The sequence below is a fragment of the Actinomycetospora soli genome (assembly GCF_021026295.1).
Taxonomy (GTDB): Bacteria; Actinomycetota; Actinomycetes; order Mycobacteriales; family Pseudonocardiaceae; genus Actinomycetospora; species Actinomycetospora soli.
This window is the reverse complement of sequence record NZ_JAJNDA010000024.1, coordinates 1-56,145: the sequence shown is the minus strand read 5'-3', so window position 1 is coordinate 56,145 and position 56,145 is coordinate 1. Positions and strand designations below refer to the sequence as shown.

The 56,145-nt window shown below is 73.9% G+C and carries 57 protein-coding genes and 1 tRNA gene (1 of these 58 only partly in view); 37 read left to right on the top strand and 21 right to left on the bottom strand.

From position 1 onward, the window contains the following. The 6 genes in view from LN037_RS27465 to mnhG are tightly spaced (at most 2 nt apart) and all read left to right on the top strand, a layout consistent with a single transcriptional unit that may run on beyond the window. Nucleotides 1–2,769, top strand: the 3' portion of a protein-coding gene (locus tag LN037_RS27465) for a Na+/H+ antiporter subunit A (protein WP_230759475.1). It extends 144 nt beyond the left edge of the window; the window shows 2,769 of its 2,913 coding nt (coding positions 145–2,913); the start codon falls outside the window, past its left edge; the stop codon is at nt 2,767–2,769. 2 nt (nt 2,770–2,771) lie between these two features. Next, nucleotides 2,772–3,239 carry a Na(+)/H(+) antiporter subunit C gene (locus LN037_RS27460; protein WP_230759507.1) on the top strand — a complete coding sequence of 156 codons (468 nt, stop codon included), beginning with the start codon at nt 2,772–2,774 and terminating at the stop codon, nt 3,237–3,239. Continuing rightward, nucleotides 3,236–5,056 (top strand): Na+/H+ antiporter subunit D, encoded by a 1,821-nt coding sequence (locus LN037_RS27455; protein WP_308286202.1) that lies wholly within the window; start codon nt 3,236–3,238, stop codon nt 5,054–5,056. Before LN037_RS27460 ends, LN037_RS27455 begins: the two co-directional genes overlap by 4 nt. Then, nucleotides 5,053–5,592: a Na+/H+ antiporter subunit E gene (locus LN037_RS27450; RefSeq protein ID WP_230759471.1), complete on the top strand. Its 540-nt coding sequence runs from the start codon at nt 5,053–5,055 to the stop codon at nt 5,590–5,592. Before LN037_RS27455 ends, LN037_RS27450 begins: the two co-directional genes overlap by 4 nt. Then, the gene (locus tag LN037_RS27445; protein ID WP_230759469.1) at nt 5,589–5,936 is read left to right on the top strand and encodes a monovalent cation/H+ antiporter complex subunit F; all 348 of its coding nucleotides are present in this window, start codon (nt 5,589–5,591) and stop codon (nt 5,934–5,936) included. Before LN037_RS27450 ends, LN037_RS27445 begins: the two co-directional genes overlap by 4 nt. Beyond that, nucleotides 5,933–6,292, top strand: coding sequence for a monovalent cation/H(+) antiporter subunit G (mnhG, locus tag LN037_RS27440; RefSeq protein WP_230759467.1), 360 nt, complete (start codon nt 5,933–5,935; stop codon nt 6,290–6,292). The genes LN037_RS27445 and mnhG overlap by 4 nt, the downstream gene beginning before the upstream one ends. A 6-nt stretch (nt 6,293–6,298) precedes the next feature. On the opposite strand, the gene LN037_RS27435 is transcribed toward mnhG, so the two are convergent. From LN037_RS27435 to LN037_RS27405, 7 genes are read right to left on the bottom strand one after another with little or no spacing between them, the layout of a single operon-like run. Continuing rightward, nucleotides 6,299–7,240 (bottom strand): calcium/sodium antiporter, encoded by a 942-nt coding sequence (locus LN037_RS27435; RefSeq protein WP_230759465.1) that lies wholly within the window; start codon nt 7,238–7,240, stop codon nt 6,299–6,301. A gap of 3 nt (nt 7,241–7,243) precedes the next feature. Next, nucleotides 7,244–7,612, bottom strand: a complete 369-nt coding sequence (locus tag LN037_RS27430) for a cation:proton antiporter (RefSeq protein WP_230759463.1) — start codon at nt 7,610–7,612, stop codon at nt 7,244–7,246. Beyond that, a complete protein-coding gene (locus LN037_RS27425) occupies nt 7,609–7,866 on the bottom strand; it encodes an MrpF/PhaF family protein (protein ID WP_230759461.1) in 258 nt (85 codons plus the stop codon). Before LN037_RS27425 ends, LN037_RS27430 begins: the two co-directional genes overlap by 4 nt. Further along, nucleotides 7,863–8,243: a Na+/H+ antiporter subunit E gene (locus LN037_RS27420; protein ID WP_230759459.1), complete on the bottom strand. Its 381-nt coding sequence runs from the start codon at nt 8,241–8,243 to the stop codon at nt 7,863–7,865. Before LN037_RS27420 ends, LN037_RS27425 begins: the two co-directional genes overlap by 4 nt. Next, the gene (locus LN037_RS27415) at nt 8,240–9,844 is read right to left on the bottom strand and encodes a proton-conducting transporter transmembrane domain-containing protein (RefSeq protein WP_230759457.1); all 1,605 of its coding nucleotides are present in this window, start codon (nt 9,842–9,844) and stop codon (nt 8,240–8,242) included. The genes LN037_RS27420 and LN037_RS27415 overlap by 4 nt, the downstream gene beginning before the upstream one ends. Then, a complete protein-coding gene (locus LN037_RS27410) occupies nt 9,841–10,215 on the bottom strand; it encodes a cation:proton antiporter subunit C (RefSeq protein ID WP_230759455.1) in 375 nt (124 codons plus the stop codon). The genes LN037_RS27415 and LN037_RS27410 overlap by 4 nt, the downstream gene beginning before the upstream one ends. Next, nucleotides 10,212–13,031 carry a DUF4040 family protein gene (locus LN037_RS27405; RefSeq protein WP_230759454.1) on the bottom strand — a complete coding sequence of 940 codons (2,820 nt, stop codon included), beginning with the start codon at nt 13,029–13,031 and terminating at the stop codon, nt 10,212–10,214. Before LN037_RS27405 ends, LN037_RS27410 begins: the two co-directional genes overlap by 4 nt. A gap of 237 nt (nt 13,032–13,268) precedes the next feature. On the opposite strand from LN037_RS27405, the gene LN037_RS27400 reads away from it, so the two are divergent. The 18 genes from LN037_RS27400 (at nt 13,269) to LN037_RS27315 (ending at nt 33,457) form a co-directional block, all read left to right on the top strand. After that, complete coding sequence (locus LN037_RS27400) at nt 13,269–13,844, top strand: DUF3592 domain-containing protein (protein ID WP_230759452.1); 576 nt, start codon at nt 13,269–13,271, stop codon at nt 13,842–13,844. Nucleotides 13,845–13,848: 4 nt separating this feature from the next. Beyond that, nucleotides 13,849–14,583, top strand: a complete 735-nt coding sequence (locus LN037_RS27395) for a demethylmenaquinone methyltransferase (protein ID WP_308286201.1) — start codon at nt 13,849–13,851, stop codon at nt 14,581–14,583. Nucleotides 14,584–14,734: 151 nt separating this feature from the next. Beyond that, a complete protein-coding gene (locus LN037_RS27390) occupies nt 14,735–16,111 on the top strand; it encodes a geranylgeranyl reductase family protein (protein ID WP_230759450.1) in 1,377 nt (458 codons plus the stop codon). 155 nt (nt 16,112–16,266) lie between these two features. Continuing rightward, entirely contained in the window at nt 16,267–16,647 is a 381-nt protein-coding gene (locus tag LN037_RS27385) for an NADH-quinone oxidoreductase subunit A (protein WP_230759449.1), read from the top strand. 11 nt (nt 16,648–16,658) lie between these two features. After that, entirely contained in the window at nt 16,659–17,222 is a 564-nt protein-coding gene (locus tag LN037_RS27380) for a NuoB/complex I 20 kDa subunit family protein (RefSeq protein ID WP_230759447.1), read from the top strand. Further along, nucleotides 17,222–18,034, top strand: a complete 813-nt coding sequence (locus LN037_RS27375) for an NADH-quinone oxidoreductase subunit C (protein ID WP_230759445.1) — start codon at nt 17,222–17,224, stop codon at nt 18,032–18,034. Before LN037_RS27380 ends, LN037_RS27375 begins: the two co-directional genes overlap by 1 nt. Continuing rightward, the gene (locus LN037_RS27370; protein ID WP_230759443.1) at nt 18,031–19,365 is read left to right on the top strand and encodes an NADH-quinone oxidoreductase subunit D; all 1,335 of its coding nucleotides are present in this window, start codon (nt 18,031–18,033) and stop codon (nt 19,363–19,365) included. The genes LN037_RS27375 and LN037_RS27370 overlap by 4 nt, the downstream gene beginning before the upstream one ends. Beyond that, nucleotides 19,362–20,120 (top strand): NADH-quinone oxidoreductase subunit NuoE, encoded by a 759-nt coding sequence (gene nuoE, locus LN037_RS27365; RefSeq protein WP_230759441.1) that lies wholly within the window; start codon nt 19,362–19,364, stop codon nt 20,118–20,120. Before LN037_RS27370 ends, nuoE begins: the two co-directional genes overlap by 4 nt. After that, nucleotides 20,117–21,481, top strand: a complete 1,365-nt coding sequence (gene nuoF / locus LN037_RS27360) for an NADH-quinone oxidoreductase subunit NuoF (protein WP_230759439.1) — start codon at nt 20,117–20,119, stop codon at nt 21,479–21,481. The genes nuoE and nuoF overlap by 4 nt, the downstream gene beginning before the upstream one ends. 1 nt (nt 21,482) lies before the next feature. Continuing rightward, entirely contained in the window at nt 21,483–24,077 is a 2,595-nt protein-coding gene (locus LN037_RS27355; RefSeq protein ID WP_230759437.1) for an NADH-quinone oxidoreductase subunit G, read from the top strand. Beyond that, nucleotides 24,074–25,399, top strand: coding sequence for an NADH-quinone oxidoreductase subunit NuoH (gene nuoH / locus LN037_RS27350; RefSeq protein WP_230759435.1), 1,326 nt, complete (start codon nt 24,074–24,076; stop codon nt 25,397–25,399). The genes LN037_RS27355 and nuoH overlap by 4 nt, the downstream gene beginning before the upstream one ends. Continuing rightward, complete coding sequence (gene nuoI, locus LN037_RS27345; protein ID WP_230759433.1) at nt 25,399–26,016, top strand: NADH-quinone oxidoreductase subunit NuoI; 618 nt, start codon at nt 25,399–25,401, stop codon at nt 26,014–26,016. The genes nuoH and nuoI overlap by 1 nt, the downstream gene beginning before the upstream one ends. Then, nucleotides 26,013–26,810: an NADH-quinone oxidoreductase subunit J gene (locus LN037_RS27340; RefSeq protein ID WP_230759432.1), complete on the top strand. Its 798-nt coding sequence runs from the start codon at nt 26,013–26,015 to the stop codon at nt 26,808–26,810. The genes nuoI and LN037_RS27340 overlap by 4 nt, the downstream gene beginning before the upstream one ends. Then, nucleotides 26,807–27,106 carry an NADH-quinone oxidoreductase subunit NuoK gene (gene nuoK, locus LN037_RS27335; RefSeq protein ID WP_179795351.1) on the top strand — a complete coding sequence of 100 codons (300 nt, stop codon included), beginning with the start codon at nt 26,807–26,809 and terminating at the stop codon, nt 27,104–27,106. Before LN037_RS27340 ends, nuoK begins: the two co-directional genes overlap by 4 nt. 22 nt (nt 27,107–27,128) lie before the next feature. After that, entirely contained in the window at nt 27,129–29,144 is a 2,016-nt protein-coding gene (nuoL, locus tag LN037_RS27330) for an NADH-quinone oxidoreductase subunit L (RefSeq protein ID WP_230759430.1), read from the top strand. Continuing rightward, complete coding sequence (locus LN037_RS27325) at nt 29,141–30,799, top strand: NADH-quinone oxidoreductase subunit M (protein WP_230759428.1); 1,659 nt, start codon at nt 29,141–29,143, stop codon at nt 30,797–30,799. Before nuoL ends, LN037_RS27325 begins: the two co-directional genes overlap by 4 nt. Next, on the top strand, nt 30,799–32,427 hold the full coding sequence (gene nuoN / locus LN037_RS27320) for an NADH-quinone oxidoreductase subunit NuoN (protein ID WP_230759427.1): 1,629 nt from the start codon (nt 30,799–30,801) through the stop codon (nt 32,425–32,427). Before LN037_RS27325 ends, nuoN begins: the two co-directional genes overlap by 1 nt. A 4-nt stretch (nt 32,428–32,431) precedes the next feature. Next, entirely contained in the window at nt 32,432–33,457 is a 1,026-nt protein-coding gene (locus LN037_RS27315; protein ID WP_230759425.1) for a polyprenyl synthetase family protein, read from the top strand. Here LN037_RS27315 and rarD read toward each other — a convergent pair. Continuing rightward, entirely contained in the window at nt 33,433–34,386 is a 954-nt protein-coding gene (gene rarD / locus LN037_RS27310) for an EamA family transporter RarD (protein WP_230759423.1), read from the bottom strand. The two genes, LN037_RS27315 and rarD, sit on opposite strands and share 25 nt — an antisense overlap. A gap of 98 nt (nt 34,387–34,484) precedes the next feature. Here rarD and LN037_RS27305 point away from each other — a divergent pair, with 98 nt between their 5' ends. Beyond that, on the top strand, nt 34,485–35,402 hold the full coding sequence (locus LN037_RS27305) for a patatin-like phospholipase family protein (RefSeq protein WP_230759422.1): 918 nt from the start codon (nt 34,485–34,487) through the stop codon (nt 35,400–35,402). Nucleotides 35,403–35,535: 133 nt separating this feature from the next. Here the strand turns inward: LN037_RS27305 and LN037_RS27300 are convergent, their stop codons facing one another. The 3 genes from LN037_RS27300 to LN037_RS27290 form a co-directional block, all read right to left on the bottom strand. Then, complete coding sequence (locus tag LN037_RS27300) at nt 35,536–36,630, bottom strand: 2-oxoacid:ferredoxin oxidoreductase subunit beta (protein WP_230759420.1); 1,095 nt, start codon at nt 36,628–36,630, stop codon at nt 35,536–35,538. Further along, the gene (locus tag LN037_RS27295) at nt 36,627–38,546 is read right to left on the bottom strand and encodes a 2-oxoacid:acceptor oxidoreductase subunit alpha (protein WP_230759419.1); all 1,920 of its coding nucleotides are present in this window, start codon (nt 38,544–38,546) and stop codon (nt 36,627–36,629) included. The genes LN037_RS27300 and LN037_RS27295 overlap by 4 nt, the downstream gene beginning before the upstream one ends. Before the next feature lie 134 nt (nt 38,547–38,680). Continuing rightward, complete coding sequence (locus tag LN037_RS27290) at nt 38,681–39,523, bottom strand: enoyl-CoA hydratase-related protein (protein WP_230759417.1); 843 nt, start codon at nt 39,521–39,523, stop codon at nt 38,681–38,683. 27 nt (nt 39,524–39,550) lie between these two features. On the opposite strand from LN037_RS27290, the gene LN037_RS27285 reads away from it, so the two are divergent. Beyond that, the gene (locus LN037_RS27285) at nt 39,551–40,126 is read left to right on the top strand and encodes a PaaI family thioesterase (RefSeq protein ID WP_230759415.1); all 576 of its coding nucleotides are present in this window, start codon (nt 39,551–39,553) and stop codon (nt 40,124–40,126) included. A 75-nt stretch (nt 40,127–40,201) separates the two neighbouring features. Continuing rightward, the gene (htpX, locus tag LN037_RS27280) at nt 40,202–41,032 is read left to right on the top strand and encodes a zinc metalloprotease HtpX (protein WP_230759414.1); all 831 of its coding nucleotides are present in this window, start codon (nt 40,202–40,204) and stop codon (nt 41,030–41,032) included. Here htpX and LN037_RS27275 read toward each other — a convergent pair. Further along, entirely contained in the window at nt 41,023–41,616 is a 594-nt protein-coding gene (locus LN037_RS27275; RefSeq protein ID WP_230759412.1) for a hypothetical protein, read from the bottom strand. The genes htpX and LN037_RS27275 overlap by 10 nt on opposite strands. Further along, the gene (locus LN037_RS27270; protein ID WP_230759410.1) at nt 41,613–42,245 is read right to left on the bottom strand and encodes a hypothetical protein; all 633 of its coding nucleotides are present in this window, start codon (nt 42,243–42,245) and stop codon (nt 41,613–41,615) included. The genes LN037_RS27275 and LN037_RS27270 overlap by 4 nt, the downstream gene beginning before the upstream one ends. 243 nt (nt 42,246–42,488) lie before the next feature. Between LN037_RS27270 and LN037_RS27265 the strand changes: the two genes are divergently transcribed. The 4 genes from LN037_RS27265 to LN037_RS27250 all read left to right on the top strand — a co-directional run bounded on the left by LN037_RS27265 (nt 42,489) and on the right by LN037_RS27250 (nt 45,504). Beyond that, on the top strand, nt 42,489–42,998 hold the full coding sequence (locus tag LN037_RS27265; RefSeq protein WP_230759408.1) for a hypothetical protein: 510 nt from the start codon (nt 42,489–42,491) through the stop codon (nt 42,996–42,998). 543 nt (nt 42,999–43,541) lie between these two features. Continuing rightward, nucleotides 43,542–44,594: a glycoside hydrolase family 172 protein gene (locus LN037_RS27260; RefSeq protein ID WP_230759406.1), complete on the top strand. Its 1,053-nt coding sequence runs from the start codon at nt 43,542–43,544 to the stop codon at nt 44,592–44,594. Next, nucleotides 44,591–44,986 carry an EVE domain-containing protein gene (locus LN037_RS27255; protein WP_230759404.1) on the top strand — a complete coding sequence of 132 codons (396 nt, stop codon included), beginning with the start codon at nt 44,591–44,593 and terminating at the stop codon, nt 44,984–44,986. Before LN037_RS27260 ends, LN037_RS27255 begins: the two co-directional genes overlap by 4 nt. Further along, nucleotides 44,983–45,504, top strand: a complete 522-nt coding sequence (locus LN037_RS27250; protein WP_230759402.1) for an RNA 2'-phosphotransferase — start codon at nt 44,983–44,985, stop codon at nt 45,502–45,504. The genes LN037_RS27255 and LN037_RS27250 overlap by 4 nt, the downstream gene beginning before the upstream one ends. Here LN037_RS27250 and LN037_RS27245 read toward each other — a convergent pair. Genes LN037_RS27245 through rfbA form a run of 3 tightly spaced genes read right to left on the bottom strand, consistent with a single transcriptional unit; the run spans nt 45,491 to nt 48,483 of the window. Next, a complete protein-coding gene (locus LN037_RS27245) occupies nt 45,491–46,678 on the bottom strand; it encodes a DUF998 domain-containing protein (protein WP_230759400.1) in 1,188 nt (395 codons plus the stop codon). The genes LN037_RS27250 and LN037_RS27245 overlap by 14 nt on opposite strands. A gap of 9 nt (nt 46,679–46,687) precedes the next feature. Then, a complete protein-coding gene (locus LN037_RS27240; RefSeq protein WP_230759398.1) occupies nt 46,688–47,587 on the bottom strand; it encodes a polysaccharide deacetylase family protein in 900 nt (299 codons plus the stop codon). Between the two features lie 8 nt (nt 47,588–47,595). Continuing rightward, entirely contained in the window at nt 47,596–48,483 is an 888-nt protein-coding gene (gene rfbA / locus LN037_RS27235; RefSeq protein WP_230759396.1) for a glucose-1-phosphate thymidylyltransferase RfbA, read from the bottom strand. 147 nt (nt 48,484–48,630) lie between these two features. Between rfbA and LN037_RS27230 the strand changes: the two genes are divergently transcribed. Further along, nucleotides 48,631–48,906 (top strand): hypothetical protein, encoded by a 276-nt coding sequence (locus tag LN037_RS27230; RefSeq protein WP_230759394.1) that lies wholly within the window; start codon nt 48,631–48,633, stop codon nt 48,904–48,906. Nucleotides 48,907–48,968: 62 nt separating this feature from the next. Here LN037_RS27230 and LN037_RS27225 read toward each other — a convergent pair whose 3' ends face one another. Beyond that, nucleotides 48,969–49,991 (bottom strand): oxygenase MpaB family protein, encoded by a 1,023-nt coding sequence (locus LN037_RS27225; RefSeq protein ID WP_230759392.1) that lies wholly within the window; start codon nt 49,989–49,991, stop codon nt 48,969–48,971. Nucleotides 49,992–50,144: 153 nt separating this feature from the next. On the opposite strand from LN037_RS27225, the gene LN037_RS27220 reads away from it, so the two are divergent. Next, nucleotides 50,145–50,564: a Clp protease N-terminal domain-containing protein gene (locus LN037_RS27220; RefSeq protein ID WP_230759390.1), complete on the top strand. Its 420-nt coding sequence runs from the start codon at nt 50,145–50,147 to the stop codon at nt 50,562–50,564. Here LN037_RS27220 and LN037_RS27215 read toward each other — a convergent pair. Then, nucleotides 50,554–51,309 carry a sulfite exporter TauE/SafE family protein gene (locus LN037_RS27215; protein ID WP_230759388.1) on the bottom strand — a complete coding sequence of 252 codons (756 nt, stop codon included), beginning with the start codon at nt 51,307–51,309 and terminating at the stop codon, nt 50,554–50,556. The genes LN037_RS27220 and LN037_RS27215 overlap by 11 nt on opposite strands. A gap of 114 nt (nt 51,310–51,423) precedes the next feature. On the opposite strand from LN037_RS27215, the gene LN037_RS27210 reads away from it, so the two are divergent. Both LN037_RS27210 and LN037_RS27205 read left to right on the top strand, forming a co-directional pair. Then, nucleotides 51,424–51,831, top strand: coding sequence for a YciI family protein (locus tag LN037_RS27210; RefSeq protein WP_230759386.1), 408 nt, complete (start codon nt 51,424–51,426; stop codon nt 51,829–51,831). Next, nucleotides 51,828–52,988 (top strand): RNA polymerase sigma factor, encoded by a 1,161-nt coding sequence (locus LN037_RS27205; RefSeq protein WP_230759384.1) that lies wholly within the window; start codon nt 51,828–51,830, stop codon nt 52,986–52,988. Before LN037_RS27210 ends, LN037_RS27205 begins: the two co-directional genes overlap by 4 nt. On the opposite strand, the gene LN037_RS27200 is transcribed toward LN037_RS27205, so the two are convergent. Beyond that, complete coding sequence (locus LN037_RS27200) at nt 52,976–53,827, bottom strand: hypothetical protein (RefSeq protein WP_230759382.1); 852 nt, start codon at nt 53,825–53,827, stop codon at nt 52,976–52,978. The genes LN037_RS27205 and LN037_RS27200 overlap by 13 nt on opposite strands. Before the next feature lie 207 nt (nt 53,828–54,034). Then, nucleotides 54,035–54,526, bottom strand: a complete 492-nt coding sequence (locus LN037_RS27195) for a YajQ family cyclic di-GMP-binding protein (protein WP_230759380.1) — start codon at nt 54,524–54,526, stop codon at nt 54,035–54,037. Between the two features lie 137 nt (nt 54,527–54,663). On the opposite strand from LN037_RS27195, the gene LN037_RS27190 reads away from it, so the two are divergent. Further along, a tRNA-Tyr gene (locus tag LN037_RS27190) sits at nt 54,664–54,744 on the top strand. A gap of 205 nt (nt 54,745–54,949) precedes the next feature. Here the strand turns inward: LN037_RS27190 and LN037_RS27185 are convergent. Continuing rightward, nucleotides 54,950–55,273: a P-II family nitrogen regulator gene (locus LN037_RS27185; protein WP_230759378.1), complete on the bottom strand. Its 324-nt coding sequence runs from the start codon at nt 55,271–55,273 to the stop codon at nt 54,950–54,952. A gap of 79 nt (nt 55,274–55,352) precedes the next feature. Between LN037_RS27185 and dprE2 the strand changes: the two genes are divergently transcribed. Then, complete coding sequence (gene dprE2, locus LN037_RS27180; RefSeq protein WP_230759376.1) at nt 55,353–56,096, top strand: decaprenylphospho-beta-D-erythro-pentofuranosid-2-ulose 2-reductase; 744 nt, start codon at nt 55,353–55,355, stop codon at nt 56,094–56,096. Nucleotides 56,097–56,145 lie beyond the last annotated feature (49 nt).

The following is a 56,145-nucleotide window of genomic DNA, read 5'->3' as shown; positions in this document are numbered from 1 at the left end:
CTCGCCGGCCGCGCCACCGCCGAGGGCTTCACCTGGATCCCGGCGCTCGGCGTCGACGTGGCCGTGCGCCTCGACCCGCTCTCGGCGCTGCTCTCGCTGCTCGTCACCGGCGTCGGCGCCCTGGTGGTCCTCTACTGCTCGCGCTACTTCACGCCGTCGTCGGGCGGGCTGCCGCGCTTCGCCGGGGTGCTGCTCGCCTTCGCCGGCGCGATGCTCGCGCTGGTCTGGGCCGACGACGTCGTCGTGCTCTACGTCTGCTGGGAACTGACGACGATCTTCTCGTTCCTGCTCGTGGGGCAGGACGCCCACAAGCGGGCGAGCCGCGCGGCGGCGATGCAGGCGCTCACCGTCACCGCGGCTGGCGGGCTCACGATGCTCGTCGGGCTGGTCGTCCTCGCCGAGGCCGCGGGCACCTACCGGCTCTCGGCCATCGTCGCGGCCGGCCCCTCGCTGAGCGGCACGGCGGTGACGGCCGGCGTGGTCTGCGTCCTCGTCGGCGCGCTGTCGAAGTCCGCGCTGATCCCGTTCCACTTCTGGCTGCCCTCGGCGATGGCGGCGCCGACCCCGGTCAGCGCCTTCCTGCACGCCGCGGCCATGGTCAAGGCCGGCGTCTACCTCGTGCTGCGCCTCGCGCCGGGCTTCGCCGACGACGCCGGGTGGCGGCCGGTCATCGCGATCGCCGCCGGCCTGACGATGCTGCTCGGCGGGATCGTGGCCGCCCGTCAGACCGACCTCAAGCTGCTGCTGGCGCACGGCACGGTCTCCCAGCTGGGGTTCATGATCCTGCTCGCCGGGGCGGGCACGCGGGACGCCGCGCTCGCCGCCGCCGCGCTCGTCGTGGCGCACGCGCTGTTCAAGTCCGCGCTCTTCCTCACCGTCGGCGTGATCGACCGCTGCGCCGGCACGCGCGACCTGCGCGAGCTCGCCGGCCTCGGCCGCCGCGCGCCGGTCCTCGCGGTGGTCGGCACCCTGGCCGCCGCCTCGATGGCGGGCATCCCGCCGCTGTTCGGGTTCGTGACGAAGGAGGGCGCCTTCGAGGCGTTCCTGCACCGGGCCTACGGACCGTGGGCCGGGGTGCTGCTCGGCGTCGTGGTGCTCGGCTCGGTGCTCACGGTCGCCTACAGCGCCCGGTTCGTGCTCGGCGCCTTCACCGGCGTGTTCACCACGACCGACCGCACCGAGTGGATCCGCCCGGGCGCGCTCTTCCTCGCCGCCCCGGTGGTGCTGGGCGGTCTCTCGCTCGTCGCCGCGTTCGCCCTCGGCGCGGTCACCCCGCTGCTCACCGCGTACGCCGACGTCCTCGCGCCGAGCTACCCGACGCCCCTGGCGCTCAAGCTCTGGCCCGGCCTCACCCTCGCCCTCGGGCTGTCCGTGCTGGCGATCGTGCTGGGTCTGCTGCTCGCCGCGCCCCGCGTCGCGGACCGGCTCGCGGCGTTCCGGCCGCTCGACGCGATCCGCTCCGAGGTCACCTGGCGCGCGCTGGTGCACGCGCTCGAGAAGGCCGCGCTGCGCGTCACCGTCCGCACCCAGCGCGGGTCGCTCCCGGTCGTGCTCTGCACGATCCTCGGAGTCCTGCTCGTCGGCCCCGGGCTCGTCCTGGTCCTCTCCGGCGCCGTCGGCGACATCCGGATCGACCGGTTCGCCGACTCGTCCGGGCAGGTGGTCATGGCGGTCCTCGCCGTGGTCTCCACCGCGGCCGCGGCCCGCGCCCGCCGCCGCATCGCGGCCGTCCTGCTGGTCGGCGGCCTCGGCTACGCCGTGGCCGTCATCTTCGCCCTCGCCGGGGCACCGGACGTCGCCCTCACGCAGGCGCTGGTGGAGACGATGACCCTCGTCGTCATCGTCCTGGTGCTGCGCCGGCTGCCCGCGGACATCACCGAGCACCACACCGGACGACGCCGCCTCGCGCGGCTCGCGGTGGCCCTCCCCGTGGGCGTGCTGGTGGCCCTGCTCGGCGCCACCGCGCTCGGGGCGCGGACCCAGCCCGCGGTCTCTCTGGCCTTCCCCTCGCAGGCCTACGCCTTCGGCGAGGGGCAGAACGTCGTCAACGTGACGCTGGTCGACATCCGCGCCTGGGACACCATCGGCGAGCTCTCCGTGCTGCTGGCCGCGGCGACCGGCGTCGCCAGCCTGGTCTTCCTCAACCGGCGCACCGGCCTGCCGCCCGGCGGGTCGCGGCGCCGGCGCCGACGGGCCCCGGTCGATCCCGCCCCCGGCGGTGGCTTCGGCTGGCTGCGCGGGCCGACCCTCGAGCGCCTCGCCCGCCGCACCCGCCCGGGACCCGAGCCCGCCGAGCGGAACCTGCTGCTCGAGGTCGTCACGCGGCTCGTCTTCCCGACGATCATGGTGCTCTCGATCTACTTCCTGTTCGCCGGGCACAACGCGCCGGGCGGCGGCTTCGCGGGTGGCCTGCTCGCCGGGCTCGCCCTGGTGGTCCGCTACGTCGCCGGGGGCCGGTACGAGCTGGGCGAGGCGGCCCCGGTCGAGGCGGGCACCCTGCTCGGCGCCGGGCTGCTGCTCGCCGGCCTGAGCGGCGTGGGCGGGCTCGTCCTCGGCGGCGAGGTGCTGCAGACCGCGGTCCTCGAGGCCACCCTGCCGGTGCTCGGCACCGTCAAGTTCGTGACGTCGCTGGTGTTCGACGTCGGCGTCTACCTGATCGTGGTCGGTCTCGTCCTCGACATCCTGCGCAGCCTCGGCGCGGAGCTCGACCGGCGCGCCGACCCCGGCGCGGCCGCCGTCGGCCCGGAGCGGACGGAGGTCCACTCGTGAGCATGTCCCTCGTCATGCTGGTGCTCATCGCCCTGCTCTACAGCGCCGGGGTCTACCTGCTGCTCGACCGGAGCCTCACCCGCGTGCTGCTCGGCGTCCTGGTCCTCGGCAACGCCACGAACCTGCTGGTCATCTCCTCGGGCGGCCCCTTCGGCACGGCGCCGTTCGTCGGCCGCAGCCCGGAGGCCGGGATGAGCGACGCGCTGGTGCAGGCCCTCGTCCTCACCGCCATCGTCATCACCCTCGGCGTCGCCGCCTTCCTGCTGTCGATCATCCACCGCACCTGGACCCTCGACCGCGAGGACGACCTCGGGGTGGACGCCGAGGACCGCTCGGTGCGCCGGCGGCTCGAGCGCGACGAGCAGATCGACGAGGACGAGTTCGACACCACGGGCTGCGAGTCGACCTCGGACACCGACGACGAGCGCGCCGAGCGTGCGGCGGTCGCGACGACGGGCGGCTCGACGTGAACCCGGCACCGACCGTCATCGAGAGCCTCATGCCGCTCCCGGTGCTGCTGCCGTTGCTCGGGGCCGGGCTCGCGCTGGTCCTCGCCGGTCGCCCGAACCTGCAGCGGGCGGTGTCGGTGTCGGTGCTCGTCGCGGTGGTGGCGATCTCCGCCGTGCTGGTCGCCGGGGCGGCCGACCGCCCGCGGGTGGTCACCGTCGGGTCCTGGCCCGCGCCGCTGGGCATCACCCTGGTCGCCGACCAGCTCTCGACGATCATGCTGCTCACGTCCATGACGGTGACGCTGCTGGTGTTCCTCTACGCCATCGGCCAGGGCACCGCGACCGACGACAGCCGCACCCCGGTCTCGATCTTCCACCCGACCTACCTGGTCCTCGCCGCGGGCGTGGCGAACGCGTTCCTCTCGGGGGACCTGTTCAACCTCTACGTCGGGTTCGAGGTCCTCCTGATGGCCAGCTACGTGCTGCTGACCCTCGGCGGGACGCGCTCGCGCATCCGCGCGGGACTGACCTACGTCGTGGTGAACGTGGTGTCCTCGCTGGTCTTCCTGGCCGGGATCGCGCTCGTGTACGCGGCGGTGGGCACGCTCAACCTCGCCCAGATCTCGGTCCGGATGGAGGCGGTGCCCGCGGGCACCCAGCTGACCATCCACCTCGTGCTGCTCACGGCCTTCGGCATCAAGGCGGCGGTCTTCCCGCTCTCGGCCTGGCTGCCCGACTCCTACCCGACGGCGGCCGCGCCGGTGACGGCCGTGTTCGCCGGCCTGCTCACCAAGGTCGGTGTCTACTCGATCATCCGCACCGAGACCCTGCTCTTCCCCGGCGACTCGGTGGCCGACGACATCCTGCTCGTCGCCGCCCTCGCGACCATGGTGATCGGCGCGCTGGGGGCGATCGCGCAGGACGACATCAAGCGCGTCCTGTCGTTCACGCTGGTCAGCCACATCGGCTACATGATCTTCGGCGTGGCGCTGACGACGCCCGCCGGCGTGGGCGCCGCGATCTTCTACGTCGTCCACCACATCACCGTGCAGGCGACGCTGTTCTGCGTGGCGGGCCTGATCGAACGGCTCGGTGGCTCGACGTCCACCACGCGCCTGGCCGGGCTCGCGGCCGCCAGCCCGCTGCTCGCCGTCCTCTACTTCGTCCCGGCGATCAACCTCGGCGGCATCCCGCCGCTGTCCGGGTTCGTCGGCAAGCTCGGCCTGATCGAGGCGGGCGTGCAGGACGGCTCGGTCCTCGCCTGGCTGCTCGTGGTGGGGTCGGTGCTGACGAGCCTGCTGACCCTCTACGCGATGGCCAAGGTCTGGGTCCTGGCGTTCTGGCGGCCGGTCGAGCAGCTCCCCGCCGAGCACCCCGACGACGCCGACGGCAACGACGACGACGCCCTCGAGCCCGCGGACGACGGTGACGACCCGGACGACCACCTGGACGACGAGGACGACGAGATCGACGAGGTCGACGACGAGCCGGTCGACCCCGAGTCCCTGCGCGACGGCATGGACCAGCGCTTCCCCGTGCTCATCGGGGCCGGCCGCGCGGGAGAGGCGTACGCGGGGTCGGGCCGGCTCTCCACGTCCTACTCCGGGGCGTTCATGGGCGCCGGAGTCTCCGACCGCGAGGACCACGGGTCCCCCGTGCGCCTCCCGCGGGCGATGACGGCCGCGACGGCCGGGCTGGTCGCGGTCGGGATCGCGCTCACCGTGGTCGCGGGCCCGCTGTACACGCTGACCGACCGTGCCGCGGCCGACCTCACCGCCCGCACGCCCTACATCTCCGCGGTCTTCGCGCAGGCCACCGACGACCGGGTGGCCCGGTGAGGGGCCGCGTGCGCCCGGGCCCGCGTCTGCTGCGGCTGGCGTGGCTGACGCTCGTGTGGATCCTGCTGTGGGGCACGTTCTCCTGGGCGAACCTGATCGGCGGGATCGCGGTCGCCCTGTTCGTGGTCCTGCTGTTCCCCCTGCCCGGGATCGCGTCGGGCGGGCGGCTGCGCCCGCTCGGCCTGGCGCGGGTCGGGCTGCGCATCGCGGGCGAGCTCGTGGTGTCGAGCCTGCAGGTGGCCTGGCAGTCGATCCGGCCGGGTCCGCCGATCCGCAGTTCGGTCGTCGAGGTGACCTTCGAGGAGCGCTCGGAGCTCCTCATGGCCGCGCTGGTCGAGGCCCTCTCGCTGGTGCCGGGCAGCGTCGTGGTCGACGCGGACGCCGAGCGGGGGGTGCTCTGGGTGCACGTGCTCGGGGCGGACTCCGACGCGGAGGTCGAGGAGTTCCGCGCGCAGGTCCGCTCGCTGGAGAAGAGCCTGCTGACGACGGGCATCGCGGCCGTCCGGGTCGAGCGGGACGAGGAGGGCGTGGCATGACGCTGTTGACGGTCGGCCTGGTCCTCGTGGGCGCGGCCCTGCTGGTGGCGCTGGTCCGGTTCGTGCTCGGGCCGTCCGCGCTCGACCGCATGGTGTCCCTCGACGCCATCGTCGCGATCATCATGAGTGGCCTGATGATCTACGCCGCGATGACGGGCGACTCCACCGTGCTGCCCGCCGTGGTCGCGGTCAGCCTCGTCGGGTTCCTCGGGTCGTCGACGGTGGCCCGCTTCCTCGGCCGGGGCCGCGGCGAGCGCCCCGGGAGCACCGGGAGCACCGGGAGCAGCGAAAGCACCGGGAGCACCGGGAGCGCCGGACGGACCGACACGGAGGGCCGGCGATGACCGACGGCGGGATGGTGCTGGACGTCCTCGACCTCGTCGGCGGCGTCCTGATCGTGCTCGGGACGCTGCTGGTGCTGGCGGCCGCGATCGGCCTGGTGCGGCTGCCGGACGTGCTGTCCCGCATGCACGCGGCCACCAAGCCGCAGACCACGGGTCTGCTGCTGGTGGCGATCGGCACCGCGCTGCACCTGCGCGAGGCCGCCGACGTGTGGATGCTCGTGCTCGTCGGCGCCTTCGCCGTGATCACCGCTCCGGTCACCGCGCACCTCGTCGGGCGCCTCGCCTACCGCACCGGGGGCGTGCGCCGGGACCTGCTCCACCGCGACGAGATGGACCCCGACCGCGCCGACCGGTGACCCGGCTCAGAAGCGCGTGACCAGCAGCCACGTGAGGTACGCGAGGTAGCCCACGACGAGGGCGGCCCCCTCGAGCCGGCTCACCCGCGAGCCGCTGCGGGCCGCGAGGGCGGTCGCCACGGTGGCCACGGCGAGCAGGACGAGGTCGCCGCCCACCACCTCGGCGGGGAACCCGATGGTCGTCCCCGGGGCGGCGAGCACGGTCACCCCCAGGATCAGGGCGATGTTCAGCACGCTGGACCCGACGATGTTCCCGACGGCGAGCCCGGTCGCCCCGCGCAGCGTCGAGACCACCATGGTCACCAGCTCGGGGGCCGAGGTCCCCACCGCGACGACCGTCAGCCCGATCACCGCGTCCGAGACGCCGAGGCCCTGCGCGATCTCCACCGCGCCGTCGACGAGCAGGTCGGCGCCGACCACGACGAGGGCGAGCGACACCACCAGCAGCAGCGCCTGGACCGGCGTCGAGCCGGGCGGTGCCGACCCGGCGTCCTCCTCCCCGCCCTCTCCGCCGCGGCGGAGGACGAGCACCAGGTAGACCGCGGCCGCGCCCAGCAGGACGAGCCCGCCGAGCAGGTCGAGCGCCCCGCCGAGGGTCAGGAGGACCAGCAGCAGCGTGACCGCGACCATGGCGGGCAGGTCGACCCGCCGGGTCCCGCGGTCGACGGCGACGGGGTGCAGCAGCGCCCCGATGCCCAGGACCAGCATGAGGTTGACCAGGTTGGTCCCGACGATGTTCCCGGCTGCGAGGTCCCCGTTGCCCGAGCGGGCCGCGCCGATGCCGATCGCGAGCTCCGGCAGCGACGTCCCCACCGAGACCACGGTCAGCCCGATGACCGTCGGGCTGAGCCCGAGCCGCCCGGCGAGCGTGGTGCCCGAGCGGACCAGCAGCTCCGCGCCGCCGAGCAGCAGCACGAGCCCACCGAGGGCGAGCACGACGGCGGTCACGGGTCAGCCGTCTCCGCGTCGTGGCAGGCGCCCGGCTCCGGCGTCCCGCGCCAGGTCGTCCCGCGCGGTGCCCGCCGCGAGCCGCGCCCCGGTGAGGTAGCCCGAGCGCACCACCATCATCCCGCCGACCGCGCACCCGACGACCTGCAGCGCGACGGCGAGCACCACCTTGAGCCCGTTCCCGACCGACGGCATCAGCAGGAGGGCGCCGAGGAGGATCGCGACCGTCCCGGCCTCCGCGGCGAGCGTCACCGCCGAGGCGCGCGCGTACACGTCGGGCAGCCGCAGGAGCCCGAGCGCCGCCACCACGAAGATCGCCGCCCCGAACGCGACGAGCACCTGGCCGAGGATCCCCGGCAGGCCCGCGCTCACCGCTTGCCCCGCGTGAGCAGGCGCCCCAGCGAGAGCGCGGCGAGCAGCCCCACGAGGCCCGCGGCGAGGACCAGGTCGAACGTGGCCGCGATCCCGGCGCGGGTGCCGATCACCGCGGTGAGCCCGACGAACGAGAAGAGCACGAGGTCCGCGGCGACGGCCCGGTCCGCGTCGTGGGGGCCGCGCAGGATGCGCCACGCCGCCAGGGCCACGGCCACGACGAGCAGCGCGAGCGCGACGTCCAGCCCGATCATGCGGCCTCCTCCGGGGCTCGCGACGGCAGGTCGGTGCGTCCCAGGGCGGCCAGCATCCGGTACTCCAGGCGCTGCAGGCCCAGCACGAGACGGTCGGGGTCGGCCTCGTGGATGCCGTGCACGTAGAGCGTCCACGGGCAGTCGGTCGCGGCGTCCGGGGTGTGGGCGCGGGTGTCGACGACGATGGTCCCCGGCGAGAGGCTGATGAGGACGCCGAGCAGGCCGATCTCGACCTCCCGGGCGCAGTGCGTGTCGAGCCGGACGAGCGCCGGGGTCACCCCGCGGAGCCCGACGACGTCGGCGACCATCCGCACGTAGGAGCGCAGGAGCTCGACGGCGTACCAGCCGAGGAACCCCAGGACGCGGACGACGATCACGGCGTCCCCCTCACGGCGGCGACGTAGGCGGCGGGGTCGAGCAGGTCGGCGGCGGCGTCGCGGCACAGGGCGAACAGCGGCTCCGCCCCCACCCCGAGGACCACCGTCGCGAGGGCGAGGACGAGGGCGGGTGCGATCAGCCCGGGGCCGATGCGCCGGTCGGTCCGGTCGCGGACCGCGACCGTGCCGTCCGACCCGGCCCCCGACCCGGCTCCCGACCCGGCTCCCGACCCGGAGCCGGTTCCGGAGCCGGACGCCGGGACCGGCGCCGGCTCGTCGTCGGGAACCTTCTCCTCGCCGGCGAACAGGCCGGTCCAGATCTTCAGCATCGAGAGCAGGGTCAGCAGGCTGACGAGCACCGCGAGGGTCGCGACGAGGGCCTGACCCGCGTCGACCGCGGCGAGCACGAGCGTCAGCTTCGCGACGAAGCCGGACAGCGGCGGCAGCCCGGCGAGGGCGAGGGCGGCGAGGAAGAAGGCGACCGCCGTCGCCGGTTCGCGGCGCATCAGCCCCGTGATGCGGCCGAGCGGTCCGGGCCCGTAGCGGACCTCGACCGCGCCGGTGGACAGGAACAGGGACGTCTTGGCCACCATGTTGTGGATCAGGTAGAAGATGCCGGCCGCGAGGCCGAGCGGGCTCGCGAGCGCGACGCCGAGCAGGACGTAGCCGATCTGCGACGTCATGTGGAACGTGAGGATCGAGCGGGTGGTGCTCTCGCCGACGGCGCCGAGCACCCCGACGACCATGGTGGCCGTGAAGAGGGCGAGCCCGATCCACAGCCACCGCGTCTCGCCGGCGAACACCACCGAGTGGATGCGGTAGACGCCGTACACGGCGACCTTCGTGTGCAGGCCGGAGAACAGGGCCGTCACCGCCGGCGAGGCCTGCGGGTAGGTCCGCGCGAGCCAGCCGTGGAACGGCACCACCGACGCCTTGATCAGCAGGGCGAGCAGCACCAGCCCGACGGCGGCGGCCACCGGTCCGGAGCGTTGCGCGGCCCCGGCGAGCTCCGCGAGCACCACCGTGCCGGCGCTGCCGTAGGTGAAGGCGATCCCGGTGAGCAGCAGGGTCGAGGTGAAGAGGTTGACCACGACGAACAGCCGCGCCCCGGTGATCCGCTCCGCCGTCCCGCGGCCGCGCCGGGCCAGGGTGAGCAGCCCGTAGGACGGCAGCAGCATGACCTCGACGAACACGAAGAGGTTGAACAGGTCGCCGGTGAGCAGGGCGCCGTTCACCCCCGCGGTGAGCAGGAGCACCAACGGGGCGAACCAGCGGCGGTCCGCCTCGCCCGAGGCGAGGGCGAAGCCGACGCAGGCCAGTGACAGCAGCGCGGTCGTGACGAGCATGAGTGCCGAGAAGGCGTCGACGACGAGCGGGATCGCGATGCCCGCGGGCCACAGACCGACCGCCACCGCCTCCGGCGGCCCCGACGCCTGCCGCACGAGGACGACGACGGCGGCGGCCGCCACGGCGACGAGGGTGGCGGGGGTCGCGACGGTGCCCGACCGGACCCGACCGTCCCCGGCCCGCCCGGTGACGAACGCGAGGACGGCGGCGACCACCACGGGGACGACGACGAACAGCGGGAGCAGCAGGGTCACGGCGCGGCCTCCCGCTCGCGGTCGTCGGGCCCCGGCGAGGAGCGGGAACCGGGCTCGGGATCGGGCTCGGGCTCGGTGTCGTCGTCCGGACCGCCGACGACGGCCAGGACGAGCAGGTAGATCGTGATGGCGAAGGCGATGACGATCGCGGTGAGCGCGAACGCCTGCGGCAGCGCGTCGGCGGTGGTCGCGGGGTCGAGCGGCGAGCCGATCGTGGCCCCGCGCCGGGACGCGCCGCCGGCGGCCAGGAGCACCAGGTTCGCGGCGTGCCCGAGCAGGACGAACCCGAGCACGATGCGCACGAGCCCGCGGGAGAGCACGAGGAAGACCGCCCCGGCCACGAGGAAGGCGACGGCGAGCGCGAGGGTCATCGCCCGTCACCCCCGGCCGCGGCGCCGACCTCGTCCCGGCGCGAGCCGGTGCCGGGTTCGTCCTCGTCCTCGTCCGGCGGGCTCGAGCCGAGCGGTCCGAGCCGGTCGAGGGCGGCGACGACCGCGCCCATCACCACGAGGTAGACGCCGACGTCGAAGGCCAGGGCCGAGGTCAGCGACACCCCGAGCACGCTGATTCCGGACGAGAGCGGCCGGAGGAACGCCCCGTCGGCGAACCCCGCGAGGCCGCTGACCACGCACACCAGCAGCCCGCCCGCGACCATCGCGACCGCGGGGAGCCGGCTGCGGCCCTCGCGGTCGGACGACGCGGCGAGGGCACGCAGCACGAACGCCGCCGTCCCGGTGAGCGCGGCGTTGAAGCCCCCGCCGGGCTCGTCGTGCCCGCGGACCAGGAAGAACAGCGAGAGCAGCAGCATCAGCGGGACGAGGGCCCGGGCGGTGACGCGGGCGTACACGGCGTTGTCCCACGCGAAGCGGCTCGGGGACAGCGCCGGGACGGCGAGCCGGGGCCGCCGGGACGCCACGAGCCGGCGGACCTCCAGCACCACGAGGACGGCCAGGCCCGCGGTGCCCAGCACCACCAGCTCGCCGAACGTGTCGAGGGCGCGGAAGTCGACCAGGATCGTGTTCACCACGTTGGTGCCGCCGGTCTCCGGCTCGGCCCGCTCCAGGTACCAGGCCCCGACCGGGCTGATCCCCGGGCGCCCGGTCAGGGCGAGGACCCCGACGAACGCGGCGGCCCCGGCCCCCAGCGCGGCGCACGCCGCCGCGATCGTGCGGGCCCGCCGCTGCGGGTGGAAGCGGCGGGGGAGGCGGCGCAGGACCAGCACGGCCACGGCGACCGTCAGGACCTCGACCAGCAGCTGGGTGAGCGCCGCGTCCGCCGCGCCCAGCGCGAGGAACCACAGCGACATCGTGAAGCCGACGACGCCGAGCACGGCCACCGCCGCGAGCCGGGACCGGACGACGACCACGCCGAGGACGCCCACCCCGATCAGCACGACGAGGGCGACGTCCGAGGCGCGGGAGGCCGCCGTGGCGGCGGCGAGGTCCACCCCCGGCACGAGGGCGACGAGGCCGAGCACGCCGAGGGCGACCACGGCGAGGACCGGCGGCGCGAGGTGGCGGCGGACCGTGTCGGCGCGGGTGAGGTCGCCGACCCGGCCGCCGAGGGCGATGGCGCCCGCGCGCAGGGCGAGGAGGGCGCCGACGGCCGTGCCGGGGAACAGCGGCCGGTCGAGGAGCGCGTCGACGCGGTGGCGGGACCGGATCGCGAGCAGGCCCAGGACGATCGAGGCGGCCGAGAGGTACAGCTCGGGCACGAACCCGGGCCAGAGGTAGAGGGCGGTCTCGCCGACCGGGAGGGCCGCGGCGGCGTCGGCGGCCGCGGTCACGGTCGGCTCGATCAGGTCGGCGCCGGGGCCGAGGACGAGGCCCGCGGCCGCGAGCACCAGCACCGGGGCGAGGAAGGCGGGGGAGCCCTCCCGGACGGCGGGGTCGAGCGTGGGCCCGAAGAACGCCCCGAGCAGGATCCGCCCGGTGTAGGCGAGGGTGAGCACCGACGCCGCCACGGCGACCAGGGCCGCCGTCGGGCCGACCCACCCCGGCCCGGGCGCGTCCCACATCGCCGCGAGGATCTTCTCCTTGGAGATGAAGCCGAGCAGGGGCGGGACACCGGCCATCGACAGGCAGGCGAGCACCACCCCGGCGGTGGTGAACGGCATCGAGCGACGCAGCCCGGAGAGCTGGTCGACCTCCCGCGTGCCCGCCTGGTGGTCGACCACCCCGATCAGCATGAACAGCGCGCCCTTGAACAGGGCGTGCGCCACGGTGTGCACCACCGCCGCGGACAGCGCCTCCCGGGTGCCGAGCCCGATCGTCGCGACCAGCAGGCCCAGTTGGCTCACCGTCGAGTAGGCGAGGAGCTCCTTGAGGTCGGAGCGCTGCAGGGCGAACAGGGCGCCCATCACCGCGGTGAGCAGCCCGACGACGACGAGCGTGACGTTCCACGCCAGGGTCTCGCCGAGGGCGGGCGAGAAGCGCATGAGCAGGTAGATGCCGGCCTTCACCATCGCCGCGGCGTGCAGGTACGCGCTGATGGGGGTGGCCGCGACCATCGAGTCCGGCAGCCAGCCGTGGAAGGGGAACTGCGCCGACTTGGTGAACGCGGCCACCGCGATCAGCAGCCCGACGGTCGTGGCGAAGGCCGGGTCGGAGCCCCACAGGGGGCTGGCGAGGATCGCCGAGAGCTGGGAGGTCCCGGTCGCGGCGATCATGACGACCACGGCGGCCAGCAGCGCGAGCCCGCCGCCGACGGTCACGAGCAGCGTGCGCGCGGCCGACGCCTGGCCCTTCGGCCCGGACCGGGAGATGAGGAAGAACGAGCAGATGGTCGTGACCTCCCACATCACGAGCATCACCACGACGTCGTCGGCGAGGACGAGGCCGAGCATCCCGACCGAGAACAGGGTCATCAGCCCGTAGAAGTCGGCGTGCGGGCCGCGGTCGAAGTACCGGCACGAGTAGGCGAGGACGGCCCCGCCGATCACCAGCACGAGGATCGCGAACAGCTGGCCGAGCCCGTCGAGGCGCAGGGCGAACGAGACGCCGAGCGAGGGCAGCCAGTCCACGCGCACCGACCGGCCGTCGGGCGGGACGGCGACGAGCAGCCAGACGCCGAGGCCGGCCAGGCCCGCGGCGAGCGGCCAGCCGGCCTCGCGGCCGAGCACACGTCCGAGCAGGGGCGCGAGGGCCGCGAGCAGGGCGGCGGCGCCGAGCAGGAAGGGAAGGGTCACGGGGGGCCCTCGGGTCGGCGGGGCGGGGTTGAACAGCCCTTTACCCCGTCGTGCGCGATCCAGTCCGGCGCCCGCGACACCCCGTCCCGGCCGGGCGGCCGGTCGTCGTGGCCGCCGTGCGGGGGGCTCACGTCCCCGTCACGCCGGAGTGCCGCTCGCCCCGTGCCGTCCCCCGGACGGCGCACCGGGGCCGCTCCGGCGGGCACCCGCCGCACCTCCCTCTCTACCGTGGACGGGGTGAACGACGTGCGCGCTGCGATGGGCGCGAGGGCCCGCACCGCGGTCGCCGGTGCCCGGACGGCCTGGGACGTCACCCGCACCGTGCTCGCCCCCGTCGGGCGCCGCGCGCCGGAGATCGTCGTGACGATCGGCGTCGTCCTGTCCGTGCTCGCCGTGCTGGTGCTCGTCGGCGCGGCCCGCAACGACGCCTCGATCTCCGCCGACCAGGGCACCGCGGTCGCCGAGGTCCTCGAGGGCGGCGACCTCGGGCACACCTTCGTGCGCTTCACCGCCTCCGACGGGGCGGTCCTCACGCCCGACACCGGCGTGCTCTACCCCCGCGGCCTGGAGCCGGGCAACTACGTGGTCGTGGAGTACGACCGGTCGAAGCCCGAGCTGGTCCGCGTCGCGGGCCGGTCCTGGACGGCGGGGCTGGGTCCGGTCGCGCTCGGCGTCGTGGGGCTGTGGGTCGTGCTCGGGCCGACGGCCTGGGCGCTCGCCCGCCGCCGCCGGGCCGCCGCGGCCGCGGACGGGGAGACCCCGGCGCCCGACGACGTGACGCCCGACCGCGAGCCGGTCGGTGCGGCACGATGAGTGCGTGAGTGCCACCCGCGCCGGTCTCGACCGCGACCCGTCCGCCGTCGCCCGCATGTTCGACGGGGTCGCGGCGCGCTACGACGTCACGAACACCGTGCTCTCCTTCGGGCGCGACCGCGCCTGGCGGCGGGCCACCCGCGAGGCCCTGACCATCGGTCCCGGCGACGTGGTGCTCGACATCGCGGCCGGGACCGGCGTGTCCACCGTCGAGCTCGCCCGCACCGGCGCCACCTGCCTGGCCGCGGACTTCTCGCTCGGCATGCTGCGGGCGGGCCGGGCCAAGCACGGGGGGGACGCGGCGAGGCGGAGCTCGACCGGCGGGGGCGGCGCGGTGCCCTACCTGGCCGCCGACGCGATGCGGCTCCCGCTGCCGGACGCGTCCGTCGACGCCGTGGTGATGTCGTTCGGGCTGCGCAACGTCGTCGAGCCCGACGCCGCCCTCGCCGAGTTCGCGCGGGTCACCCGGCCGGGCGGGACCCTCGCGATCTGCGAGTTCTCCACGCCGACCTGGACGCCGTTCCGACGGGTCTACACCGACTACCTGATGCGGGCGCTGCCCCGCGTGGCGCGCGCCGTGAGCTCGAACCCCGACGCCTACGTCTACCTCGCCGAGTCGATCCGGGCGTGGCCCGACCAGCCCGCGCTGGCCCGGCGCATCACCGCCGCCGGCTGGCAGGCGGTCAGCTGGCGCGACCTCACGGGCGGCATCGTCGCCCTGCACACCGCCGTCCGCTGACGCAGCCGTCGGGCCCGCGCGCCGCGGGCGACGGAGCTCGTTCCCGTCCGGACGGAAACCAAACCCCCTCCCGGCGGGCGTGTCGCACGCAACATGCCTAGACTCGTGCCCGCCCGGAGCTAGTGAACGATTTCACAAGGGGTGTCCCACGGTGTCCGCTCACCACCACGAGCGCACCCGGCGTCGTGTCGGGGGTGACGACTGCGCGGCCGACGTGCTGGTGGTCGGCGCCGGCCCGGCCGGCGCGACGGCCGCGACGCACCTCGCGCGGGCCGGGCTGGACGTGCTGGTGCTGGAGAAGGCCGCCTTCCCGCGCGAGAAGGTGTGCGGCGACGGGCTCACGCCGCGGGCGGTCAAGCAGCTGATCGACCTCGGGATCGACACGCGGCCCGAGGCCGGGTGGCTGCACAACAGAGGGCTGCGGGTCTACGGCGCCGGCCTGTCGGTCGACCTGGACTGGCCGGACCTCACGAGCTTCCCGCCCTACGGCATGGTCCGGCCGCGCCGCGACTTCGACCAGCTGCTCGCCGACCACGCGCGCGCCGCCGGGGCGCGCGTGCAGGAGCGGACGTCGGTGTCCGGCGTGCTCACCGACGAGCGCACCGGCCGCGTCGTCGGCGTCGAGGCCCGGCGCGGACCGGAGCGCGAGCCCGTCACGTACCGGGCGCCGCTGGTCGTCGCGTGCGACGGGGTCGGGGCCCGCACGGCGCTCTCCCGCGGGATCGCCAAGCGGGACGACCGCCCGCTCGGGGTGGCCGTGCGCCGGTACTACACGAGCCCGAAGAGCACCGACGACTACCTCGAGACCCACCTCGAGCTGACCGACGGTCGCGGCGGCCTGCTGCCCGGCTACGGCTGGGTGTTCGGGATGGGCGACGGGACCGCCAACGTCGGGCTCGGCATCCTCGACCGGACGAACGCCGCCGCCGGCGCGAACTACCGCGCCACGCTGCGCGCGTGGTGCGACTCGCTGCCCGGCGAGTGGGGGCTGCGCGAGGAGAACGCCGTCAACGAGATCGGCGGCGCGGCCCTGCCCATGGGCTTCAACCGCACCCCGGTCTACGCCGACGGGCTGCTGCTCGTCGGCGACGCGGGCGGCATGGTCAACTCGTTCAACGGCGAGGGCATCGCGTACGCCATGCAGTCGGCGTCGCTCGCGGCCGAGGCCGTGGTCCAGGCGCTCGCCCGGCCCGAGGGCCCGTCGCGCGAGCGGGCCCTGGCCGCCTACCCGGAGGCCGTGCGGGCGGAGCTCGCCAGCTACTACCGGCTGGGCAACCGCTTCGCGCACGCACTGCGGCACCCCTGGCTGGTGCGCACGACGGCCCGTTACGGCCTGCCCCGACGGCGGGTCATGGCGTTCCTGCTCAAGCTGCTCGCCAACCTGCACGACGGGCGCGACGGCGACGCCTCGGACCGGCTGCTCGAGGTGCTGCTGCGGCTCACGCCGGCCCTGCCCGAAGCCGCGCCGAGGACGCTCCGGCCCACGCGGCCGACCCGACCCGCCGTCGGGAAGGAGACCGCTGCATGACCGGTCCCCAGGGGCCGGACTAAGGCCACCCTCACCCCTCGGTGTTCGACCGTCCCTCCGTAGGGTCGCGTCCGTCCGCCGGGGGTGACGCCGGACACCGGACGAGCGGTGTCACGGACCACCGAGCAGGTCACGAGAGCTGGAGGTTCCCCCGGATGCCGGGCAGCACGGGACTCACCGCGTACGTCCCCCTCATCGTCATGTTCGTGCTCGCCGCCGGGTTCGCCGTGTTCTCCGTGACCGCGGCGCCCTACATCGGCCCGCGCCGCTACAACCGCGCCAAGCTCGACAGCTACGAGTGCGGCATCGAGCCGTCCCCGCAGCCGGTCGTCGGCGGCGGCCGCGTCCCGGTCGCCTACTACCTGACGGCGATGATGTTCATCCTCTTCGACGTCGAGCTGGTGTTCCTGTACCCGTACGTCCTCAACATCGACGCGCTCGGACTGTTCGGCCTCGCCGCCGTGCTCGTGTTCCTCGTGCCGATCCTCATCGCGTACGCCTACGAGTGGCGTCGCGGCGGGCTGGACTGGAGCTAGGAGGTCGCCAGATGGGACTCGAGGAGAAGCTGCCGAACGGCATCCTGCTCGCCAGCGTCGAGGGGCTGGTGAACTGGACGCGCAAGGCGTCGCTCTGGCCGGCCACCTTCGGCCTGGCCTGCTGCGCGATCGAGATGATGACGTCGGGCGCCCCGCGCTACGACCTCGGTCGCTTCGGCATGGAGGTGTTCCGGCCCAGCCCGCGCCAGGCCGACCTGATGATCGTGGCGGGCCGGGTGACCAACAAGATGGCGCCGGTCCTGCGCCAGATCTACGACCAGATGGCCGAGCCGCGCTGGGTGCTCGCGATGGGCGTCTGCGCCTCCTCCGGCGGCATGTTCAACAACTACGCGGTGGTGCAGGGCGTCGACCACGTCGTGCCGGTGGACATGTACCTGCCCGGCTGCCCGCCGCGGCCGGAGATGTTGATCGACGCGATCCTCAAGCTGCACCAGAAGATCCAGCAGGAGCCGCTGGGCCCGGTCCGGGCGCAGCTGGCCGCCGAGCGGCGGGCGCAGGGCGAGACGCTCGAGCTGCTGCCGTCGTCGGTCAAGTACGGGCGGGAGAAGGCCTGATGCCGGACGACGAGAAGCAGCCCGGCGTCCCGGCGACCGGGACCGGCGGCGCCAGCGGCCCGACCGGCGCGACGGCCGGGTCCTCCGAGCACACCGAGCGCGGCGCGGTCGCGTTCTCCCCGGTCGAGCAGGACCGGCCGCACGCGCCGACCGTGACCGGGCGCGCCCGCGAGGGCATGTTCGGCATCCACGGCTCGGGCGACACGTCCGGCTTCGGCGGCCTGCGGCTGCCCGCCTACGCGCCGGCCCCGGCCGAGCGGCCGTACGGCGGCTGGTTCGACGAGGTCGTCGACGAGACCGCTGCGGCCCTCGAGGAGGCGGGCCTCGTCGCGTTCGACGAGGCCGTGCCCCAGGTGACCGTCGACCGCGGCGAGATGACCTGGTACGTCGCCCGCGAGCACCTGGCGACGCTGGCGACCCTGCTGCGCGACGACCAGGCGCTGCGCTTCGAGTTCTGCTCCGGGGTGTCCGGGGTGGACTACGGCGAGGACGTGCCGCAGCAGCTGCACGTCGTCGTGCAGCTGCTCTCGATGACCTACCGGCGGCGGCTGCGGCTCGAGGTCTGCCTCGACGTCGACGACGCGCGCTGCCCCTCGCTCGTGTCGGTCTACCCGACGGCGGACTGGCACGAGCGCGAGACCTGGGACATGTTCGGCATCGTCTTCGACGGCCACCCGAGCCTGACCCGGATCCTCATGCCGGACGACTGGAACGGCCACCCCCAGCTCAAGAGCTACCCGCTGGGCGGCATCCCGGTCGAGTACAAGGGCGCCGAGATCCCGCCGCCCGACCAGCGGAGGGCGTACACGTGACCGACATCGACGACACCCTCACCGACCCCTACGCCGCCTCCTCGCGCGAGACCACCGAGGGCACCGTCTACACCGTCACCGGTGGCGACTGGGACGAGCTGGTCGACGAGTCCTCCGGCGACGAGCGCATCGTCATCAACATGGGGCCGCAGCACCCCTCGACGCACGGTGTGCTCCGCCTGGTCATGGAGGTCTCCGGCGAGACCGTGACCGACGTGCGGCTGGTCATCGGCTACCTGCACACCGGCATCGAGAAGAACTGCGAGTACCGCACCTGGACCCAGGGCGTCACGTTCGTGACGCGCGCGGACTACCTCTCGCCGCTGTTCACCGAGGCCGCGTACTGCATGTCGGTCGAGCGCCTGCTCGGCGTCGAGGCGCCGACGCGCGCGCAGGTCATCCGGGTGCTCCTCATGGAGATCAACCGGATCGGCTCGCACCTCGTCGCGCTCGCCACCGGCGGCATGGAGCTCGGCGCGCTCACCGGCATGACCAACGGGTTCCGCGAGCGCGAGGAGGTCCTGCACCTGCTCGAGTTCCTCACCGGGCTGCGGATGAACCACGCGTTCATCCGCCCCGGCGGCGTCGTCCAGGACCTCCCCGAGGGCGCGGAGAAGCGCATCCTCGAGTTCTGCGACGTGATGGACTCGCGCCTGCCCGGCTTCCACCAGCTGCTCACCGGTAACGCGATCTGGCAGCAGCGTCTCGTCGGCGTCGGCTACCTGCCGCTGGACGGCTGCCTGTCCCTCGGCGTGACCGGCCCGATCCTGCGCTCGGCGGGCCTCGCCTGGGACCTGCGCAAGGTCGACCCCTATCTCGGCTACGAGCAGTACGACTTCGAGGTCCCCACCGAGACCGCCGCCGACTCCTTCGCCCGGTACAAGCTGCGGGTCGAGGAGATGCACCAGTCGCTGCGGATCGTCCGGCAGTGCGTCGAGGCCCTCGAGCCCGGTCCCGTGATGGTGGGTGACGCGAAGATCGCGTGGCCGGCCAAGCTCTCCATCGGCGCCGACGGCATGGGCAACTCCCTCGAGCACGTCCGCCAGATCATGGGGCAGTCGATGGAGTCCCTGATCCACCACTTCAAGCTGGTCACCGAGGGCTTCAAGGTCCCGCCGGGGCAGGCGTACGTGCCGATCGAGTCGCCCCGCGGCGAGCTCGGCGCCCACCTCGTCTCCGACGGCGGCACCCGTCCGCTGCGGGTCCACCTGCGGGAACCCAGCTTCGTCAACCTCCAGGCGGCGCCGGCGATGTGCGAGGGCGGGCTGCTCTCGGACGTCATCGCCGCGCTCGCGAGTCTCGACCCCGTGATGGGGGGCTGTGACCGATGACGTCCACCGTGAACGAGGTCGACACCTCGGTGTTCGACGGCCAGCGCGAGCGGGCCGCGGCCATCGTCATGCGCTACCCGGAGCCGCGCTCGGCGCTGCTGCCGCTGCTGCACCTCGTGCAGTACGTGGAGGGCCACGTGAGCCGGGCCGGGGTCGCGTTCTGCGCCGAGATCCTCGACATCACGCCCGCCGAGGTCTCGGCGGTCGCGACGTTCTACACGATGTACAAGCGCGAGCCGGTCGGCGAGCACCTGGTCAGCGTCTGCACCAACACGCTGTGCGCGGCCCTGGGCGGCGACGACATCTACGCCGCGGTGCGCGAGCGGCTCGGCGGGATCGGCCACGAGCAGACCGCGGGCGAGCCCGGCACCCCCGGCAGCCTGACGATCGAGCACGCCGAGTGCCTCGCCGCGTGCGACCTCGCGCCCGTGCTCACCGTGAACTACGAGTTCTTCGACCGGCAGACGGTGGACTCGGCGCGCGAGATCGTCGACGCGCTGGCGCGGGGCGAGCGGCCGCACCCGACCCGCGGCGCCCCGCTGACCGACTTCCGCCGCATCGAGCTGCTGCTCGCCGGGTTCTTCGACGAGCCCGAGGTCGGCGGCGCCGAGGCCAACGCCGGCCCCAGCGCCGACGAGGCCACGCTGCGCGGCGCGCGGCTCGCCGAGGAGCGCGGCTGGACCGCGCCGCCCATGCCCGACGCGTCGCCCGACCGTCCCACCGAAGCCGTCGACCTCCCTGGAGGTGCGTCATGACCGAGCCGAGCGGGACCCCGGAGGAGCACCGGCCCGACCCCCTCACGCCGGTGCTCACCCGTCGGTGGCTGCTGCCCGAGTCGTGGACCCTGCGCCACTACGCGGAGCTCGGCGGCTACGAGGCGATGCACCAGGCGTTCGCCATGGACCCGGCCGACATCGTGTCGCTGGTCAAGGACTCGGGGCTGCGCGGCCGCGGCGGGGCGGGCTTCCCGACGGGCATGAAGTGGAGCTTCATCCCGCAGCCCAAGCCCGGCGAGGAACCGACCCCGGCCACGCAGGACGCCCCGCAGTTCAAGCCGAAGTACCTCGTCATCAACGCCGACGAGGGCGAGCCGGGGACCTGCAAGGACACCCCGCTGATGATGGCCGACCCGCACAGCCTCATCGAGGGCTGCATCATCACGGCCTACGCGATCCGCGCGAACTTCTGCGCGATCTACATCCGCGGCGAGATCGTCCACGCCATCCGGCGGCTGCACTTCGCGGTCAAGGAGGCCTACGAGGCGGGCCACCTCGGGAAGGACATCCACGGCAGCGGCTTCGACCTCGACATCGTGGTCCACGCCGGCGCCGGCGCCTACATCTGCGGCGAGGAGACCGCGCTGCTCGACTCCCTCGAGGGTCGGCGCGGCCAGCCGCGGCTCAAGCCGCCGTTCCCGGCGACGGCGGGTCTCTACGCGGCGCCGACGGTGGTCAACAACGTCGAGACCATCGCGACCGTCCCGTCGATCGTCGCGGGTGGCAAGGAGTGGTTCCGGACGATGGGCCGCGAGCGCTCGCCCGGGCCGAAGATCTACTCGTTGTCCGGGCACGTCGAGCGGCCCGGCCAGTACGAGGCGCCGCTGGGCACCACGCTGCGCGAGCTGCTCGAGATGGCCGGCGGCATGAAGGACGGCATCCCGCTCAAGTTCTGGACGCCGGGTGGCTCGTCCACGCCGCTGTTCACCGCCGAGCACCTCGACGTCCCGCTGGACTTCGAGGGCGCCGCGGAGGCCGGCTCGATGCTCGGCACCACCGCCGTGATGATCTTCAACGAGACGGTCAGCGTCCCGTGGGCGGTCATGAAGTGGACCGAGTTCTACGAGCACGAGTCCTGCGGCAAGTGCACGCCGTGCCGCGAGGGCAACTACTGGCTCGCCGGCATCCTGCGCCGCATGAACGACGGGCAGGGCACCGAGGAGGACATCGACACCCTCCTCGACGTCTGCTCCAACGTCCTGGGCCGCTCGTTCTGCGCCCTGGGCGACGGGGCCGTCTCGCCGATCACGAGCGGCATCAAGTACTTCCGCCAGGAGTTCCTGGACCTCTGCTCCGCGCAGCAGGCCTCCTCGGACCGAGTTCTCGCCGGAGCGCACTGAGATGACACAGGCCCCCGAGCAGGAGGCGCCCCCGGTCCCCGAGGGTCACGTCCGGCTGACGATCGACGGCACGACCGTCGACGCGCCGAAGGGCGAGATCCTCATCCGGACCTGTGAGCGCCTCGGCATCGTCGTGCCGCGGTTCTGCGACCACCCCCTCCTCGAGCCCGCCGGCGCGTGCCGCCAGTGCCTGGTCGAGGTCGAGATGGGCGGCCGGCCCATGCCGAAGCCGCAGGCCAGCTGCACCATGACCGTCGCCGACGGCATGGTGGTGAAGACGCAGGTGACCAGCGCGGTCGCCGACAAGGCGCAGCAGGGCGTCATGGAGCTGCTGCTGATCAACCACCCGCTGGACTGCCCGATCTGCGACAAGGGCGGCGAGTGCCCCCTGCAGAACCAGGCGATGTCCTCGGGGCGGGCCGAGTCGCGGTTCCACGAGCACAAGCGGACCTTCGAGAAGCCCCTGCCGATCTCGGACGAGGTGCTGCTCGACCGCGAGCGCTGCGTGCTCTGCCAGCGCTGCACCCGGTTCTCCGACCAGATCGCCGGCGACCCGTTCATCGAGCTCCTCGAGCGCGGCGCGCACCAGCAGATCGGCACCGAGGAGACGGCCTGGGGCGAGGGCGAGGAGTTCCAGTCCTACTTCTCCGGCAACACCATCCAGATCTGCCCGGTCGGGGCGCTCACCAGCGCCTCCTACCGCTTCCGCTCCCGGCCCTTCGACCTGGTCTCGACGCCGGGCCAGTGCGAGCACTGCGCGTCGGGCTGCTCGACCCGCCGTGACTGGCGCCGCGGCGGCGTCACCCGCGTGCTGGCCGGCGAGGACCGGGCGGTCAACGAGGAGTGGCTCTGCGACAAGGGCCGCTTCGCGTTCCGCTACCCGACCTCGCCGCAGCGGGTGCTGCAGCCGATGGTGCGCGAGGACGGCGTGCTCACGCCGGTCTCCTGGGTGGACGCGCTGGAGCGGGCCGCCGCCCTGCTCACCGCCGCCCGCGACGGCGGGGGCGCCGCGCGGACCGGTGCGGACGGCGAGGAGCTGGCGCCGAAGCGCGGCGTCGGCGTGCTGCCCGGCGGTCGCCTGACCGTCGAGGACGCCTACGCCTACGCGAAGTTCGCCCGCCTGGCGCTGCGGACCAACGACGTCGACCAGCGGGCCCGCGCACACTCCGACGAGGAGCTGGCGTTCCTCGCGGGCCACGTCGCGGGCGTCGCGCCCAGCCACGTCTCGTACGCCCACCTCGAGGCCGCCCGCACCGTGCTGTGCGTGGCGTTCGACCCCGAGGAGGAGTCGCCCATCGTCTTCCTCCGGCTGCGCAAGGCGTCCCGCCACGGCACCCGCGTGGTGCACGTGGGCAGCTGGACCACGCCCGCCGTCGCGAAGACCGGCGGCCACCTCCTGGGCGCCGTGCCCGGCGCGGAGGCCGCGGCCCTGGCCGACCTGCCCGACGACCTCGCGGCGGCCCTGGCCGAGCCGGGCGCCGTGGTGCTGGTCGGCGAGCGCGCCGCGGAGGTGCCCGGCCTGCTGACCGCGGTCAGCGAGCTCGGCGCCCGCTCCGGCGCGCGGATCGCCTGGGTGCCCCGGCGGGCCGGTGAGCGCGGCGGGGTGGACGCCGGCGCGCTGCCGACGCTGCTGCCCGGTGCGCGCCGCGTCGACGACGCCGACGCCCGCGAGGCGGTCGCCGAGGTCTGGGGCGTGCCGTCCCTGCCCGCCGAGCCCGGTCGTGACCTCACGGCCATCCTCACCGCCGCGCGCGACGGGGCGCTGGCCGGCCTGGTGGTCGGCGGCGTCGACCCGGCCGACCTGCCCGACCCCGAGCTCGCCCGCGCCGCGCTCGCCGAGGCCGACGTGGTGATCTCGCTGGAGCAGGTGCTCTCCGAGGTGACCGAGCACGCCGACGTCGTGCTGCCGGTGGCGCCCGCGGTCAACCGCAGCGGCACCTACCGCAACTGGGAGGGGCGCGACCGGCCCTTCGCGACGACGATCGACCCCGGCCAGGGTGGCTCCGGGCGCGTCGGCGGCACGGCCGCGGTGACGCTGCCGGACTGCCGGGTGCTGGACTCGCTCGCCGTCGAGATGGACGTCGACCTGTTCACCCAGACCCCGCAGGCCGCCGCGGCGGAGCTCGCCGAGCTGGGCACGGCGGCGGTCACGCCGTCGACCCCGGCGACCCGGCCGTCGGCCCCGGCCGACGCTCCCGGCGACGTCAGCGGTGGCGCACCGCTGACGTCCGACGTCAGCAGTGGCGCACCGCTGACCGACGGCCCCCGGGTCCGGCTCGCCACCTGGCGCCAGCTGATCGACGGCGGCTCCCTGCTGGCCGAGGAGAACGACCTGCCCGGCACGGCCCGGCCGGCCCGACTCCGGGTCGCCGCCGACACGGCCGAGCGGCTCGGGCTCGTGCCCGGCGGGTCCGCCCGCCTCGGGGACGCGTTCGACCTCGTCGTGGAGCTCGCCGACCTGCCGACCGACACGGTGTGGGCGCCCTCCCACGTCCCGGTCGCCGGCGGGGTCGTCACCCTGGCCGGCCTCGGGCTGCGCCACGGGGACCTCGTCGAGGTGACCCCGTCCGTCGTCGGGAACGGAGACCCGCGGTGAACCCGCTCCCCCCGCCCGGGACCCCCGGGTACACGCAGGCGCTGATCGCGGACGACCCGATCTGGCTGACGATCGTCAAGGTCGTCGCGGTCTTCGCGCTGCTGGTCTTCATGACGCTGTTCATGATCTGGCTGGAGCGCCGGGTCGTCGGGCGCATGCAGCAGCGGCCCGGGCCGAACTGGAACGGGCCGTTCGGCCTGCTCCAGTCCCTCGCCGACGGGCTCAAGCTGGCGTTCAAGGAGGACATCCGGCCGGTCCTCGCGGACAAGGCGGTCTTCTTCATCGCGCCGGTGATCTCGACGATCCCGGCCTTCGTCGCCTTCGCCGTGATCCCGCTCGGCCCCGAGGTCTCGATCTTCGGGGAGCGCACGGCGCTGCAGGTCGCGGACCTGCCGGTCGGCATCCTCGTCGTGCTGGCCTGCTCCTCGATCGGCGTCTACGGGATCGTGCTGGCGGGCTGGGCGTCCGGGTCGCCGTACCCGCTGCTCGGTAGCCTCCGCAGCGCCGCGCAGGTCATCTCCTACGAGCTGGCGCTCGGCATCTCGATCATCGGCGTCGTGCTCTACGCGGGCTCGCTGTCGACCGCCGACATCGTCTCGGCGCAGCAGGGGGGCTGGTACATCTGGCTCCTGCCGGTCAGCTTCATCGTCTTCGCGATCTCGATGGTCGGGGAGACGAACCGGGCGCCCTTCGACCTCCCCGAGGCCGAGTCCGAGCTGGTCGGCGGCTTCCACACCGAGTACTCGTCGCTGAAGTTCGCGCTCTTCTTCCTCGCCGAGTACGTCAACATGGTCACCCTCTCCGCGGTGGCCACGACGCTCTTCCTCGGCGGCTGGATGGCCCCGTGGCCCCTCTCGCTGATCCCCGGGGTCAACGAGGGCTGGCTACCGGTCGTCTGGTTCATCACGAAGATGTTCGTGTTCCTCTTCGTCTACATCTGGCTGCGCGGCACGCTGCCCCGCCAGCGCTACGACCAGTTCATGCGCCTCGGCTGGAAGGTGCTGATCCCGGTCAGCCTCGTGTGGCTGATCGCGATCGCGGTCCTCCGCGTCCTGCGCAACGAGTTCGGCACGATCTCGGCGCCGGTGGTGCTGATGATCGGCGCGGTCGTGATCGTCGTCGCGATCGTGGTCGCGCTGATGCTGCCCGACCGCACCGAGGACGACGAGGACACGGCCGAGCCACCCGTCGTCGGGAACTACCCCGTCCCGCCGCTGGACCTCACCGTGCCGTCGAGCCCCCCGCGGCGGCGCCGCGCGGTGTCCTCGGGCTCGTCAAAGGAGACGGCCGCGGTGGGCACGGGACAGAAGGAGGACGCCTGATGGGCATGTTCGACGGCATCGCCGGCTTCGGCGTCACCTTCTCGACGATGTTCAAGAAGGTGGTCACCGAGGAGTACCCGCTGGTCAAGAAGGTGACCGCGCCGCGCTACCACGGCCGCCACCAGCTCAACCGGCACCCGGACGGCCTCGAGAAGTGCGTCGGCTGCGAGCTCTGCGCCTGGGCGTGCCCCGCCGACGCGATCTACGTCGAGGGCGGGGACAACACGCCCGAGGCGCGGTTCTCGCCCGGGGAGCGCTACGGCGCGATCTACCAGATCAACTACCTGCGCTGCATCGGCTGCGGGCTCTGCATCGAGGCGTGCCCGACGCGGTCGCTGACGATGACGAACGAGTACGAGCTCGCCGACGACGACCGCCAGGATCTGATCTACACCAAGGACATGCTGCTGGCGCCGCTGCTGCCCGGCATGGAGCAGCCGCCGCACCCCATGCGCCTCGGGGACGACGAGCAGGACTACTACGTGCAGGGCCCGGAGATGGCGCGGCGCGGCCGCGACCAGGCCGGGGCCGACGATCTCGACACCGACAACCGCGCCGGGGCGAACGCCCTCCCGGGCGCGGCCCTCGTCGGGAAGGCCCCGGAGGAGAAGCGATGACCACCTCGATCGGCGAGGCCATCGGGTTCTGGATCCTCGGCCCGATCGCCCTCGCCGGCGGCCTGGGCATGGTGTTCGCCCGCAACGCCGTGCACTCCGCCCTGTGGCTCGTGCTGACGATGCTCTCGCTCGGCTTCCTCTACATGGTCCAGTCGGCGCCGTTCCTGGGCTTCACCCAGATCATCGTCTACACCGGCGCGATCATGATGCTGTTCGTCTTCGTGCTGATGATGGTCGGCCGGGACGCCTCCGACTCGGTGGTCGAGGTGCTGCGCGGCCAGCGCGTGGCCGCCGCGATCCTGGGCGTCGGCATCGCCGGGCTGCTCGTCGGCGCGGTGGCGCGGTCGGTCACCGCGAGCGTGGTCGGCGCGACGCTGCCCACCCAGAACACCGGCGGCATCGGTCTGCTGGTGTTCACCCGCTACGTCGCCGCCCTCGAGCTCGCCTCGGCGCTGATCGTCGTCGGCACGCTCGGCGCGGTCGTCTACACCTTCGCGGGCCGGGCGAAGCGCCAGACCGCGAGCCAGCGCGAGCGCGTCGTCGCCCGCCTGCAGGGCCCGCTGGAGAAGTACGGCTCGCGCTCGGGTCCCGGCGTCTTCGCGACGGCGGACTCGGTCGCCACCCCGGCGCTGCTGCCGGACGGCTCCGTCGCCCCCGAGTCGCTCTCCGAGATCATCGAGGCGACCGCCCGCGAGCGCCTCGGCCACCAGACCGAGCTGGCGCACGCCGGCGACGAGCACGACGCGTCGGCGCACACCGACCACGGACACCGCGTCACGGGGAGCCAGGCGTGAGCCCCACGAACTACCTGCTGCTCTCCGCCCTGCTCTTCGCGATCGGCACGGTCGGCGTGCTGGTCCGGCGCAACGCGATCGTCGTGTTCATGTGCGTCGAGCTCATGCTCAACGCCACGAACCTGTCGCTGGTGACCTTCTCCCGGATCAACGGCAACCTCGACGGGCAGGTCATGGCCCTGTTCGTCATCGTCGTCGCCGCAGCGGAGGTCGTCGTCGGCCTCTCGATCATCATGGCCATCTTCCGCACGCGCCGGACCGCCTCGGTCGACGACGCGAACCTCCTCAAGTACTGACGGGAGCTCCGTGAATACCGCGATGCTCACCGAGTTGCCCCCCGTGGCCGAGGCGACGGGAGCCGGCACCGCTGCCTGGCTCCTGGTCGCGCTGCCGGCCCTGGGCGCCGCGGTGCTCTTCCTCGGCGGCCGGCGCACCGACCGCTGGGGCCACCTGCTCGGCACCGCCACGGTGCTGGCCTCGTTCGTCTACGGCGTCGTGCTGTTCGTGTCCGCGCTCGCCCTGCCGGGCGAGGAGCGGGTGCGCGAGCTGCCGCTCTACGAGTGGTTCGCCTCCGGCTCGTTGTCGGTGGAGTTCGGGCTGCGCCTGGACCCGCTGTCGCTGACGTTCGTGCTGCTCATCACCGGCGTCGGGTCGCTGATCCACATCTACTCGGTGGGCTACATGGCCCATGACGAGAACCGGCGCAAGTTCTTCGCGATGCTCAACCTGTTCGTCGCGTCGATGCTCGTGCTGGTCCTCGGCAACGGCTTCCTCACCCTCTACCTCGGGTGGGAGGGCGTGGGCCTCGCGTCGTACCTGCTCATCGGCTTCTACGTGCAGCGCCCGCTCGCGGCGTCCGCGGCGAAGAAGGCCTTCCTGATGAACCGGGTCGGCGACGTCGGGCTCGCCCTCGCGATCTTCATCCTGTTCGCGCAGCTGGGCACGACGCAGTACACCGAGGTCTTCGCCCGCGCCGGGGAGCTCTCGCCCGGGGCGATCACCGCCGTGGCCCTGCTGCTCCTGCTCGGGGCCTGCGGCAAGTCGGGTCAGTTCCCGCTGCAGGCGTGGCTCCCCGACGCGATGGAGGGCCCGACCCCGGTCTCGGCCCTCATCCACGCCGCCACGATGGTGACGGCGGGTGTCTACCTGGTCGCCCGCACGCACCCGATCTACGACCTCACGCCGACCGGCCAGCTCGTCGTGACCATCGTCGGAGCGGTCACGCTGCTCATCGGCGCGATCGTCGGCTGCGCCTACGACGACATCAAGAAGGTCCTGGCCTACTCCACGGTGAGCCAGATCGGCTACATGATGCTCGCCGTCGGGCTCGGCCCGATCGGTTACGCGGCCGGTCTCGCCCACCTGCTGACCCACGGCTTCTTCAAGGCCGGGCTCTTCCTCGGGGCCGGGTCGGTGATGCACGGCATGGCCGACGAGACCGACATGCGCCGGTTCGGCGGGCTGTGGCGGCACATGCCGGTCACCTTCGCCACGTTCACGCTCGGCTACCTGGCCCTGATCGGGTTCCCGTTCCTGTCCGGCTTCTACTCGAAGGACCTCATCATCGAGGCCGCCCTGGGCGGGCCGCCCGTGCGCGGGTGGCTGCTGGGCGGCGCGGCGCTCCTGGCGGCCGGACTCACCGCCTTCTACATGACGCGCCTGATGCTCATGACCTTCTTCGGCCCGGAGCGGTGGCGCTCGCTCACCCCGCGGGCGGCCCCGTGGGACCCGTCGCTGGAGAGCGAGGCGGCCCCGCAGCACCCGGAGCCCGGCCACGGGTCCCCGGAGCACTACCACCCGCACGAGTCGCCGGCCTCGATGACGGTGCCGATGATCGTGCTGGCCGTCGGCTCGGTCGGTGCCGGTGCGTTCCTGGTCGTCGGGGAGCGCCTCGGCGGCTGGCTCGAGCCGTCGATCGGCCCGCTGCGTGAGGTCGAGGAGGCCGTCATCCCGACGGGGCTCGTCCCCGGCATCGCGACGGTGCTCATGCTCCTCGGCGTCGGGATCGCCTACCTCACGGTCGGCCGGAAGCCGGTGCCGGTGGAGCGTCCGCAGCGGGTGTCGCTGCCGGTGCGGGCCGCCCGCGCCGACCTCTACGCCAACGCGATCAACGAGGGGCTCGTCGCGCGGCCCGGCCTCTGGCTGTCCCGCGCGCTGGTCTACCTCGACAACCGCGGGGTGGACGGGGCCGTCAACGGCACCGCCGCCCTGCTCGGCGGGGCGTCGGGCCGGGCCCGGCGCGCCCAGACCGGATTCGTGCGCTCGTACGCGCTGACGATGCTGGGAGGCTCGCTCGTGCTGGTCGCGGCGTTGCTGGCGGTGGCGCTGCCGTGAGCGCCCTCGTGATCGTCCTCGTCCTGCTGCCCCTGCTGGGGGCGGCGGTGTGCGGCGCCCTGGTCAAGGGCGGCCGCGACGCGTCGGCGAAGTCGCTGGGCTTCGGGGTGTCCCTCGTCGAGCTGGTCCTGGTCGCCGTCGTGTGGGGGTTGTTCGACCCCAGCGCGCCGACGCGCTTCCAGGGTGAGTCCTCGGTGGAGTGGATCCCCGCCTTCGGGGTGTCGTTCTCGCTGGGGCTCGACGGCATCGCCCTCGCGATGATCGCGCTGCTGGCGGTGCTCGTCCCGATCGTCATCGCGTACACGTCCTTCACGTCCGCGGCCGAGCGGTTCCCCGACGGTCCCGAGGGCGAGCCCCGCGGCGCGGGCGGCTTCGTCGCGCTGATGCTGTCGCTGCAGGGTGTGCTGGTGGCCCTGTTCGCCGCCACCGACGTCTTCGTCTTCTACGTGATGTTCGAGGTCATGCTCGTCCCGATGTACTTCATCATCGGGCGCTTCGGCGGGGCCCGGCGGCAGTACGCGGCGGTCAAGTTCTTCCTGTACTCGTTCCTCGGCGGGCTGATCATGCTCGGCTCGGTGATCGGGATCTACGTCGCGAGCGGCACCCGTCTGGGCGCGGCCACGTTCGACTGGGCGGAGCTGCAGCGCCTCGCGGCCCAGCTGCCGGAGTCGACGCAGATCCTCCTGTTCCTCGGGTTCTTCGCCGCGTTCGCGATCAAGGCACCGCTGGTGCCGCTCCACACGTGGCTGCCCGACGCCGGTGCGCAGGCCCCGATCGGCGGCGGCGTGATCCTGGTCGGCGTCCTGGACAAGGTCGGCGTCTTCGGGTTCCTGCGCTACTGCCTGCCGCTGTTCCCGCTGGCCTCGCAGACCCTGGCGCCGCTGGTGCTCGTGCTCTCGGTGATCGGCGTGCTCTACGGCGCGCTGCTCGCCGCCATGCAGACCGACATGAAGCGCTTCGTCTCCTACACCTCGATCGCCCACTTCGGGTTCATCGGGCTGGGGATCTTCGCCTTCTCGCAGCAGGCCGTCGCGGGCTCGGCGCTCTACATGGTCAACCACGGCATCTCGACGGCGATGCTCTTCCTCGTCGTCGGCATGCTCGCCGCGCGCGGCGGGTCCACGCAGATCGCCGACTACGGCGGCGTCGGGAAGATCGCGCCGGTGCTCGCCGGCCTCTTCCTCCTGGCCGGTCTGACCACGTTGTCGCTGCCGGGCACGAACTCGTTCGTCTCCGAGTTCCTGGTGCTCATCGGCTCCTGGCCGCGCGAGCCGGTCTACACCGTGATCGCCACCGTCGGGATCATCTTCGCCGCGCTCTACGTGCTCTGGGTCTACCAGCGCACGATGACCGGCCCGCTGCGCGGCGAGGCCGTCGTCGGCGGTGGCCCGGGGGCGGCCACCGCGCGGGCGCTGGCCGGCGGCCCGGGGTTCTCCGACACCGTCGACACGGACCCGCCCGACGCGGCGCGCCGGGCACGCTTCGGTGACCTGTCCGGCCGGGAGATCGGCGTGCTGGCGCCGCTGGTGCTGCTGATCTTCCTGCTCGGCTTCTTCCCGCAGCCCCTGCTCGACGTCATCAACCCGGCGGTCTCCGCCACGATGAGCGAGGTCGGCGTGGCCGACCCGGTCGGCCCGAACGGAGTGGCCCGCTGATGGGTGTCCCCAGCCAGATCACCGCCGCCGCCCTCGGCGTCGACTACGCGGCCCTCGCGCCGCTGCTGATCCTCTTCGTGGGCGCGATCGTGTCGGTGCTGATCGAGACCGTCCTCCCGCACCACCGGCGCCGCCCGGTCCAGCTCGCGGTCACCCTGGCCGTCGTGGTCCTCGCGCTCGCCGCGGTGATCGTCCGGGCGACGACGGGGGCGGCGGACGTCGTCGTCCTCGCCGGGGCGATCTCCGTCGACGCCCCGAGCCTGTTCCTGTGGGGCACGCTGCTCGCGTTGGCGATCCCGTCGGTGCTGCTGCTGGCCGACCGCTCGATCGAGCCGGGCGGGGTGTTCCTGCCCGACCCCGAGGCGCTCGCCGCGGCCCGCGACCGCGTCGGCGCCCTCGCCGGCGGCGGGTCCGACACCGGACGGCCGGGCGCGGGCGGCTCCCGCGGCGGCACGGGCTCCGGCGACGGCGGCCCGGCGCCGGAGATGCACACCGAGGTCTTCCCGTTCGTGCTCTTCGCCCTGCTGGGCATGCTGGCGTTCTGCGCCGCGAACGACCTCATCACGATGTTCGTGGCCCTCGAGGTGCTCAGCCTGCCGCTGTACCTGCTGTGCGGGCTCGCCCGGCGCCGGCGGCTGCTGTCGCAGGAGTCGGCGGTCAAGTACTTCCTGCTCGGGGCGTTCGCGTCCGCGTTCTTCATCTACGGCGTCGCCCTGCTCTACGGCTACGCCGGCTCCGTGCGGCTCTCCGACATCGCCGCGGCGGCGGCGGGCCCGCTGCGCTCGGACACCCTGCTCTTCGGCGGGCTGGCGCTCATCGTGGTCGGCCTGATGTTCAAGGCCTCGGTGGGGCCGTTCCACACGTGGACCCCCGACGTCTACCAGGGCGCCCCGACGGCCGTGACCGCGTTCATGGCCGCCTGCACCAAGGTCGCCGCGTTCGGCGCGATCCTGCGCGTGTTCACGGTGGCCTTCGGCACCACGGCGCTGGAGTGGCGCGGGGTGCTGTGGGCCGTCGCGATCGCGTCGATGGTGATCGGCACCGTGCTCGGGATCACGCAGACCGATCTCAAGCGCATGGTGGCCTACTCCTCGGTGGCCCACGCCGGCTTCCTGCTGATCGGCTGCCTCGCGATCACCCCGGCCGGGCTGTCCGGCACGCTGTTCTACCTCCTGGCCTACGGCTTCACGACGATCGCGATCCTCGGCCTGGTCTCGCTCGTGCGCGGCGGCGACGGCGAGGCCGGTCACCTCTCGGGGTACGCGGGCCTCGCGCAACGGTCCCCGGTGGTCGCGGCGTCCCTGTCGTTCTGCCTCCTCGCGCTCGCCGGCGTGCCGCTGACCAGCGGGTTCACCGCGAAGTTCGCGGTGTTCTCGGCGGGTCTCGCCGACGGCATGGCGCCGCTGGTCATCGTGGGCCTGGTCTGCAGCGCGATCGCCGCGTTCTTCTACCTGCGCGTGATCGTGCTCATGTACTTCTCGGACCCCGCCCCGGACGGACCGACCGTCAGCCTCCCCGGCCCGATGACCACGGTGGCGATCACGCTGGGCGTCGCCGTGACCTTGCTCCTGGGAGTGCTCCCCACGGCCGCCCTGGAGTGGGCCGGGGCCGGAACTTTCCTAGGCTGAGGGAGTGAGCACGCAGCGCCCGGCCCCGCACGGACTGACCCAGGTCGCCGGACTCCCCCTCGGTGACGAGGCCCTCGCGGCCGAGGTGGCGTCCGGACTGGAACGCGTGGAGGACCTGCTCCGCCAGGAGGTGCACAGCGACTACCGCTTCGTGGCGGACACGTCGCTGCACCTCATCGAGGCCGGCGGCAAACGGTTCCGTCCGCTCCTGACGCTGCTCGCCGCCCAGCTGGCGGGCGGCACCAGCGAGGACGTCGTGGTCGCCGCCACGTCGGTGGAGCTCGTCCACCTCGCGACGCTCTACCACGACGACGTGATGGACGAGGCCGTGATGCGCCGCGGTGCGCAGAGCGCCAACGCGCGGTGGGACAACACCGTCGCGATCCTCACCGGCGACTACCTGTTCGCCCACGCCTCCCGGCTCGTCTCCCAGCTCGGGCCGGACGCGGTGCGGATCATCGCCGAGACGTTCGCCGAGCTCGTGACCGGCCAGATGCGGGAGACCCGCGGTGCCCGCGGCGACGATCCCGTCGAGCACTACATGGCGGTCATCGCGGAGAAGACCGGCTCCCTCATCGCGACGGCGGGTCGGTTCGGTGCGATGTTCGCGGGCGCGGCCCCGGAGCACGTGGAGGCGCTGCGGCGCTTCGGCGAGATCATCGGCACGGCCTTCCAGGTCTCCGACGACATCATCGACATCGCCTCGCCGTCGGGGGACTCGGGCAAGACGCCGGGCACGGACCTGCGGGAGGGCGTCGCGACGCTGCCGGTGCTCTACGCGCTGGCCGACGACGGTCCGGACGCCGACCGGCTCCGCGCCCTGGGGGTGGGGGAGAAGGAGATCGCCGACGACGCGGTGGTCGACGAGGCCCTCGGCATCCTGCGCGCCTCGGACGGCCTCGCCCGCGCCCGCACCGCCCTCGACGAGCAGGCGGACGCCGCCCGGGCCGAGCTGGCGGGGCTGCCGGCGGGTCCCGCCCGCGATGCCCTCGCGGCGCTGCTGGACTACACCGTCGACCGCGTCGGCTGAGGCGGACGGGCCCCGGCGGGGCCCGACACCCGTCGTCGGGACGAGGTCCACCCGTCGACGGCGAACACCAGCAGCGCGACCCACACGAGCACGAACCCGACCCACCGCGCGGGCGGCATCGGCTCGTGGTCGACGAGCACGCCCCAGGCGAACTGCATCGTCGGGTTCACGTACTGCAGCAGCCCGAGGGTGGCCAGGGGGAGCCGCTTCGCGCCGAAGGCGAACAGCAGCAGCGGCAGCGCCGTGACCGGCCCGGCGAGGACCAGCAGCACGGTGTGCCCGGTGCCCTGGCCGAACGTGCCGACGCCGACCGCCTGCAGCCACACCAGGTAGCCGATCGCGACCGGCCCGAGGAGGAAGCCCTCGGCGGTGAGCCCGGCGACGGGCGCGAGCTGCACCCGCTTCTTCAGCAGGCCGTAGAGGCCGAAGCTGCCGGCGAGGACGAGGGAGACCCACGGCAGCGCGCCGGTGCCCGCCCAGAGCACCGCCACGGCCACCGTCGCGACCCCGACGGCGACCCACTGGGTGCGCCGCAGCCGCTCGCCGAGGACGAGCACGGCGAGCACCACCGAGACCAGCGGGTTCACGTAGTAGCCCAGGGCGCTCTCGACCACGCGGTCGTGCGTGACGCCCCAGATGAAGACGCCCCAGTTGATGGTGATCAGCACGCTCGCGGCGGTGATCGTCAGCCAGGTGCGCAGCGACTGCCCGCGCAGCTCCGACCAGCCGCGCACCGCCGTGAGGACGACGAGCATCCCCACCAGCGTCCAGGCGATCCGGTGGGCGAGGATCTCGACCGACCCCGCGGGGGCCAGGAGCGGCCAGAAGGCCGGGAACGCGCCCCACAGGACGTACGCGCCGAGCGCGGCGGCGAGACCCGAGCGGGGAGGGCGGACGGTCGGGTCGGTCGTCGCTCGTTCGTCCGGCACGACCTCGACCCCATCACGGGATACGTGCGCTACGCACCTGCTATTCGCGAGGAGGTGGCAGGCCGACCCGTCGGCGCCCCGTCCACGAACATGACCACGTGCACCCGGTGATCGAGATCCTGCGGGCCCGGCGGGAACGCGGCTCCTCCGACGACGGACACCGGGTCGCGCTGGCGATCGAGGGCGGCGGCTCGCGGGCGACGCTGTCGGGCGGGATGGCGCTGGGGCTCGCGGAGGCGGGCCTCTCCACCGCGTTCGACGCCGTGTACGGGGCCTCGGCGGGCACCATCAACGGCGCGTGGTTCGTCGCCGGGGAGACCGCGCGCGGCATCCCGGCCTGGTACCGGCCCGGCGTGATGCGGCGGGTGACGGGCGTGGCGCGGATGCTGCGCGGGCGCCCGCTCGTCGACATGCGGTGGGTGACCGACGAGCTCTACCGCGACGTGGTGCCGCTCGAGTGGGCGGCCGTGCGCGCGTCGCCGGTGCCGCTGCACCCCATGGCGACCGACGCCGACACGGGCGCCTCGGTGGACCTGCGGCCGCTCGTGCACGACGACGCCTCGCTGCGCGCCGCCGTGCGGGCGTCCACACACCTGCCGATCCTCGGCGGGCCGCCGGTGGAGGTGGGCGGGCGGCGGTTCCTGGACGCGGCGCTGGCCGAGACGCTGCCGTACCGGACGCCGCTGGCCCAGGGCATGACGCACGTGCTCCTCCTGCGGACCCGCCGCGAGGACGACCCGGTCCGCCCGCCGTGGCGCTCGGGCGACCTGCTGGCGCGGCTGGTCCTGAGGCTCGGGACGCCGGGTGCGGCCGCGGCCTGGCGGGACCGCCACGAGCGCCAGCTGGCCGACGAGGAGGACCTCCGCGGCCGGTGCGCGGACACGGTGCACGCGCTGCGGCCCCCCGCGGGCAGCCGTGACGTCGGCCAGCGCGAGACCGACGAGGCGGTGCTGCGCGAGGCGGTCGAGGTGGGGCGCCGCGTGGCGCTGGAGGCGCTGGGCGCGAGAGGGACGTGAGGCAGGTTCGCGGGCGGCCGGGACTGCCTGGTGTGCACCTCGCGGCCGCGGACCGGGCTCGCGGACGACACGAGGCCGGCCCCCGCGTCGGGGGACCGGCCTCGTCGTCGTGCGGAGGAGTGCTCCGGGAGTCCTACGCCTCCTGCTCGGGCGTCGGCATGACCGCCCAGGTGTCCTTGCCCGTGAGCAGTGCCTGCAGGTTGTCGCCGCGCTGCTCGGCCTGCTCGGTGGCGGCCTTCACCTGCGCGCGGGCACCGTCGTCGTAGGTGGGCCGGTCGACCTTGCGGAAGATGCCCGTGACGGTGTGCGTCAGGTCCTGGTCGGACAGCCGCGAGAGCGCGAACGCCTGCGTCGGGTCCTGCTCGCCGGCGCGGTGGGTGACGAGGGCGTCCTCGCCGACCTCGGCCACCGGGCGCACCTCGAGCCCGCCGGAGTCCGAGCGCACGACGCCGTACTCGCCGTCGTTGCCGAACCGGATGGGCTCGCCGTCGGCCAGCGGGATGAGCCGCTGGGCCACGTCGTCGCCCTTGCGCAGGACGTCGAACGACCCGTCGTTGAAGATCGGGCAGTCCTGGAAGATCTCCACCAGGGAGGCGCCGCGGTGCGCGGCGGCCTGGCGCAGGACCTCGGTGAGGCCCTTGCGGTCGGAGTCCAGCGCGCGGCCGACGAACGTGGCCTCCGCGCCCAGGGCGAGCGAGACCGGGTTGAACGGGGCGTCGACGGAGCCCATCGGGGTCGACTTCGTGACCTTGCCGACCTCCGAGGTCGGCGAGTACTGGCCCTTGGTCAGCCCGTAGATCCGGTTGTTGAACAGCAGGATCGTGATGTTCATGTTGCGGCGCAGCGCGTGGATCAGGTGGTTGCCACCGATCGAGAGCGCGTCGCCGTCACCGGTCACGACCCACACCGACAGGTCCGGCCGCGACACCGCGAGCCCGGTCGCGATCGCCGGCGCGCGGCCGTGGATCGAGTGCATCCCGTAGGTGTCGAGGTAGTACGGGAAGCGCGACGAGCAGCCGATGCCCGAGACGAACACGATGTTCTCGCGCTTGAGGCCGAGCTCGGGCAGGAAGGACCGCACCGAGGCGAGCACGGCGTAGTCACCGCAGCCCGGGCACCAGCGCACCTCCTGGTCGGAGGTGTAGTCCTTCGCCTTCTGCGGGGCGTCGGTGGTGGGAACGAGGTCCAGGCCCCCGAGCTGGGGGGTGGGCAGGTCCACGGCGGTCATGCGGGAAGGTCCCCCTTCACGGCGTCGGTGAGGACGCCGGCGAGCTCTTCGGCCTGGAACGGCAGGCCGGCCACCTTGGTGTAGGAGCGGACGTCGACCAGGTACTTCGCGCGCAGCATCATCGCGAACTGGCCGAGGTTCATCTCCGGGACGACGACGCGGCGGTAGCGGGCCAGCACGTCGCCGAGGTTGCCCGGCAGCGGGTTCATCGAGCGCACGTGCGCCTGCGCCACGTTCATGCCGGCGGCGCGGACGCGGCGGCACGCCGCACCGATCGGCCCGAACGTCGAGCCCCAGCCGAGCACGAGCACCTCGGCCTCGCCGGACGGGTCGTCGACGGTGACGTCGTCGACCTCGACACCGTCGATCTTGGCCTGGCGCAGCCGGACCATGCGGTCGTGGTTGTCCGGGTCGTAGGAGATCGAGCCGCGCCCGTCGGCCTTCTCCAGGCCGCCGATGCGGTGCTCGAGGCCCGGCGTGCCCGGGACCGCCCACGGACGGGCCAGGGTGTCGTCGTCGCGCAGGTACGGCCAGAACTCGCTGCCGTCGGGCGAGTTCGGCTCGGTGGCGAACTCGACGGACAGGTCGGGCAGGTCCGCCACGTCGGGCACGTTCCACGGCTCGGAGCCGTTGGCGATCGCGCCGTCGGAGAGCAGGAAGACCGGCGTGCGGTACTTCAGGGCGATGTGCGCGGCCTGGATGGCGGCGTCGAAGCACTCGCTCGGCGACGCCGGCGCGATGATCGGCACCGGGGCCTCGCCGTTGCGGCCGTACATGGCCTGCAGCAGGTCGGCCTGCTCGGTCTTGGTCGGCAGACCGGTCGACGGGCCGCCGCGCTGCACGTCGAGGATCAGCAGCGGCAGCTCGAGCGCAACGGCGAGACCGATCGTCTCCGACTTCAGCGCCACACCCGGCCCGGAGGTCGACGTGACGCCGAGCGCGCCGCCGAACGAGGCGCCGAGCGCCGCGCCGATGCCCGCGATCTCGTCCTCGGCCTGGAACGTGGTCACGCCCATGCCCTTGTGCTTGGACAGCTCGTGCAGCACGTCGGAGGCCGGGGTGATCGGGTAGGTGCCGAGGAACACCGGGAGCTTCGAGAGCTGCCCGGCGGCGACGACGCCGTAGGCGAGCGCGAGGTTGCCGGTGATCTGGCGGTAGGTGCCCGTGGGCAGCGCCGCCGGCGCGACCTCGTAGGTGACCGCGAACGACTCGGTGGTCTCGCCGTAGTTCCAGCCGGTGCGGAACGCGAGGATGTTGGCCTCGGCCAGCTCCGGCTTCTTGGCGAACTTCTCGCGCAGGAACTGCTCGGTGCCCTCGGTGCCGCGGTGGTACATCCACGACAGCAGCCCGAGCGCGAACATGTTCTTCGCACGCTCGGCGTCCTTCTTGGACATGCCGGTCGGCTCGAGCGCGGTGCGCGTGATCGTCGCCATCGCGACCTGGTGCACCTGGTACGGCGCCAGCGAGTCGTCCTCGAGCGGGTTCGACTCGTAGCCGACCTTCGCCAGGTTCCGCTTCGTGAACTCGTCGGTGTTCACGATCAGCACCTGGCCGTGCGGCAGGTCCTTCAGGTTCGCCTTGAGCGCCGCCGGGTTCATCGCGACGAGGACGTCCGGCCGGTCACCCGGGGTCAGGATGTCGTAGTCGGCGAAGTGGAGCTGGAAGCTCGACACCCCGGGCAGCGTCCCGGCAGGGGCCCGGATCTCGGCGGGGAAGTTGGGCAGGGTGGCCAGGTCGTTGCCGAACGCCGCGGCCTCCGAGGTGAACCGGTCCCCGGTCAGCTGCATCCCGTCGCCGGAGTCACCGGCGAAGCGGATGACGACGCGGTGGGTCTGCCTGACCTCGGTCTGCCGGATCTCGCCGTGGGCCACCAGGCGGTCGGGGAGATCGGCCCCGACCTCGGTGTCAGTGCTCATCGAGCGATCCAGTCCCTTCCTCATCCTGCGTGGCGCGCGCAAACACCACGTCAAATCTCCACGCTAACCCTGTGGTGATCGCCGCACGGGCCGGGTTCGTCACGGGTCACAGCGCTGGACCGAACAAGGTGACCTCACGACCGCTTCCGGAGTCGCTCCAGCCCCTCCCGGAACGCCGGCGAGCGCAGCGACGCGAGCTGCGGCCCGACCTCCACCGTCACCGCCTCCGCGTGGTCGGTGAGCGCGGAGGTCGTGCGGATCGACGCCTTGGTGGCGCGCACCAGGTCCCGACCGGCACGCGCCGAGAACCCCGCGAGGCGCAGCGCCTCCACCACGACGGGCGAGTGGCCCTGCTCGGGCACCTCACCCGGGACCCGGCGCAGCACGAGCCCGGTCCGCTCCGCGGCGGCCGCGTCCATCGCCTCGCCGCCGAGCAGCATCGCGATCGTGGTCTGCTGCCCGACGAGGCGCTGGGTCATCCACGTCATGCCGCCGCCCGGGTGGATGCCCAGGCGCAGGAAGCCGGGCTCGAAGCGCGCGGTGTCCCCGGCGAGCCGGATGTCGGCGGCGAGCGCCATGTTGATGCCCGCCCCCACCGCGGGCCCGTCGACGGCGGCGATCGTCGGCAGCGGACAGGCGGCGAGGCGGAGGAATCCCGCGTAGACGCCGCGGATGGAGTCCTCGCCGTCCTGCCCGGTCGTCGCGCCGACGGCCGCCAGCTCGTCGAGGTCGCCGCCCGCGCAGAACGCGGGTCCGCGGTCGGCGGCGCCGGTGACGACGACGGCGTGGACGCGCTCGTCGGCCTCCACCTCGTCGAGGACCGCGACGAGAGCGTCCGAGAGGGCACGGCTCATCGCGTTGCGCCGCTTCGGGTCGCGCAGCGTCACGAGCGCGATGACGCCGCTGTCCTCCCGCGCGCCCTCCGGCGCGATCCGCTCGAGCAGGACGTCGGGGGTGTTGTCTGCCACGGCCGACATCCTCCCCGAGACCGTTAGCGTGCGCTCATGGCCGCGTCCCCCAGCCTGGAACTCCCCGCCGACGCCAGGAGAGCCGTCCGCCACGCGGACGCCCCGGGTGTCGGCGAGCGGATCCCGGCGCACTCCGCGGTGTGCTTCGGCTGCGCCGACCTGCCGCACGGGCTGCGCCTGAGGTCCTGGGTGGCCGACGACGCGGACGGCGCGGCGGCGGTGTGGAGCCGGATGGAGCTGCGGCCCGACCAGCAGGGCGCCCCCGGCCTGCTGCACGGCGGGCTGCTCACCGCGGCGTTCGACGAGGTCCTCGGAGCGGTGGTCTCCCTGGTCACGCGGCCCTGCGTCACGGCACGGCTGGAGACCGACTTCCGCCGGCCCATGCCGATCGGGTCGACCCTGTGGCTGCACGGCCGTGTCGACGGCCGCGTCGACCGCAAGCTGTACCTCACCGGCACCGCCCACCTCGACGCGCAGGACGGGCCCGTCGTCGGGACCGCGCGGGGCCTGTTCCTCAAGGTCGGGATGGAGCACTTCCTGCGCAACAGCCGACCCGAGGACCTGGAGGCCCTGGGCGTGTCGGCGGAGCAGATCCGGGCCGCCCGCGGCTGACCCGGGAACGCGCTCCCTCGCCCGTTCGTTGATCCGTGCGTACGACCGGTCGGATCGGCAGGAAGGGCGACGACGGTGCGCAACGGGCTCAAGACGGCCGTGCTCCTCGGGGCACTGAGCGCGTTCATCCTGGTCATCGGCTCGTTGTTCGGGCGCGGCGGGCTGTTCCTCGCCCTGCTGGTCGCGCTCGGGGTGAACGGCTACTCGTACTTCTTCTCGGACCGGCTCGCGCTGCGCGCCATGCACGCCGTGCCGGTGACCGAGGCCGAGCAGCCCGTGATGTACCGCATCGTGCGCGAGCTCGCCTCGGCCGCGCACCAGCCGATGCCGCGGCTCTACGTGAGTCCCACCGAGGCGCCGAACGCCTTCGCCACCGGCCGCAACCCGCGCAACGCCGCCGTCTGCGCCACGACCGGCATCCTGCGGCTGCTCGACGAGCGTGAGCTGCGCGGGGTGCTCGGCCACGAGCTCTCCCACGTCTACAACCGCGACATCCTGATCTCGTCCGTGGCAGGAGCGCTCTCCAGCGTCGTCACCTACGTGGCGCTCGGCGCCCAGCTCTTCGGCGGCAGCCGGAACATCCTCGCGACGATGCTGCTCGCGCTCGTGGGGCCGGTGGCCGCCGGCATCGTGCAGATGGCCGTGAGCCGCACCCGCGAGTACCAGGCCGACGCCAGCGGCGCGCAGCTCACCGGCGACCCGCTCGCGCTCGCGTCCGCGCTGCACAAGCTGGAGTACGGCACGCAGGCGGCGCCGCTGCCGCCCGAACCCCGGCTGGTCTCGCAGTCCCACCTGATGATCGCCAACCCGTTCCGGGCGGGCGAGGGCATGGCGAAGCTGTTCTCCACCCACCCGCCGATCGCCGACCGGATCGCGCGCCTCCAGCAGATGGCCGGTCACGGCTGATCCACGGCCACCAGGTCGGCCACGTGCAGGAACACGTCGTCGTCGATGCCCGCGCCCGCAGGGATGCGCGCGAGGCGCTCGGTGCGCGGCGGTGCGCCACCGGGCCGCAGGCGGTAGCGACGCACGGCCTGCAGCCGGAACGCCCGGTCAGTCGCGGCGTGGGCGCGCACGTCGACGTCGAGGTAGACCGATCCCTCGACGTACACGGGGCGCCCGGGCTCGAGGTCCGGCGCCGGGTGCATCCCGGCGCAGTTGAGCGGGACGGAGCGCCTCCCGACCACGAGCACGTCGAGATCACCGGCGGCGTCCCCCTCGACGGCGGGCACCGTGTCCACCCCCAGGACGCCGCAGGCGACGACGGTGCCGTACTCGTCGAGGTCCCAGAGCCGGGTGGGTCGGCAGCGGAGCCGGTCGACGTCGTCGGCGTAGATCATCGGCGTCACGTGCACGACCTCCCCGACCGCGGCGAGCGGCAGCCGCCCCTCACGCAGGTGGCCGGGGAGCAGCTGCACGGTGGTCACCTCCCGGCGGCGCGCCTCGTCCCGCGAGTTCCACCCGCCGCAGCGGTGCGCGGCGGCGGTCACGCCTGCACCTCCGGCCGGGGCAGCTCGGCCCGCTCCCCGACGAGGTCCGCGACGTACACCGCCTCGTCGGACACCTCGGACGCGGCCGGGAACCGGTCCAGCGGCACCGGTCGGACCGGGACCGAGCCGGTGCGCCGGTAGCGGCGCACCGCCGCCAGCCGGAACGGGCGGCGGCACAGCGCGACCGCCTCGCCGTGCTCCTTCCCGGCGTCCAGCACCGGGTCGAGGTAGAGCGATCCCTCGACGCGGGTCGGCCCGTCGCCCTCCGGCGGGGCGGTCGCGGCCCAGTTGACCGGGGCGAGCCACCCGCCGGCGTCGAGCACCTCGATGCGGCAGGAGCATTCGCCGCCGGGATCGAGCGCCACCGTGGTGAGCGCACCCGCTGCGCTCACGCACCCGAACTCGTCCACCCACCAGTGCCCGGGCGCGGCGACGCCGTGGTGCGTCGCGTCGTGGTGCACCGCCCCGGCGTAGATCGCCGGGATCACCTCGAGCCGGTCACCGACCCGGGGCCGCCCGAGCTCCCCCGCCGCCAACAGGTGCGGCAGCAGTTGCACCGCCGTCGCCCCGACCGGCCGCCGTCGCACCGCCGTCCCCGTGCTCCGTCCCGCCCTGCGTCGCGTGCCCATCGCGCCTCCCGATCTCGTCCTCGGGGGCTTGGACTGCGCCGGGCGGCGATCGGTTCCATCTTTCTCTCCCCGGTTCCCGACGGCGGGCCGTCCCCCGGCCGGGGGACACCCCGTCCCCCTGCGTCCGGTCCGCCCGGTGGACCCGTGGCCCCCGCGCCCGAAGCCATGCTTCGTCCCGGCAGCACGGAGAACGCCCAGGTCAGGACGCTCCCCGCCGCACCACCGGACTCCTCGGGAGCAGTCATGAACACCCGCCGCCTCGCCGCCACCCTCGCCGCCGCCGCCGTCGTCTCGCTGTCCGGGGTCGGGGCCGGCACCGCCCTGGCCGCCACCCCGGTCACCCCGGTCACCCCGGTCACCCCGGTGACGCCCGTGACCCCCGCCCACCCGGTGACGCCGTCGAACGGTGGCTCGGGGACGCACCACGGCACCACCCACGCGAGCACGACGGCGGACACGGGCACCGGCACCGGAACCGGATCGGCCCTGCCCCTGGTGCTCGGCGGCCTGGGCATCGCGGTCGTGGCCGGGGGTGGCGCCTACGCGCTGGCCCGGGGTGGTGCGGCCGACCGGGAGCGGGAGCGGGAGCGGCGCGGCACCGCGCCCGCGGTGTACTACGGCTACGAGCAGCCGCCCTTCGTGCAGCCGCCCTACGCCCAGGCCGGGTACGCCCAGGCCGGGTACGACCAGACCGGGTACGACCAGACCCACCACGCCGGCGCGCGCCCGTACGCGGCACCGCGCTCGCGCTGACCGCCCTGTCGCGGGAAGCAGCGGAGGGCGGGCGGCCTTGTCGTGGTGATTCACAACGACAAGGCGGTCGGGTCGGGTGGGTAGGCCGCGACAAGGCGGCCCCGGCGGGTGGGGAGGCCGCGACCCCGCACTTCCCCGGTCGCCCCGGCGGGGAGCGCGTCCGCCGCCTTCGGCACGCGGCACCGCGCCGCCCTGTCGTGGGAAGCAGCGGAGGGCGGGCGGCCTTGTCGTGGTGATTCACAACGACAAGGCGGCCCCGGCGGGTGGGTAGGCCGCGACAAGGCAACCGGGGCGGGTCGGGAAGGGAGGCTGCGACCCCGCACTTCCCCGGTCGCCCCGGCGGGGAGCGCGTCCGCCGCCTTCGGCACGCGGCACCGCGCCGCCCTGTCGCGGGAAGCAGCGGAGGGCGGGCGGCCTTGTCGTGGTGATTCACAACGACAAGGCGGTCAGGGCGGGTGGGGAGGCCACGACAAGGCGGCCCCGGACCGGCCTCGGAGCCCGGCTCCGCGCTTCCCCGGTCGCCCGGGCGGGAACCGGACGACCATGACCGCCGCCTACGGCCCGCACGGATCGAGCCTGCGGGACCTGCCCCGCCTGCGCCGCGCCCGTCGTCGCCGGGCCTCGAGCTGGGACCGGACCGGTGGCAACGACGACCGGGCGCACGTCCGGGCCGGGGAGTCGGTGACGCTGCTCGACGTCGCCGGGGCCGGCGTCGTCACCCATCTCTGGATGACGGTCGCCGGCCCCCGACGGCGGCGGGCGGAGCTGTTGCGACGCCTCACGATCCGCATGTGGTGGGACGGCGAGGAGTCGCCCAGCGTCGCCGCCCCGCTCGGTGACTTCTTCGGCGTGGGCCACGGCCGCACCACCAATTTCGTCTCGGCGCCCCTGCAGATGAGCCCGCAGGACGGGCGGGCGCTGAACTGCTGGTTCGCGATGCCGTTCGCCGCCGGGGCGCGCATCGAGGTGCAGAACGAGGCCCCCGGCGAGGTCTGGCTCTACTACTACGTCGACCACGAGGAGCTCGACGACGTCGGCGACGACGTCGGCCGGTTCCACGCGCAGTTCCGCCGCGAGCGCACGCGGGGGATCCGGCCCGGCCTGCTCAACTCCCGCTACCAGTTCGGCGGTGAGAACCTGACGGGCGACGGCAACTACTCGATCCTCGAGGCGCGCGGGCACGGCCACTACGTCGGCTGTGTGCTCAACGTCCGACCGCGACGGCGGCGCCGCTGGAACTGGTACGGCGAGGGCGACGACATGATCTTCGTCGACCAGGAGCCGGGCGACTGGCCCCCGACCCTGCACGGCACGGGGACCGAGGACTACGTGAACACCGCCTGGTGCCCCACGCAGGCCTACTCCGCGCCCTACCACGGCGTGACGCTGCCGGGCGGGCGGAACTGGCGCGGCCCGGTCTCGCTGTACCGCTTCCACGTCGAGGACCCCGTCGTCTTCGAACGGAGCATCCGCGTGACGATCGAGCACGGGCACGCCAACCGGCGCAGCGACGACTGGTCCTCGGTCGCGTACTGGTACCAGGCCGAGCCGCACGTCCCGTTCGAGCTCCCCCCGCTCGCCGAGCGGCTGCCGTGACCGGGCACTGGGTCTGGGTCGTCGGCCCGGACTGCTATCTCGACGACGACGGGCGCGAGCACCCGAAGCTCGCGCCGGGGGCACCCGCGATGCGGTGGGCCTGCCACCGCGACACCCGTCCCGGCGACCTCGCCGTCCTCTACCGCTCGCAGCGCGCGAAGGACCTCGCCTACCTGCTGCGCGTCACCTCCGAGCCGACGTACGAGGCCGGTCCGCGGCCGTGGAACTGCGGGGCCGAGGTGGTGCGCCGCCTCGACCCGCCGATCCCGCTGGCCGACCTGCGCGCGGACCCGGTCGTCGCGACCTGGCCCGCCCTGCGCGCGTCGTTCGTGCGGACGGGCGCACCGGTCCCGGACGACGTCTGGCGACGCCTCGAGGAGATGGCGGCGTGACGGACCGGGTCCGGCTGTCGAAGCGCATGTCGCGGGCCCTGCGCCACGACCCCGCGCGGATCGGCGTCGAACTCGACGCCGAGGGCTGGACGGCCGTCGACGCCCTGGTCGCGGCCCTCGGGGTCACGCGGGCCGAGGTGGAGGACGTCGTCCGGAACGGCACCAAGCAGCGCTACGAACTCGACGGGGACCGCATCCGCGCCCGCTACGGCCACTCGCTGCCCGGCCGGGTGGAGCTGCCCGTCGCCGATCCGCCGTCGGTGCTGTTCCACGGCACGTCCCCCACGACGGCGGGTGCGGTGCGGCGGGAGGGGCTGCGGCCGATGGGACGGCAGTTCGTGCACCTGTCGAGCGACGAGGCGACGGCGCGCCGCGTCGGGGCCCGCCACGGCGGCACCCCGGTCGTCCTCGCCGTCGACGCCGCGGCCGCCGCCGCGAGCGGGGTCGTCTTCCGGCACGGCAACGACGACACGTGGCTGGCGGACGCGATCGGCCCGGAGTTCCTCAGCGCGCGCTGAGGGCGGTGGCGGGCGCGTCGAGCGGCACCGGGTCGGTCCGCGCCCGCGTCGCCCCGTGCACGGCCAGCACGAGCGGCCAGATCCCCATGACGACGACCGTCACCCGCTGCGAGAGCCCGTACGCGGCCCCGCCCGTCACGAGCTCGACGGTGAACCACGCGAGCAGCGCCGCCATCACGCCGACCGCGACCGACGACGCGCGCCGCAGCCCGGGCGGCGTCGTCGCCGACCGGACGAGGGACAGCGGCCAGGTCGTGAACCCCACCCACGCGAGCCCGCCCGCCACCATGTGCGGCCACGACGTGCCCCCGACGGGCTGGGGGAACAGGGCGGCCACCGCGAGGCAGGCCCCGCCCGCGCCGAGCAGCACGCGCCCGGCGGGCGGGACCCGACGCAGCCCGGCGGCGACCACGACGTAGGCGATGCCGGCGGTCAGCACCGTCGTCGTCATGATCCAGCGGTCGACCGCGCCGAGGCTCTCCAGCGCGCTCAACGACATCGCGAGCGGGTCCGCCGTCGGCTGCGCGGCCTGCGCGGCGACGAGGCCGACGGGGAACACCAGGAGCGGGACCGTCGCCGCGACCACCGTCCACCGGGCCCGGGTCCCGAGCGCCCGGGTCCCGAGGGCGACCCGGAGCGGCCAGACGGTCTGCGTCAGCAGCACCGTCCGCTCCGCCACCCCGAGCCAGGTGCCGCCGGTCCAGGCCTGGGCGCACAGCCAGACCACGCTCGCCGTGACGACCGCGGTCATCACCACCGAGCCCGTCCGCAGGTGCGGCGCGCGCAGCAGCCCCAGCGGCCAGAGCGTGTAGGCGGCACACCCGAGCACCATCGCCGTCATGTGCACCGCGGAGCTGCCGTGGGCGGGCTGGGGCGCGAGGGCCACCACGACGACGGCGAGCGCCCCGGCCCCGAGCACCCACCGTCCCGCCCGCGGCGCCCGCAGTCCGGCGGCGACCGCCAGGTGGACCAGGCCCAGGGCGAGCAGACCCGTCGTCATCACCCAGCGCTCGTCCGCGCCGCGCCCTGCGAGCGTGCTCACCGTCTGGCGGACCGGGTCGTAGCCGCCGGGGCGTTGCGCGGCCTGGGCGAGCAGGACACCGGTCACGAGCACCACCGGTGCGGCGGCCGCGAGCAGGAGCACCAGCGGCTCCCGGAGCCGACGACCGATCATCGGCCCCAGCTACCCGGAGCGCTCCGGCACGTACTCCTCCCACCAGTCCACGACCTGCTGCCGGTGCACCAGCGAGACCTCCGGCTGCGCCGTGGCCCAGGCCAGGAAGTCCCGCACCGCGACCGCCCGGGACGCCTGGCCGCTCCAGCGCGGGTGCAGGCCGACGGTGAGCAGACGCGCCCCGGCGCCGTGCCGGGCCTCGTCGAGCAGGAGGTCCACGGCCCCGATCAGGGACTCGGCGAAGTGGCGGGGTGTCGCGTAGGTGGGCGGCAGGAAGTACCGGGTGTCGTTGTGGACCTTCGAGTACGGCACCACGAGCCACGGGCGCCCGCCGACCTCGACCCGGTAGGGGAGCTCGTCGTTGACGGCGTCGCTGTCGTAGGTCAGCTCCGGGTGCGCCGCGGCCAGGCGCCGGGTGCGCTGCGAGGGGAAGGAGCGCACGTACCAGCCGCGCACCGGGCGCCCGACCAGCTCCGGCAGCACCCGCATCGCGTGCTCGAGGTCGGCGCGCTCCTCGTCCTCGGTCATCTGCGTGACCTCGGCCCACCGGTACCCGTGGCCCAGCACGTCGTGGTCGCTCGCCCGCAGCCACGCCGCGAACGGCGGGTTGCGCTCCAGGGCCCGCGCGCAGACCCCGAACGTCACCGGCACCGCGAACCGCTCGACGAGCCGGACCAGGCGCCAGATCCCGACGCGGGAGCCGAACTCGTAGTGCCCCTCCGTGCCGAGGTCGCGGACCGCGGGATCGATCGGCAGCGCGTACTCGCCCCAGCTGTCGTTGCCCTCGTCGTCGGCCCAGGAGGCCTCGGCGCCCTCCTCGACGTTGACGACGACGTTGACCGCCACGAGTGAGCCGTCGGGCCACCGCGCGAGCGGGGCGGTGGGGCCGTACCCGACGAGGTCGCGCACCGCCGCCGCTACGCCGCGCCGCTGCGGCGGGCCACGTCCATGACGTACTCGCCGTAGCGGGACTTGCCCTGGGCGCGGCCGAGTTCGAGGCAGTGCTCGGGGGTGATCCAGCCCTCGCGCAGGGCGAGTTCCTCGAGGCAGGCGATCCGCACGCCCTGGCGGTGCTCGAGCACGGAGATGTACTGGCCGGCCTCGATCAGCGACTCGTGGGTGCCGGTGTCGAGCCAGGCGAAGCCGCGGCCGAGGTCGATCAGGCGGGCGTCGCCGCGGTGCATGTAGGCGAGGTTGAGGTCGGTGATCTCGAGTTCGCCGCGCGCGGAGGGGGTCAGGGTGCGGGCGAGGGAGACGACGTCGTTGTCGTAGAGGTAGAGCCCGGTGATGGCCCGGTTCGAGCGCGGCTTCGCGGGTTTCTCCTCGATGGAGATCAGCCGGCCGGCGGCGTCGGCCTCGCCGACGCCGTAGCGCTCGGGGTCGCCGACGGGGTAGCCGAACAGGGTGGCGCCCTTCTCGGTCTCGACCTGGGCGACGGCGCGCTGCAGGATCGTCGAGAAGCCCTGGCCGTGGAAGATGTTGTCGCCCAGCACGAGGGCGGCGGTGTCGTCGCCGACGTGGTCGGCGCCGATGAGGAAGGCCTCGGCCAGCCCGTTGGGTTCGGCCTGCTCGGCGTAGGAGAAGCGCACCCCCCACTCGGAGCCGTCGCCGAGCAGCCGCCGGAAGGCGGGGAGGTCGACCGGGGTGGAGATGATCAGGATGTCCCGGATGCCGGCGATCATGAGCACCGAGATCGGGTAGTAGATCATCGGCTTGTCGTAGACCGGCAGGAGCTGCTTCGAGACCGCCCGGGTGACCGGGTGCAGTCGGGTGCCGCTGCCCCCGGCGAGCACGATTCCCTTCACCCGGGGGACTCTAGATGGCGCATCCGCCGTCACTCCTTCGAGTGCCCCGGGTCAAGGTGCGATAACGATCCGGTCGCGCGTCACGACATCCCGGTCACGAGCGCATCGCTCGGTCCAATCGCCCAGCGCACCTCCCGGGGGACACCTGTGTCTGCACACCGCCGCACCCGCCGTGCCCGCCCCGTCGTCGGACGGGTCGCCCTCGTCGGGGTCGCGCTCGCCGGGCTGTCCGCCGCTCCGGGCACCGTCGCGTCGTCGACGCCGCTCGAGGCCCCGGCGGCGCCCGTGGTCGTCACGCAGACCCCCGTCGCCGCGGCTCCGGCCGACCACGACGACGTGCTCTGGTACGGCCTGCTCTCCGCCGCCGCGCTCGCGGGCGCGGCCGGGGCGCACCAGATCGTCGGCCGGCCCCGCCGCGCCTGACGGCGGGCGACGGTTCCCCGGGCGGCGCGGACCCGGGGAACCGCGTCCTCGCCACGCGGGGGTCACGCCGGGAACGGCACAAGCTCCTCGCGGTGGTGGAACGGGTAGGGCGCCGGCCCGGCCTGCGCGGCCCGGGCGGCGAGCAGCTCGGCGTACTGCGTCCGGGGATCGACCACGCCGTACGCGGCGCGGGCCTCTGCGGGCTCCCGGACGACCGGGTCGACCGGCCGCGTCCCCCGCAGCACGGGCTCGAGGATCGGCACCGTGCGGGGGCTCGCCAGCCTCAGCGCCCAGATCTCGAGGAGCTTGCTGGCCGCCACGAGGCGCACGACGGGCCGCGTCAGGGCGATCGCGACCCGGTCGGTGAGCCCCGACTGCCCGGTGGCGCCGAGCTTGCGCATCCAGCGCGGCATCGTCGCGATGACCGCGCGGCGGACGACGGCGTTGAAGACGAACCGCAGCAGGGCGGGGGTCCGCTGCGGGACGACGGTGGTGCTGCTGTCGAGCAGGAAGTCCATCATGTCCTGCGCGACCTCGGAGCCGACCAGGCGCGGCCGGTAGGCGGCGAAGTAGGCCCGGACGCCCTCGCGGGAGCGGGGCACGTCGGCGGGGTCGATCGTCTGGAACTCCGCGGCCCGCGCGCACTCCTCCCAGTACTGCGACTCCTCGGCCGGCGTCAGCTTCCCCGGCCCGAACACCTCGTAGGTGTAGAGGATCGAGTGCCACGCGGTGAGGTGGATCCACAGCTGCGACGCGGGGTCGTTGGCGTCGTAGGTCCCGCCGGTCACCGGGTCGTGCCCGATCGCCCGCGAGTGGATCTTCACGAGCGTGTCCGACGCCTTCAGCACGGACTCGGCGTCGCCGAACTTCACCGTCGCGAAGTACTGCATCGTCCGGTCGTAGCGCAGCCGCGGACGCTGCTTGACCTGGCCGGACTGGTCGACCGAGGCCACCAGGTGCGGGTCGAGCTCCTCGATGACGACCGCCCGGAGGAACCCGAGCACGATCGAGGTCGGGTAGCCCCAGACCTTCCAGGTCACCGAGTCCGGACCGAAGAAGCCGTAGTCCTGCTGTCGTCGGGTCACCGCGCCACCTCCGTCGCCAAGTATGTGCGACGCACGGTAACCCTATACATCGTGTAACGGCTACCCCCGGTAAGAGGTACATTGTGTTCCCCCTGGTGGTCTCAGGGTTCCTCCGGAGGTGCCGGGCCCGTCCCGACGGCGAGGGTGGTCGCCATGCGCCTCACCTCCCGCTCCTCGCGCTCGCTCGACCTCGCCCGCCTCGAGGCCCTCGCCCTCGGGGCGAGCGCCATCGCGACCGCGCACCTGCTGCTCGGTCTCGTGCGCGAGGGCCGGGAGGCCGACGACCCGCTCCTCGCCGGGGTGGACCCGGACCGGGTGCGGGGCCTGCTGCCCCTGCGTCCGCCCGACGGCGGGTCGCTGCCGCTGAGTCCCGGCGCCGCCGCGGCGCTGACCGTGGCCGCGCGCGACGCCGCGGGCGGCCGGGTCGACGCCGCGCAGCTGCTCGCGGCCGTCCTGACCCACCCCACGTCGAGCGCGGTCGAGGTGCTGGAGCGGCTCGGCACCGATCCCGGCCACCTGTGGGCGCGGGCGCGCTCGGGCGGCGCGGCGACGCCGCTGCTGGTCAGGCGGTGAGCACCAGCTCGACGATCGCGGCCACACCGATCACGACGATCACCACCCGCAGCACGAGCGGGGACAGCCGCCGCCCGACCCGCGCGCCGAGCAGTCCGCCCACGGTCGAGCTCACCGCGAGGACCAGCACGACCCACCAGTCGATCGGGGCGACGACCGCGTAGATCGCTCCGGCGACCACGTTCACCACGGCGGCCAGGGCGTTCTTGAACGCGTTGAGGCGCTGGAGCGGGTCGTCGAGCAGCAGGCCCATGACGCCGACGAGCATGATCCCCTGCGCCGCCGTGAAGTAGCCGCCGTAGACGCCCACGGCGAAGATCAGCGGGAAGAGGAGCCAGGGCCGTCCCGACGACGGGTGCTCCCGGCTCCGCAGGCGGCGCGTCAGCACCGGCTGGACCGCGACGAGCAGCACGGCGGCCCCGACCAGCACCGGCACGATCGTCTCGAACGCGTCGGCGGGCAGCGAGAGCAGCAGGATCGTGCCGCCGATCGCGCCGAGCAGCGACGCGATGCCGTAGCCGACCAGGCGGCGCCCGTGTCCCCGGAGCTCGGCGCGGTAGCCGTACGCGCCGGTGATGGTGCCGGTGATCAGCCCGATCGCGTTGGACGTCGTCGCGGTGACGGGTGGATAGCCGAGCGCGACGAGCACCGGGAAGGTCACGAGCGTGCCGGAGCCGACGACCGTGTTGATCGTCCCGGCCCAGACCCCGGCGAGCGCGATGAGCGCGATCTCCCACCAGGTCACGGCGGGCGACCCTAACCGCGCGAGAATTCCGGCGCCCGATGTCGAGAACGCGCCGGCGGCTCCGTCCCCGGGGTACGAGCGGCCACGACGGCCGCCACGACGGAGGAGGACCCCATGAAGTACCTGCTGCTCAAGCACTACCGCGGCGGCCCGACCCCGGCGCACGGGTGGACGCCGATGGACCGGTGGACGCCCGCCGAGGTCGACGCACACATGCAGTACATGTCCGACTTCGCCGACCGGCTGCGGGAGACCGGGGAGTTCGTCGACAGTCAGGCCCTCGCCGAGCGGGGCGCCTTCGTGCGGGCCGACGGCCCGGGGCGGCCGCCGGTCACCGACGGTCCGTTCGCGGAGACGAAGGACCTCATCGCCGGCTGGATGGTCATCGACGTCGAGTCGTGGGACCGGGCGGTCGAGCTGGCCGGCGAGCTCTCCGCGGCCCCCGGGGCGGGCGGCGAGCCGATCGACGAGTGGCTCGAGGTGCGGCCGTTCCTCACCGGCGTCCCGGGCAACGACGAGTGAGTCCCGCGCTCGATCCCGTGCTGGTCCGGGAGCTCGTCCCCGCGGTGATCGGCGTCCTCGTCCGGCGCGGCGCGGACTTCGCGTCGGCCGAGGACGCCGTGCAGGAGGCGCTGATCCGCGCCCTGGACGTGTGGCCGGACGACCCGCCGCGGGACCCGAGGGCGTGGCTGGTCGCCGCGGCGTGGCGACGGTTCCTCGACGCAGTGCGGTCCGAGGCCTCCCGCCGCGACCGGGAGGACGTCGTCGACGCCGAGCCGTCCGCGGAGGCGGTGTCGGGCGCCGACGACACGCTCCGGCTCTACTTCCTCTGCGCGCACCCGACGCTGCCGCCGGCCGCCGCCGTCGCGTTGACGCTGCGGGCGGTCGGCGGGTTGACCACCCGGCAGATCGCTGACGCGCACCTCGTCCCCGAGGCGACGATGGCCCAGCGGATCAGCCGGGCGAAGAAGAAGCTCGAGGGCCTCCCGCTCGACCGCCCCGGCGACCTCGGGACGGTGCTACGGGTGCTCTACCTCGTCTTCAACGAGGGCTACGGCGGCGACGTCGACCTCGCGGCGGAGGCCGTCCGGCTCGCCCGGCAGCTGGCGTCGCTCTCCGACGAGCCGGAGGTCGCGGGCCTGCTCGCGCTCGTGCTGCTCCACCACGCCCGCCGTGCCTCGCGGACGGGGCCGGGCGGTCGTCTGGTGCCGCTCGCGGAGCAGGACCGGAGCCGTTGGGACACCACGCTGATCACCGAGGGCGTCGCGGTGCTGCAGGCCGCCCTCGCGCGGGACCGGCTCGGCGAGTACCAGGCCCAGGCCGCGATCGCGGCCCTGCACGCCGACGCCCCGAGCGCCGACGAGACCGACTGGCTGCAGATCGTGGAGTGGTACGACGAACTGCTCGCCCTCGCCGACACCCCGGTGGTGCGGCTCAACCGGGCGGTGGCCGTGGGGGAGGCGGACGGCCCGCAGGCCGGGCTCGCCGCGCTCGCGGAGGTGCCCGACGACGTCCCCCGCCGCACCGCGGTGCTCGCGCACCTGCGTGAGCGGTCCGGCGACCTCGACGTGGCCGCCGGGCTCTACGCCGAGGCCGCCCGGGCGGCGGGCAGCGTCGCCGAGCGGGACCACCTCACGCGCGAGGCGACCCGGGTGCGGGCGGCGCGTCAGGAGCCGTAGGCCGAGCAGTTGACGGAGGCGGACCCGTAGTCGCCGCCCTGGGAGGCCGCCGACTTGGTGTCGAGCACCCGCCCGGTCTGGTCGGTGATGGTGCAGGTGAGGTCGCCGTCGGTACCGGGGTAGGTGTAGGCGCTGACGGTGGCCGTGTGGAACGACTCGCTGCCCACGGTCATGACCTTGGTCCACGGCACCTTCGTCGACTGCCCGGCCGACCCCGACGAGCCGTCGACGCTCCAGCTGATCGAGCTCTTCGCTGCCGAGCCGGTGATCGAGAGCGTGTAACTGGTGACGGCGGCGGACTCCTCGGTGCCGCCGACGGACTGCGCGGGAACGGCCGGACCCGACGTCGAGCTCGACCCGATGCTGTTGAGGCTGTTCACGAACGCCTCGGTGAAGGCCACGGCCGAGATGATGCCGAGGACCGAGAGCGCGAGTCCGACGGCTGCCATGACGACGCGGACATGCCGACGCACGCCGATCACCAGAGCCGCGATGCCGAGCCCTGCGCCGATGATCCCGACGAGGATGCCGGCCTGGTTGAGGAAGGGAAGCGGGGAGAGTCCGAGCGTGATGATCCCGAGGATCAGGGCCGGCATCGCGAGCGAGTTCCTCGGCTGCGGCGGCTGGGGCGGGGGTCCCCATCCGCCCTGCTGCGGAGGGACCCACGGTCCCTGGTGGGGCGGCGCCCACTGGCCCTGGGGCTGACCGTGGGGACCCTGCGGGTAGCCGTACCCGCCGGTCCCGGCCGGCGCCGCATAACCCTGGCCGTACATCGGCTGATGAGGCGCCGCCGAGCCGCCGGCGGGCTGCTGCTCGAACGGCTGGCGGGTGTCGGTCACGGTTGTCTCCTCGGGCGATTCGTCGCGGATACTGACGATTCGTCCGAAGTGGAACTTGCGTTACCGGCCTCGTCCGGCGTTCGGTGCGCGAACGCCGAGGACCTCCCGACCTGCCGTCCCCGGCGACCCGGATCGTGCAGGCGGAGCTGATCCCGACGGCGGGCGCCACCGGGGACGCCGCGAGGCGACCCGGGTGCGGGCGGCGCGTCAGCGGTAGTTCGTGAACTGCAGGGCGATGCCGAAGTCCTGGCCCTTGAGCAGGGAGATGACGGCCTGCAGGTCGTCCTTCTTCTTGCCGGTGACGCGGAGCTGGTCGTCCTGGATCTGGGCCTGGATGCCCTTCGGGCCCTCGTCCCGGATGACCTTGGTGATCTCCTTGCCCTTCTCCTTCGAGATGCCCTGCACGAGGCTGCCGGTGACCTTGTAGGTCTTGCCGGACACCGAGGGCTCGCCGACGTCGAAGGCCTTCAGCGAGATGTCCCGCCGGACGAGCTTCTCCTTGAACACGTCGATCGCCGCCGTGCACCGCTCCTCGGTCTCCGACGTGATCGTGATGGCCTCCTCGCCGGCCCACGCGATGGAGGTGCCGGTGCCGCGGAAGTCGTAGCGCTGCGAGAGCTCCTTGGCCGCCTGGTTGAGCGCGTTGTCGACCTCCTGGCGGTCCACCTTGCTCACGACGTCGAACGACGGGTTCGCCATCCGGGGCTCCTCCTCGGGGTTGCTCGGTGGTGGTTCGTGACGGCGGGTCGGCTCCGGTCTACACCGACCCCCCGGGTGCACCCCAGGGGCGCACCGGCTTGTAGTCTTCTCGTCGCCGTCCGGCGAGGCGGCACCCCGGCGGGTTGCCCGAGCGGCCAATGGGAGCGGACTGTAAATCCGTCGCGAAAGCTTCGAAGGTTCGAATCCTTCACCCGCCACCCGGAACCCCCGTCCACACCTGTGGGCGGGGGTTCCCGTGTCTCCGGAGCGGTGCGGCCGGCGTCGGATTCGGTGTCGTGTACCGGGCCGGGACGCCCTGGACAGCTGGCGTAACCTCCGTCAGGTCGGTCGTGCCCCCCGCGGCCGGCACCGGCCCCGGGGCACGCCCCCCTGTGACCCCGGGGCCACCCTCACACCGCCGAGCTACACCGCGTCGTGGCCGCGTTCCCCGGTCCGGACGCGGAGCACGAGGTCGACCGGGCGCACCGACAGCTGCCCGTCCGCGTCGCCGAGGTTGGCCCGGATCTGCTCGATCAGCCGCTCCACGACGTCGTCGTCGACGACGGTCTCGATCCGCAGCCGCGGCACCAGGTCGACCGCGATGCGTGCCCCCTTGTGCACCTGGACGTGCCCGGCCTCGTGGACGCGGACCTCGCTGATCGTCATGCCGAGGACCGCGAGCCGCTCGCAGGCCCGCCGGACGCCGTCGAGGGCGTGCGGCCGGACGAGCGCCGTCACCAGCTTCACGCGCATCTCCTCGGGTCGGGTCCCACGTCGGGGGCCCCACGCTAGGCCCTGTCCGGTGCTCCTGCGACGCTCTGCGCCCGTGTCCGGAACCGTCCTCGTCCTGGGTGGCCGCAGCGAGATCGGGGTGGCCCTGGCGGGCCGTCTCGTCGCCGACGGCCGTGCCACCACCGTCGTGCTCGCCGCCCGCCGCGCGGACACGCTCGGCGCGGAGGTCGCCGCGCTCGGGTCCGCCCGGGTGGGCACCGTCGAGTTCGACGCCGACGACCTCGCCGGGCACGAGGCGGTGCTCGACCACGTCGAGCGGGAGTTCGGCCCGCCCGACGTCGTCGTCGTGGCCTTCGGCGTCCTCGGCGACCAGCAGCGCGCCGAGGTCGACGCCGACCACGCCCTCGCCGTGGTGCACACCGACTACGCGGCGCAGGTCGGGGTGCTGACGCGGGTCGCCGCGCGGATGCGGGCCCGGGGTCGCGGCGAGATCGTCGTCTTCTCCTCGATCGCCGGCTGGCGGGTCCGGCGCGCGAACTACGTCTACGGCTCCGCGAAGGCGGGACTGGACGGGTTCGCGACGGGGCTCGCGGACGCGCTGCGGGGGTCCGGCGTCCACCTGACCCTGGTCCGGCCGGGCTTCGTGATCGGCCGGATGACCGCCGACTCCGGCCTGTCGCCCGCGCCGCTGTCCTCCACGCCCGCGCAGGTCGCCGACGCCGTCGCGGACGGGTTGGCGAAGCGCCGCGACGTCGTCTGGGTGCCCGGGCGCCTGCGACTGCTCGCCGCCGTCATGCGCGTGCTCCCGGCCCCGATCTGGCGGCGGATGCCGCGCTGAGGTCGTGCAGGCCCCGCACGCGGCAGGAAAGCGTCGTGTGTGGTAACCC

Bases quoted from the DNA above. Each gene is read 5' to 3' on its own strand.
- LN037_RS27375 (WP_230759445.1), top strand. From the start codon at position 17,222: ATGCCGGACGACGAGAAGCAGCCCGGCGTCCCGGCGACCGGGACCGGC.
- LN037_RS27285 (WP_230759415.1), top strand. From the start codon at position 39,551: ATGGCCGCGTCCCCCAGCCTGGAACTCCCCGCCGACGCCAGGAGAGCC.
- LN037_RS27355 (WP_230759437.1), top strand. From the start codon at position 21,483: ATGACACAGGCCCCCGAGCAGGAGGCGCCCCCGGTCCCCGAGGGTCAC.
- LN037_RS27410 (WP_230759455.1), bottom strand. From the start codon at position 10,215: ATGACCCTCGCGCTCGCCGTCGCCTTCCTCGTGGCCGGGGCGGTCTTC.
- LN037_RS27195 (WP_230759380.1), bottom strand. From the start codon at position 54,526: ATGGCGAACCCGTCGTTCGACGTCGTGAGCAAGGTGGACCGCCAGGAG.
- LN037_RS27385 (WP_230759449.1), top strand. From the start codon at position 16,267: ATGCCGGGCAGCACGGGACTCACCGCGTACGTCCCCCTCATCGTCATG.
- nuoE (WP_230759441.1), top strand. From the start codon at position 19,362: ATGACGTCCACCGTGAACGAGGTCGACACCTCGGTGTTCGACGGCCAG.
- LN037_RS27220 (WP_230759390.1), top strand. From the start codon at position 50,145: ATGCGCCTCACCTCCCGCTCCTCGCGCTCGCTCGACCTCGCCCGCCTC.
- LN037_RS27245 (WP_230759400.1), bottom strand. From the start codon at position 46,678: ATGATCGGTCGTCGGCTCCGGGAGCCGCTGGTGCTCCTGCTCGCGGCC.
- LN037_RS27295 (WP_230759419.1), bottom strand. From the start codon at position 38,546: ATGAGCACTGACACCGAGGTCGGGGCCGATCTCCCCGACCGCCTGGTG.
- LN037_RS27260 (WP_230759406.1), top strand. From the start codon at position 43,542: ATGACCGCCGCCTACGGCCCGCACGGATCGAGCCTGCGGGACCTGCCC.
- LN037_RS27380 (WP_230759447.1), top strand. From the start codon at position 16,659: ATGGGACTCGAGGAGAAGCTGCCGAACGGCATCCTGCTCGCCAGCGTC.
- nuoI (WP_230759433.1), top strand. From the start codon at position 25,399: ATGGGCATGTTCGACGGCATCGCCGGCTTCGGCGTCACCTTCTCGACG.
- nuoN (WP_230759427.1), top strand. From the start codon at position 30,799: ATGGGTGTCCCCAGCCAGATCACCGCCGCCGCCCTCGGCGTCGACTAC.
- nuoF (WP_230759439.1), top strand. From the start codon at position 20,117: ATGACCGAGCCGAGCGGGACCCCGGAGGAGCACCGGCCCGACCCCCTC.
- LN037_RS27460 (WP_230759507.1), top strand. From the start codon at position 2,772: ATGTCCCTCGTCATGCTGGTGCTCATCGCCCTGCTCTACAGCGCCGGG.
- LN037_RS27425 (WP_230759461.1), bottom strand. From the start codon at position 7,866: ATGATCGGGCTGGACGTCGCGCTCGCGCTGCTCGTCGTGGCCGTGGCC.
- LN037_RS27300 (WP_230759420.1), bottom strand. From the start codon at position 36,630: ATGACCGCCGTGGACCTGCCCACCCCCCAGCTCGGGGGCCTGGACCTC.
- mnhG (WP_230759467.1), top strand. From the start codon at position 5,933: ATGACCGACGGCGGGATGGTGCTGGACGTCCTCGACCTCGTCGGCGGC.
- LN037_RS27265 (WP_230759408.1), top strand. From the start codon at position 42,489: ATGAACACCCGCCGCCTCGCCGCCACCCTCGCCGCCGCCGCCGTCGTC.
- nuoL (WP_230759430.1), top strand. From the start codon at position 27,129: ATGCTCACCGAGTTGCCCCCCGTGGCCGAGGCGACGGGAGCCGGCACC.
- LN037_RS27210 (WP_230759386.1), top strand. From the start codon at position 51,424: ATGAAGTACCTGCTGCTCAAGCACTACCGCGGCGGCCCGACCCCGGCG.
- LN037_RS27270 (WP_230759410.1), bottom strand. From the start codon at position 42,245: ATGGGCACGCGACGCAGGGCGGGACGGAGCACGGGGACGGCGGTGCGA.
- LN037_RS27290 (WP_230759417.1), bottom strand. From the start codon at position 39,523: ATGTCGGCCGTGGCAGACAACACCCCCGACGTCCTGCTCGAGCGGATC.
- LN037_RS27445 (WP_230759469.1), top strand. From the start codon at position 5,589: ATGACGCTGTTGACGGTCGGCCTGGTCCTCGTGGGCGCGGCCCTGCTG.
- LN037_RS27340 (WP_230759432.1), top strand. From the start codon at position 26,013: ATGACCACCTCGATCGGCGAGGCCATCGGGTTCTGGATCCTCGGCCCG.